The organism is Mesorhizobium sp. M1348, from assembly GCF_040317925.1.
Classification (GTDB): Bacteria; Pseudomonadota; Alphaproteobacteria; order Rhizobiales; family Rhizobiaceae; genus Mesorhizobium.
In genome coordinates this window covers 1-56,893 of record NZ_JAMYLH010000013.1, presented here as the reverse complement: position 1 = coordinate 56,893, position 56,893 = coordinate 1, and the positions used below count along the sequence as shown (strand labels likewise).

Genomic DNA, 56,893 nt, shown 5'->3' with positions numbered 1-56,893 from the left:
TGCTGGGCCTCGGCAATATCGGTCCGCTCGCCTCCAAGCCGGTGATGGAAGGCAAGGCGGTGCTGTTCAAGAAGTTCGCCGGCATCGATGTCTTCGACATCGAGATCGATGCACCCGGCATCGAGCGCATGGTCGAGACGATCTCGGCGCTGGAACCGACCTTCGGCGGCATCAACCTGGAAGACATCAAGGCGCCCGAATGCTTCGAAGTCGAGGAGCAGTTGAAAGCCCGCATGGGCATACCGGTCTTCCATGACGACCAGCACGGCACCGCCATCATCGTCGCCGCCGCTGTGCTCAATGGGCTGGAATTCGCCGGCAAGTCCATCTCCGACATCAAGATCGTCACGTCAGGCGCCGGCGCTGCGGCGCTTGCTTGCCTCAACCTTCTGGTCTCGCTCGGCGCGCGGGTCGAAAACATCTGGGTCACCGACCGGTTCGGGGTCGCCCATAAGGGCCGCGTCGAGGAGATGGACCGCTGGAAAGACCCCTATGTGAAGGACACCGAAGCGCGTACGCTGGCCGACGTTCTGCCCAGCGCCGACGTGTTTCTCGGCCTGTCTGCCGCCGGCGTACTGAAACCGGAACTGCTCCACCACATGGCGCCCAAGCCACTGATCCTGGCGCTGGCCAACCCCAATCCCGAGATCATGCCGGAAGCGGCACGGGCAGCACGGCCCGACGCGATGATCTGCACGGGCCGCTCCGATTTCCCCAATCAAGTCAATAACGTACTCTGTTTTCCTTACATCTTCCGTGGCGCGCTGGATTGCGGCGCAAGCGCCATCAACGAAGAGATGAAAATGGCCGCCGTGCGAGCGATTGCAGCGCTTGCCCGCGAAGAGCCATCCGACGTCGCCGCCCGTGCCTATTCCGGCGAGACGCCGATCTTCGGTCCGGAGTTCCTGATCCCCTCGCCTTTCGATCCGCGGCTGATCCTGCGCATTGCCCCTGCCGTCGCCAAGGCAGCCTGTGAGAGCGGCGTCGCGACCCGGCCGATCACCGATTTCGCCGCCTATATCGACAAGCTGAACCGCTTCGTCTTCCGCTCCGGCCTGGTCATGAAGCCGGTGTTTTCGATGGCCAAGACGTCGAGCGCCAAGCGCGTCATCTACGCCGACGGCGAGGACGAGCGCGTGCTTCGCGCCGCGCAAGTCGTGCTCGAGGAAGGCATTGCCGAACCGATCCTGATCGGCCGCCCGCATGTCATCGAGGTGCGGCTGAAGCGCTACGGGCTGCGCATCAAGCCGGGCGTCGATTTCGGCTTGATCAACCCGGAAGACGATCCGCGTTACCGCCACTATGTCGACCTTTTGATCGAGCTTGCCGGCCGGCGTGGGGTGACGACGGAAGCGGCGCGCACCATGGTGCGCACCGACAATACGGTGATCGCCGCCCTTGCCCTGAAGCGCGGCGACGCCGACGCCATGGTCTGCGGCCTCGAAGGCCGTTTCGAGCGCCATTTGCGCAACGTGACGCTGATCATCGGGCCGCGCGCCGGCATTAGGGATCGCGACCTGTCGACACTTTCCATGCTGATTTCGCAGCGCGGCATCATTTTCCTCACCGACACCCATGTCTCCGTCGATCCGACCGCCGAGGAGATTGCTGAGATGACCGTTTTGGCGGCCGAGGAAATTCAGCGTTTCGGCATCGAGCCCAAGGCAGCGCTGCTGTCGCATTCGGATTTCGGCTCCCGCGATTCGCCAAGCGCCATGAAGATGCGGCAGGCGGCGGCGATCTTGGCGCGGATCGCGCCCGACCTGCAATGCGACGGCGAGATGCATGCCGACTCGGCGCTATCGGAGCAGCTGCGCCAGCGCGTCTATCCGCATTCTCGGCTGAAGGGCGAAGCCAATCTGCTGGTGTTCCCCAATCTCGATTCGGCGAACATCACGCTGACCGCGCTGCGCACGATGATGGACGCGCTGCATGTCGGCCCGATCCTGCTCGGCACCGACAGCCCGGCGCACATATTGACGCCGTCGGTCACCTCGCGCGGCGTCGTCAATATGACGGCACTGGCCGTGGTCGAAGCCGCGCACAAGGCGCAAGCCATTGTCGATCTGGGGTAGCCGCTGGCTTTCTCAGATTGGCCTGAACCGGAAATGCCCTGTCTGCCTGAAGGCAAACAAAGTGTCCTCTTCCCTGGCGCCGCCGCCGATATTGTGAATGACCAGCCTTCTTGTCGGCACCAAACTGGAGCGATTGGACGACACGATGGCAATATGCGACAGATTGCCGGGCAGCATCTGGGCGACGAGATCCCCAGGCCGATAGTCGGCGGGGTCTTGGCTGACGGGCACGGCGGCACCTCGCCGCTCGAAATAGACCGCAAGATTGGGCACACGGCGGTGGTCAATGTTGCGGTCGGGCGCTTTAAGGCCCCAAGCCTTCGGATAGGCGGCAAAATTGGCCCGCATATCCTCATGCACCAATTCTTGGAGATCGAGATCGAAGGCGCGGCGATAGGCGCGGATCACGACATCCGTGCACACACCTCGCTCGGGCTCAACGTCCCCGCCCGGATAGGCCAGCCGTGTATAGGTCGGATCGTAGAGCGTGGTGACGCCGATCTGCTCACGGGCGGCTTCGACCAATTTGGTGCCCCAATCCGGCGTGATGGGCTTTTCCTGCGCCATGGCAACCGGCATCGCCAGGCACAAAAGACCAAATTGCAGTGCGGCTCGACGGGTAATCGCGGTCATGCCAAGCCTCCGGGCATTGCTGGATCCAGGCATTCTTCTGGGCGAATACGCCTTTTTCGTGCAACGCCAGGATGTCGGTCCTGACAATGTCCGAGTATGCCGTGCGGCGTGGTCGACATGACGCGCTGGTCGTGGTCGAAGCCGCGCACAAGGCGCAAGCCATCGCCGATTTGAGCTGAAGCCGGAATCAGCGATATGCTAAACAAACGCTTAACCGCAAGCGCGGTAGCTTTCAGAACGGCAGACAGGCGGAGTTCCGGAGGGATGAGGGGCGCACGTTGGAAGCTGACGCGTGCCGCCGCGCTGCTCGGTGCCCTGCTACTGTGCGACATTGCGGTCACTCAGGCGCAGGCCGCTTCCCGCCTCTGCCGCCAGCTTGAAGCCGATCTTGCCGCCGCTTCTCGCGGTGGCGGCGGCAAGCCAGCCTTGCTCAGGAAATATGACGACGCGATCGCCCGGCAGCGCCAGCAGATTTCAAAGGCCGTCAGCCAGTCCAGCAGCTCCGGCTGCGGCTTTTCGCTGTCTCGCCGCAACGCCAACGTATGCGCAGCACTCGACGCCACCATCGATCGCATGGCTGCCAATCTCGACGCCTTGCAGGCCAAGCGCGCTGAGCTTGACAGCGGTGGTTCGCGACGCGATCGCGCGCGCATATTGGCCTCGCTCGACGCCAATGGCTGCCGCGATGATACGGCGCCGCCGACGCTCGCACCGGTTCGCGAAGCCAGCGGTGAAAACGGCAACGGAAACCTGCTCGACCAGTTTTTGGGCAGTGAACCCGGTGCGCCCGGCCAGCCTGACGAGCCCGACCAGGCTGAAGAGCTAAGTCAGCCGCGCAACATCGGCAGCATGCTCAACAACGCCGACGAGTTGGGCCAGCCCCGAGGCGAATTCCGCACCATGTGCGTGCGGACCTGCGACGGCTATTTCTTCCCGATGTCGAATGCTGCCTCGCTGGGCGATTTCGAGCGCGACCAGAAGAATTGCGAATCGAGCTGCCCCGGCACCGAGATGCAGGTTTTCTACACGCGCGGCATGAACGGCGATTCGGCGTCGATGACGTCTTCGGTGACCGGCAGGCCTTATATCGAACTGCCGACGGCCTACCTCTACAAGCAGTCCGACATGCCGCGGCCGCCGGCCTGCGGCTGCAACGCCGCGCAGAATTTCGAAATCATCGCCGGCAACCCGCCCAGCCCGGAACGATCCGAAGCGAATGTGGAGACCACCCCGTTCATTCCGCTGCCGGTTGCCAGGCCTGATCCGGGCGCCGACCCGGAGACCCTGGCCAATGCGCAAGGCGGCCTCGACCGTGAGGCGATCAGACGCCTTGCCGTCAAACCCGTGCCCTCGCCGACGTCCCTGCCGCCGCCGGAACAGCGCAAGGTCAGGGTCGTCGGGCCAACGTTCCTTCCCGACCCAGCAGCGGCAACAGCTCTGCAAGCTCCGGACCCGAAGGCTGTCCCGTAAGCGCCAGCCTCAGCGGCATGAACAGTGCCTTGCCCTTACGGCCGCTCGCCGCTCGGATTTTGCCGGTCCAGTCTTTCCAGACGGTGCCGTTCCAAGGCTCCTCCGGCAGCAGTTCGAACGCTTGGCGAAGAAAGTCGCGGTCATCGTCGGAAAACTCCGCCGGCTCCTCTGGACCGTCGCGAAGTGTGCGCCACCAGATTGCTGCATCGGCCAGCCTGTCGAGATTGCCGCGCACCGCCAGCCAGAAAGGCTCGGCCTGTTCGCCAGAGATGCCGAGCACGATCAGCCGGTCGCGCGCCTCGGAAAAGGGCATGTGGTGCAGCAGCGTGCGGTTGAGCACGAAGAGCTCGTCCGGATCGAATTTGGCGGCGGATTTCGATGTTGCCGCCGGATCGAAGCGCTCGGCAAGTTCAGCCATCGTCGGCACCGCCACGACGTTTTCCGAGGTACCGACGAGCACCGCCAGCGAAGTGACCGCCATTGGCTCCATGCCGCTCTCACGCAGGCTCTGTATGGACAGCGCGCCGGTGCGCTTGGAAAGCCCCTCGCCTGATGCTGTTGTCAGAAGATTGTGATGGCCGAACACCGGCGGCTCGGCGCTGAGCGCCCGGAACAGGGCTATCTGGACGCCGGTATTGGTGACGTGGTCGTCGCCACGAATGACATGGCTGACGCCCATTTCGATGTCGTCGATCACCGAAGGCAGCGTGTAGAGATAGGTGCCGTCCTCGCGCCGCAGAACCGGATCTGAAAGCGAGGCGAGGTCGACGGTCTCCTCGCCGCGCACCAGGTCGTTCCAGTGGATTTCGGTGCGCTCCGGCTGCAGCGGATCGCTGCTGAAGTTGGGTAGCAGAAAGCGCCAGTGCGGCCGCCGGCCATCGGCCTCATATTCCGCGACCTGCTCAGGCGTCAGCGTCAGCGCCTCGCGGCCATAGACTGGCGGCAGGCCACGCGTGCGGCGCACCTTGCGCCTCAGGTCGAGCTCTTCAGGCGTCTCATAGCACGCATAGACGAGGCGGGCCTCCTTCAGCCTTTCCAGTGCGGCATCATAAATTTCGACCCGCCGCGACTGATACTCCGTGGCATCGGGGAAGATGCCCAGCCAATGCAGGTCGTAAAGGATGGCGTCGGAAAATTCCTGCGTCGAACGGGTAACGTCGGTGTCGTCGAAGCGCTGGATGAAGCGACCCTTGTTCTTGATGGCGAACAGCCAGTTGAACAAAGCGGTGCGCGCATTGCCGATGTGAATGCGGCCGGTCGGTGACGGGGCGAAACGGACGGTAACTGTCATGAGCGGGGCGTACCGGATGGTTTTGCTGTTGACAAGACGCGCCCCCGCGCTCTGCGGCAGACATAGAACATGACGAAGACGAAGAAAAGACGGCAGCGCCGCGCGTCTATTAAGGCGCGCGGCGCCGTAACCGTCAGATCACCAGGCCTTTGGTCAGCTCAAGCGCCTGGCGTTCGAACAGCCTACGGTAGATGCCGCCTTGCAGCCGGATCAGCTGGTCATGCGAGCCCTCTTCGACGATGCGGCCGCGATCGAACACCAAAAGCCTGTCCAGCGCCCGCACCGTTGACAGCCGGTGGGCAATGACCAGCGTCGTGCGGCCGACCATCAAGCGCTCCATCGCCTGCTGGATCAACACCTCCGATTCCGAATCGAGGCTCGACGTTGCCTCATCCAGGATGAGAATGCGCGCATCGGCGAGGAAGGCGCGTGCGATTGCAACGCGCTGACGCTCACCACCCGACAGCTTTACGCCACGCTCGCCGACCAGCGTGCCATAGCCTTTCGGCAAATTGGCGATGAAGTCGTGCGCGCTGGCCAACCGCGCCGCGTGCTCGATCTCGGCCTGCGTGGCGCTCGGCCGGGCATAGGCGATGTTTTCGGCCAGCGACCGGTGGAACAGGATCGGCTCCTGCTGGACGATCGCGATCTGTGCGCGCAGCGACGCCTGCGCCACATCGGCAATATCCTGGCCGTCGATCAGGATATTTCCCGCAGTCACGTCATAGAGGCGCTGGATCAGCTTGACGAACGTCGTCTTGCCGGAGCCCGAATGGCCAACCAGCCCGACCCGCGCGCCCGGCGCGATATCCACCGAAAAGTCGCGATAGAGCGGCAAACGGTGGCTACCGTAGTGGAACGTGACATTGTCGAAGGTGATACGGCCATCGGTGATCCGGATCGGTTTGGCGCCGAGCCGATCCTCGATGCCGAGTGGTTCGGACTGGAAGTCGACCAGTTCCTCCATGTCGTTGATCGAGCGCTGCAGATTGCGGATATGCGTGCCGATGTCGCGCAGATAGCCTTGCAGCACGAAGAATGAGGTCAGCACGAAGGCGACGTCGCCGGCACTTGCCTGCCCCCACGACCACAAAAGCAGGGAGAATCCGATGACCGCTGCCCGCAAAAGCAGCAGCATCGTGCCTTGCGTGGTGCCGTTGACGGTGCCGCGCACCCAGGTGCGCCGCGTGCGGCCGCGCCATTTGGCGACGACCTCGGCAAGCCGTGTCTCCTCGCGTTCCTCGGCGCCAAAACCCTTGACCACCGCGTTGCAGCTCACCGCATCGGCCAGCGAGCCGCCAAGCCGTGTATCCCACGCGTTGGCAAGCCTTGCCGCAGGCGCGACATAGCCAAGCGACAGCATCGTCGTCACCGCGATGAACAGAACCGAACCGGTGGCGACGATCGCGCCCATCAGCGGCCAGAACCAGCCAAGCAGCAGCGTCGAGCCGACGAGCATGACGACCGACGGCAGCAGCGCGATCAGGATCGTGTCGTTGAGCAGGTCGAGCGCCCACATGCCGCGCGTTATCTTGCGCACCGTCGATCCGGCGAAGCTGTTGGCGTGCCAATCGGTGGAGAAGCGCTGGACGCGGTGGAAGGCGTCGGCGGCGATATCCGCCATCATCTTCAACGTCAGCTCGACAATGGCCATGAAGGCGAGATTGCGCAGCACGACACCGGTGAGCGCCAGGGCAACCAGCATCGAAAAGGCAGCCATCGCCGCATTCCATGCGACATCGTCGGCCGCGGCACTGCTGGCAACGGCGTCGACCAGCCGGCCGGAATAGAGCGGCGTCAGCACGTCGGCCAAGGTCGACAGCAGGAACGTGCCCATAATGCCGGCAAGCCGCCACGGCTGACGCCGCCAATGGCTGAGCGTGAAGCCAAGAACGCTGCGAAAGGCGCCCGCGCGCAAATCTATTCGAAAACGAGCCATGATGTCATTCGGGCGCAAACGAGCCCGATCCCGGAAAAGGTCGAAAATTGAAAAAACCGCGTCGGGCGAATTAACACCCAAGGAATGCGGAGGTTCGGCACATTTGGCGGCTCGCCCGAATACGGGCGGCGACCGGCATCGACGAACGCCTGTTCTCAGCTCGGCTTTGGCGCAAAGGTAAGAACCTTCTGGCTTGCCGATTGAGACCTAGGCTTCGCGGCCTCGCATAACGATGTCAAATCCTGGCATTTCGGTCCTCCCCAAGGGGATCGCGGAAAGGCGTTTATAGAGACGCCTCAACGCCGCGCCAAGTCAGTAGATAGCCCAAAGCGCATCTGGTCCAAGCAGTGAGACGATTTTGCAACAATCGCGGGTTGTGCGCTGCCTCTGTTCAGGTTGCCGGGATACGGTCGAAGCGCATATAGCGGCCGTCGGTGGAAGACCTGAAGCCGAGCTTCTCGTAAACCGCGTGGGCGTCGTTGGTCGACAGGCTCCAATGCGTGACAGTCTTGCAATCCGGATGACCGATAAGCGCCTGGACAAGCCGGGTTCCGATGCCTTGCCCGCGATACCCAGGCCAGACAATGATGTCGGCGAGATAGGCAAATACCGTACGGTCGGTGATCGCCCGGCCGAAGCCGACCTGATTGCCGCCGACATAGGCGCCGACGCACAGTGAGTTGGCAAAGGCGCGGCGGTGCAGTTCATCGCTGCGGCCGCTGCCCCAATAGCTCTCCTTCAAAATGTCGGACGTCGCCCGGAAGTCGATCTGCGACAGGTCGAAGCTGATCTCAAAGTTGGCCATGGCTAAACCGTTATGCAGCCAATCGCCTACCCGCCATCCCTGAACCGGTTGGTAATGGGATAGCGGCGGTCTCGGCCAAAATTCTTCCTGGTGATCTTCACGCCGGGCGCCGCCTGCCGGCGCTTGTATTCGGCGACGTAAAGCAGGTGCTCGACGCGCGTCACCGTCGCCCGGTCATGGCCGCGCGCAAGGATCTCGTCGACGCCCATCTCGTTTTCGACCAGACACTCCAATATGTCGTCGAGCACTGGATAGGGCGGCAGCGAATCCTGGTCGGTCTGGTTCTCACGGAGCTCCGCCGAGGGCGCCTTGTCGATGATGTTGTTCGGGATCACCTCGCCGGACGGGCCGAGCGCGCCCGGCGGCACATGCGCGTTGCGCCAGCGCGACAACGCATAGACCTGCATCTTGTAGAGGTCCTTTATCGGGTTGAAGCCGCCATTCATGTCGCCATAGAGCGTGGCGTAGCCTACCGACATCTCGCTCTTGTTGCCGGTAGTGACCACCATCGAGCCGAACTTGTTGGAAATCGCCATCAGGATGGTGCCACGGGCCCGGCTCTGCAGGTTTTCCTCGGTGATGCCTTCCTTGGTGCCCTCGAAAAGCTGCGTCAGTGTGTGCAGGAAGCCCTCGACCGGCTCGAAGATCGGCACGATATCGTAGCGGCAGCCGAGCGCGCGGGCGCAGTCCTCGGCGTCCTTGAGCGAGTCCTTCGAAGTGTAGCGGTAAGGCATCATCACGGCGCGCAGCCGTTCCTCGCCGAGCGCATCGACGGCCAGTGCCGCGCAGATCGCCGAATCGATGCCGCCGGAAAGGCCGAGCACGACATTCTTGAAGCCGTTCTTGTTGACGTAGTCGCGCAGGCCCAACATGCAGGCGCGATAGTCGGCCTCCTCCTTCTCCGGGATTTTCGACATCGGTCCGTCAGTGCAGACCCAACCATCGGAATTATTTCCATTTTGCGCCCCTGCGGCGGCGCGGCTTCTCTTCCAGGTGGTGACGTTGACCGTCTCCTCGAACTGGCTCATCTGGAAGGCCAGCGTCTTGTCAGAACCTATGGCAAACGATGCGCCGTCGAAGACCAGCTCGTCCTGGCCGCCAAGCTGGTTGGCATAGATGATCGGCAGGCCGCATTCGATGACCTGGCGGATGACGATCTGGTGGCGGACATCGACCTTGCCGCGATAATAGGGCGAGCCGTTCGGCACCAGCAGGATTTCCGCGCCGCTTTCGGCCAGCGTCTCGCAGACGGCAACCTCGCCCCAGATGTCTTCGCAGATCGGCACTCCCACGCGCACGCCGCGGAAATTGATCGGCCCCTGGATCTCGGGGCCGGCCTGGAAGACACGCTTCTCGTCGAACTCACCGTAATTCGGCAGATCGAGCTTGTAGCGTTCGGCAAGGATCTTACCGCCATCGGCAAAGATGATCGAATTGTGCGTGCCGGTCTTGCGCTTCAGCGGCGTGCCGATGATGAAACCCGGGCCGCCGTCGGCCGTATCGCCGGCGAAATCCTCCGCCGCCCGTTCGCAGGCTTTCAGGAAGGCGGGCTTCAGCACCAGATCCTCGGGTGGATAGCCGGCAAGGAAAAGCTCGGTGAACAGCACGAGGTCGGCGCCCTGACGGGCGGCATCCGCCCTCGCCTCGCGTGCCTTGGCAAGATTGCCGGCGACGTCGCCGACTGTCGGGTTGAGCTGGGCAACGGCGATGCGCAATATGTCTGGAGCGGTCTTTTCTGTCATGCCCGTGGGTTTAGCGCGGCAAAATTCGTCGGGCAATGGCGTTCGTTTGGACCAACCGTTCGGTCCTATTCGCCCATATATTCGCGCAAGGCTTCCGGTGGATGGTTCTCGCCGATCGACATTGCCAGAATGCGCGAAATGTGTCGGCGCGGCAGCCCGGTTTCCGCCGCCCAGGCGTTGATCTGCACCTGGATCCTGCCCAGGTCCTTCTTCGATGTCGGGCTCTCCGCAATGTCGAGCCCAGCGTCGCGTAGCGCTGCCGCCATGTCGGCCGAGACGATGAAGGCGTCCCACTCCAGCCAGCGCAGAAAATACTGGCCGGTATTGCCGCCGAGCCGGCTGCCTTGCTTGCCGAGATAGGCCATCAACCCGACCTGGTCATCCGCCGGCCAATTGGCCAGGAACTTGCCGAAGCTGCCATGCTCCTTCGACACGCGCTCGACGAAGGCCGCGTTGTCGCGTACGGACTTGATCTTCTGCGGATTGCGGACGATGCGCTTGTCAGCGGTGAGATCGTGCCAGAAATCGTCGGGCTGGAACAGCAGCCGCTTCGGCTCGAAGCCAAGAAACGCTTCCTCGAAACCCGGCCATTTCTGCTCGATAACACGCCAGACGAAGCCGGCGGCAAAGACCCGCTCGGCCATGGTCGACAGGATCCGGTCGTCCGCAATCTTTGCCACCGCGGCATTGTCGGGCATAGGGCCCAGCAGCGACGTAAGCGCTGCCTCACCGCCTTTGCGTTTCGCTGCACGGGCGCGAATTTTCCGAAAATCCACCATTGTTTCCTGACCCATCGCGTCAATCTACCACTTCCCGTTTGAACCGGCAGCTTCTACCTCTATCGCTGACGACGGAGGCGACGATGAATAAAACGATCGAGGACATGGCAAACCGCTGGCTGAAGCGAAAGCCGGACGGCCTCAGCGCGCTCGAAAGCCGGGTGCTGCAATCAACGCTCGAGCGCACCACGATCTCCAAGGACACCAACAAGGCCGTCGCCTTTCACCAGACGTTTGGCGATCGCCTGGCCGATACCATCGCCCGGATCGGCGGCTCGTGGTCCTTCATCCTGACATTCATTGGCTTCCTGATCCTGTGGACGGCAGGCAATGTCTGGCTCTTGTCGCGCGCCGCCTTCGATCCCTATCCCTTCATCTTCCTCAATCTCGTGCTTTCCATGGTTGCTGCCCTGCAGGCGCCAGTGATCATGATGGCGCAGAACCGCCAGACCGAGCGCGATCGTATCGACGCCGCCCACGACTACGAGGTTAATCTCAAGGCCGAGATCGAGATCATGGCATTGCACGAAAAACTCGACGAACTGCGCCACAGCCAAATCATCGGCATGCGCGACGAGATCGCTCGGCTGGCCGAGCAGGTGAAGCGCATCGACGACATTCTGTCGAAGCAGCGGACGTCTTCATGACGGAAGCCATCCATCGCCTCATTGAGCAATATGGTTTGGTCGCGGTTTTTCTGGGCTGTGTCGCCGAGGGCGAAAGCGCCGCCATCCTTGGCGGTTTCTTTGCGCATCAGCATGTTTTCGTCCCGTGGCAGGCCTTCCTCGCGGCGGCGCTCGGCGCCTTCGGTGGCGACACGTTCTTTTTCATCCTGGGACGGAGCTTCGCCGACCATAAATTCGTAATCAGGCTCCGAGCCCGGCCGGGCTTCAGTCACGCCTACCGCCTTGTCACCTCTCATCCCAACATTTTCGTGCTGTCGAACCGCTACATCTATGGCCTGCGCCTGGTTGGCGGTATCGCGGCCGGGCTATCGGGCATCGCCGCGGCGCGCTTCGTCATCCTCAACGCCGTCTCGTCGGTAGTCTGGGCGGCACTGTTCTGCACTGTCGGTTATGTCTTCGGGCTGGGAGCGGAGCGCATCGTTGGCCAGGCGCTGGCCCGCCACGAGCGGTTGCTGATCGCTCTGGCAATCGGCCTCGTCGTGGCCATCCTCGGCTGGGCGTCGCACTTCCTCGCCAAGAGGGAGCTTCGCAAGGGAAGCTGATCGTCAATCAATGCCGAGCGCGCGGTCGCCCTTCTCGAGGATCAGCGGAATGATCAGGTCTTCCTCGTCGGCAAGATGCCGGGTCAACATGGCGATCAGCCGGCCGTTCTCGTCGGCATAGGCATCGGCGGCGAAGCGCTGTTTGTCCTCGCTCTCCTGAAGCGTGCCGATGAAGGCATTTGCCGCCTGGGCATTGCGCTCCAGTCCCTCATGGATTGTGCGGTGATCGGCATCCAGGATTTCGAAGCCGCGCTTCAGACGGGTCTCGGCCCTGGCGAAGACCGGGAAATAATGATGGTCCTCGACATTGTGATGGCCGTCGAGATTGCCGAGGAAATGGTTGAGGCGCGGCGCGAACCAGCGCGCGAATTCCGGCGCGCTCAGCCTACCTTCCCGATAATCGCCAATACCGCTGGTGAGCATGCCGCCAAGCTCGCGGAACATGTCGTGCCGCTGCAGCCACATATTGGCCATGCCGTGGATGTTGGCATGCGCCTGCCAATCCTCGCGCGGATATTTCTCGATCAGCCAGCGCAGATCGTCCGGCAGGCCCTCCCGTTCAAGCAGCAGAAATCCGGCGGTATCGGCCATGTCGGTTTCCTCAGACCATGATCCCGAAAAGTGGTACCGGTTTTCGGAAAAGATCATGGTCAAACGAGAAATGCAGTGACGGCATGTAGTGTATGAAACCTCAGATCGGTACCCCGAGTATCCGCTCGATGACGGCGACGCCCCAGACGCCGGCAGCGATCACCACCGAAATCAGCACCGCCAGCGAACCGCAATCCTTGGCTAGCTGGATATCGATGTTGAATTCGCGGCTGAACGCGTCGCACGCCGCCTCGATGCCGGTGTTCAACACCTCGATCATGATCATGAGCAGCACCGCGCCGATCAGCAGCGCATAGCCGCGCCACGATTCCGAAAGGAACCAGCCGAGCGGCAAGGCAAGCACGAGCAGAACCAGCTCCAACTGGAAGGCCTCCTCGCTGGCGGCCAGTTTGCGAAACGCCCGCACCGAATTGTAAAAAGCGTCGATCAGCCGCTGCATGCCAGAACCCTTCGGAATCACCGGCAGGGGATAGCGCAATGGCTGGATCAAGGGAATAAGGCGACCTCTGCAAAAATCAGCCGTCTGCCACCTTGATCGAAGGCGTCGACTTCTCGAACTGCGGCAGCGCGTCGTCGATGGCGTAATAGTCGCCCTTGTCGCCGACGAAGATATGGCATTCTCCTTGAAGCCCGGTTGGCGCGTCGAACAGGCCTGCCATGACCGAAACATAGCCATCGTCGCTCGGCTTCCAGAACAGCAGAGAGCCGCATGTCTTGCAGAAGCCGCGCCTGGCGAACGAAGAAGCCTCGTACCAGGTGATGCTCTCCGTGCCGGTGATTGTGATGTCTCGGTCGGCAACGTTGGTCGCCGCATAAAAATGCCCGCTCTGCTTCCGGCACTGCGAGCAATGACAGTAGATGACACCGCGTAGCGGTCCTCGTGTCTGGAACCGCACTGCCCCGCACAAGCATGATCCGGTGTGAGTGTCAGCCATGTCGGCTCTCCCGATGCAATTGCCATCGCTTGGCAGGATTCCAGTTTTGCGCGCATTAGGCACGAGCAAATGCGACACCGGCCGGACGCGTTTCGCTGACCAGCTCGATGATCGGATACGTTCTAATCAGCCGTTGACGGCCTGCTTGTGCTGGACCGGATGGCTCTTCTTGAGCAGATCGGACACCAGGAACGCCAACTCGATCGCCTGGTCGGCGTTGAGACGCGGATCGCAATGGGTGTGGTAGCGATCCTGCAGTTCTTCGGCGGTGATGGCGCGAGCGCCACCTGTGCATTCGGTGACGTTCTTGCCTGTCATCTCGATGTGGATGCCGCCGGGATGCGTGCCTTCGGCGCGATGCACCTCGAAGAAGGTCTGCACCTCCTTCAGGATGCGATCGAACGGCCGTGTCTTGTATCCAGCGGCTTCGATGGTGTTGCCATGCATAGGGTCCGACGACCACACAACGCTGCGGCCTTCCTTCTGCACCGCGCGCACCAGCTTCGGCAGGTGGTCAGCAACCTTGTCGGAGCCGAAACGCGCGATCAGCGTCAGCCGGCCGGGCTCGTTCTCCGGATTGAGCAGGTCGATGAGTTGCAACAGGCCGTCCGGCGTCAGCGACGGCCCGCATTTCAGACCGAGCGGGTTCTTGATGCCGCGGCAATATTCGACATGCGCATGGTCGGGTTGGCGCGTGCGATCACCGATCCAGATCATGTGGCCGGAGGTGGCGTACCAGTCGCCCGAAGTCGAATCGACGCGGGTCAGCGCCTCTTCATAACCGAGCAGCAGCGCCTCATGGCTGGTGTAGAAATCGGTCTCGCGCAGCGCGTAATTGGTCTCCGAGGTGATGCCGACGGCCTTCATGAAGTCCATCGTCTCGGTAATGCGGTTGGCGAGCGATTCGTATTTCTCCCCCTGCGGGCTGTCGGAGACGAAGCCGAGCATCCATTGATGCACGTTCTCCAGGCTGGCGTAGCCACCTTGGGCGAAGGCACGCAAAAGATTGAGCGTCGCCGCCGACTGGCGGTACGCCATCTCCTGCCTTGCAGGATCGGGAATGCGCGACTTGGCATCGAATTCGATGCCGTTGATGATGTCGCCGCGGTAGCTGGGCAGCGTCACTCCGCCCTTGGTCTCATTGTCGGACGAGCGCGGCTTGGCAAACTGGCCGGCGACACGGCCGACCTTCACCACCGGTTGCGCGCCGGCAAAGGTCAGTACCACCGACATCTGCAAGAAGACGCGGAAGAAGTCGCGGATATTGTCCGCGCCATGCTCGGCGAAGCTCTCGGCGCAATCGCCGCCCTGCAGAAGAAATGCGTCACCGGCAGCGACGGCTGCAAGCTGCTTCTTCAGCTTGCGTGCCTCACCTGCAAAAACCAACGGCGGAAAGGTAGCGAGCTGGGTTTCCGTGTTCCTCAGCGCGACAAGGTCCGGATAGGCAGGAACCTGCTGGATCGGCTTAGCTCTCCACGAATTCGGCGACCATTTCGTCATCGAAGCACCCAACGCTCTTTCAGGCGGACGCCATCGCCCGCCAATCCGCCCCATATGGGGTCGCGGCTCCATACACGAAGCCGATTTCCTATTCTAGACCGGAATCTCAGCGCTGGCGAATGACGGCCGGCGGCGAAAGTGCCGGCGCGGTTGTTGTTCAGAGCACCAGCGACACCCGGCTACGCCGCCGCCTTCTCCACCAGCCGCGCCAGCTGCGTCATGACAACCGCTGAGCCCGCCAGCCGCTTTTCGGGCGTCGCCCAGTCACGGCTGAAGACGACGCTCTGGTCGGGCCGGATCTTGGCCAGCGAGCCCTGTTCGCCGATGAGCTTGACCAGCCCGACCGGATTGGGGAATTCCCGCTTGCGGAAATGGATGACGACGCCTTTCGGCCCGGCGTCGAGCTTCTCGACGTTGGCCTTGCGGCAAAGCGCCTTGATGAAGACGATCTTCAACAGATGCTTTACCTCTTCCGGCAGCGGCCCGAACCGGTCGATCAGCTCGGCGCCGAAAGCATCGATCTCTTCCGTATTTTCGAGATCGCCAAGACGGCGATAGAGTGCCAGCCTGAGCTGCAGATCCGGGACATAGCTTTCCGGGATCATCACCGCCGTGCCGACGGCGATCTGCGGCGACCAGCCGCCGTCCTGCACCTCGCCGGAATCCTTCACTTCGGCCACGGCCTCCTCCAGCATCTGCTGGTAGAGCTCGAAGCCGACCTCCTTGATGTGGCCCGACTGCTCTTCGCCAAGCAGATTGCCGGCGCCGCGGATATCGAGGTCGTGGCTGGCCAGTTGGAAACCTGCACCGAGCGTATCGAGCGACTGCAGCACTTTCAGTCGACGCTCGGCTGTATCGGTGAGCTTGCGGTTGGCCGGCAGCGTGAACAGAGCATAGGCGCGCACCTTCGAACGGCCGACGCGGCCGCGCAGCTGATAGAGCTGCGACAGTCCGAACATATCGGCGCGGTGCACGATCAGCGTATTGGCGGTCGGTATATCGAGGCCGGATTCGACGATTGTGGTCGACAAAAGCACATCGTACTGGCCGTCATAGAAGGCGTTCATGATGTCGTCGAGTTCGCCGGGCGGCATCTGGCCGTGGGCCACGGCCACTTTCAGCTCAGGCACGGATTCGCGCAGGAAATCATGGATTTCCGCGAGATCGCTGATGCGCGGTACGACATAGAAGGAATGGCCGCCACGGTAGCGCTCGCGCAGCAGCGTCTCGCGGATGACCAGCGGATCGAAGGGGGAGATGAAGGTACGCACGGCCATGCGATCGACCGGCGGCGTGGCGATCAGCGACAGCTCACGCACACCGGTCAAGGCAAGCTGCAGCGTTCGCGGGATCGGCGTCGCCGACAGCGTCAGAACGTGGACGTCGGTCTTGAGATCCTTCAGCCGCTCCTTGTGCTTGACGCCGAAATGCTGCTCCTCGTCGATGATCAGCAGGCCGAGATTCTTGAACGAGATCGAGGAGCCGAGCAGTGCGTGCGTGCCGATGACGATGTCGACTTGGCCTTCGGCGACGCCCTTCTTGGTCTCGGCCAGTTCCTTGGCGCCGACCAGCCGCGAGGCCTGGGCGACGCGGATCGGCAGGCCGGAGAAGCGCAGCGAGAAGGTCTTGAAATGCTGGCGCGACAACAATGTCGTCGGCACCACCACCGCGACCTGAAAGCCTTCCATCGCCGCGACGAAGGCGGCACGAAGCGCGACTTCGGTCTTGCCGAAGCCGACATCGCCGCAGATCAGCCGGTCCATCGGCTTTCCAGCGCCCAGATCATCCATGACCGAATCGATCGCCGTTTGCTGGTCGTCGGTTTCCTCATAGGGGAAACGCGCTGCAAACTCGCCATAGACGCCTTCCGCCGGCATCAGCGCCGGTGCGGCCCGCATCTGCCGCTCGGCGGCGATGCGGATCAGCTGCCCGGCCATGTCGAGCAGGCGTTTCTTCAGCCGTGCCTTGCGCGATTGCCAGGCACCGCCGCCAAGCTTGTCGAGCGTCGCCTCGGCCGAATCCGAGCCGTAGCGCGACAGCAGCTCGATGTTTTCCACCGGCAAGAACAGCCGATCGTCGCCGGCATAGTGGATTTCGAGGCAATCGTGCGGCGCACCGACCGCCTCGATGGTGCGCAGCCCGATGAAGCGGCCAATGCCATGGTCGGCATGGACGATAATGTCGCCTGAGGACAATGCCGAAGCCTCGGCGATGAAGTCAGACGCGCGCTTCTTGCGCTTCGAGCGCCGGATCAGCCGGTCGCCGAGAATGTCCTGCTCGGCGACGACGACCAGTTTCTCCATCTCGAAGCCGGATTCGAGCGGCAGCACGGCCAGTCCCGCCTGCCCTGGCTCAAGCTTTTCGGCTTCGGCAAGCGTCGCCACCGGCTTCAGGTTGCCAAGGTGATGCTCGGCCAGGATCTGGCCGAGCCGGTCGAGCGAACCTTCAGTCCAGCCGGCGACGATGACACGGCGGCCTGCAGCGCGCTCGTCGGAAATGTGTTTTACGACGACGTCGAAGACGTTGGCGTTAGGGTCGGCGCGCTCCTCGACGAAGCTGCGACCATGGCGCGAGCCGGCATGGAACACCTTTTTCGCGCCGGCATCGGGCGCGTCGAAGGAGGTGAAGTCGATCGCTTCCCGCGGGCCAAGGGAGGCAATCAGGTTCTCGGGCGACAGATAAAGCAAATCCGGCGGCACCGGCTTGTAGGGCACGGCATCCTTCAAGGCGCCGTCGGCCTGCTTTTTGCGCGCCTCGTAATGATCGAGGATCAGCGCATGGCGCTCGGCCAGTGCCTCATGCGCCAGATGGTCGAAAACCACGGGCGCATCAGGCAGGTAATCGAACACGGTTTCCAGCCGCTCATAGAAGAACGGCAGCCAGTGCTCCATGCCGGCAAACCGCCTGCCCTCGCTGACCGCCGCATAGAGCCCATCGTCGCGCGAGGGCGCGCCAAAGGCGTCGATGTAGGCGCGACGGAAGCGGCTGATTGTCTCTGGCGTCAGCGCCACCTCGCTCATCGCCTGTAGCGCCATCGACCTGCGCTGGCCGGTGGTGCGCTGTGTTGCCGTATCGAAGACACGGATCGATTCCAGCGTATCGCCGAAGAAATCGAGGCGCAGCGCCTCCGCCCATCCCGGCGCGAAGAGATCGAGAATGCCGCCGCGCACCGCAAATTCGCCGATGCCGCGCACCGTCGGCACCCGCTCGAAGCCAGAAGTCTCCAGCCGCGACACCAGTATGTTCATGTCGATCTGGTTACCGGGCTTGGCGTGAAAGGTCTGCGCCTCGACGAGTTCCGCCGGCGGAATGCGCTGAAGCAAGGCATTCGCGGTGGTGAGAATGACGGCGCGGTGCGGCTTCTTCGCCAGCGCGATCATCGCTGCCAGCGCATCGAGCCGCCTTGCGGCGGCGTCAGCGCCGGGCGAGACGCGGTCGTAAGGCAGGCAATCCCAGGCCGGCAGTTCCAGCACCGGCAGGCCCGGCGCGGCAAAGGCAAGCGCCTCGACGATCGCCGGCAGACGCTGGCCGTCGCGTGCCACGAACAGCACCGACTTGTCCGGTGCGATTTCGTGGGCAGCCTGCACCAGCGCAAAGGCTTCGTAGCCGTCGGCGACGCCATCGACGATGAACTGGCCGGCGCGGCCTTTCGGCAGACCGATCGTAGGAATAAGGCTCATGGCTACACGTTGTTCAGAAGGTCATCGCCCGGCGCGAAGCCAGGATTTTTTGCAGGACGGCACAGGCGATATCCGCCGGAACCGGGCACTCGCCGGTGACGATGGGCAGGAATTCAGTGTCGGGAATGTCGAGAAGCCTCTCATATTGGTCGATTTCGTCGCCGGTCAAGGCGCCGATCTCGGCATCGGCGAAGCTGCCGAGGATAAGGTCCATCTCGCGCATGCCGCGGTGCCACGAACGAAACAGAAGCTTGCGGCGGCGGGCATCGAGGCCCTCGCTTGATCGTTTCGTTCCCGTCATCTTGCAACATCCTTGCCCAGGCGGCGCATATAGCGTGGATAGAAGGCGGTGTCAGCCTTGCGCTACAGTCGCCGCAACATAAGCTGACATCATGCGTCCCTCCCTCCTCGATCCGCTGTTTGTCCCGATCACCTCGCTTGCCGGGGTCGGGCCAAAAGTTGGCGCCCTGATCGAAAAAGTCGTGGCGGCGGATCTCGGCGACCGGGCAGCGCGCGCCGGGGACCTCTTGTTCGTGCTGCCGCATACTGTCATCGATCGCCGCAACCGGCCTGGCATCGCCGGCTCGGCGGAAGGCGCCATCGTTACGCTCGACGTCCGCATCGACCGCCACCAGCCGCCGCCACGCGGCAACAGGTCGGTCCCGTACCGGGTCTACGCCCATGACGACACCGGCGAGATCGCGCTGACCTTCTTCCATGCCCATGCCGCCTATCTCGAAAAAGGAATGCCCGTAGGCGAGCATGTCGTCGTCTCAGGCCGCATGGAATGGTTCAACGGCCGCCCGACCATGGTTCACCCCGACCATATCGCACTTGCCGGCGACGCGGAAAACCTGCCGCTGGTCGAGCCGGTCTATCCGCTGACCGCCGGGCTCTCGGGCAAGGTGCTGCGCCGGGCCATCGGCCAGGCGCTGGCCCGCCTGCCGGTGCTGCCCGAATGGCAGGACGGTGAGTTCCGGCGCCGCCATGCCTTTCCTGCTTTCAGCGATGCGCTCAACCGCATCCACAATCCTGCCGACCCGATCGACGTCTCTGTCGACGGCGCAGCGTGGCGGCGCCTTGCCTATGACGAGTTCTTGGCCGGCCAGGTATCGCTGGCGCTGGTGCGGGCCAAGGTCCGCCGATTATCGGGCCGGCCACTCGTCGGCGACGGCCGCATAGTCGAACAACTGCGCGCGGTACTCCCCTATTCGCTGACCATGTCGCAGGAAATGGCGCTTGCCGAAATCAACGCCGATCTCAGCGACCCCGAACGCATGCTGCGCCTTTTGCAGGGCGATGTCGGCTCCGGCAAGACGGTAGTCGCGCTGCTTGCCATGGCGCGTGCCGTCGAGGCCCGCGGCCAGGCGGCATTGATGGCGCCGACCGAAATCCTGGCGCGCCAGCATCTCGCAACGATTGCGCCGTTGGCGGAACGGTCCGGCTTGCGCGTCGCCATCCTCACCGGCCGCGAAAAGGGCCGCGAGCGCGCCGACACGCTGACCGGGCTGGCCAATGGCGACATCGACATCGTCGTCGGCACCCATGCGCTGTTCCAGGAAACGGTGACGTTCCATGACCTCGTGCTCGCCGTCGTCGACGAGCAACACCGATTCGGCGTCCACCAGCGCCTTGCGATCACCGCCAAGGGCGATGCGCCCGACATGCTGGTGATGACGGCAACGCCGATACCCCGGACGCTAGTGCTGACTGCATTTGGCGACATGGACGTGTCGAAGCTGACGGAAAAGCCGGCGGGCCGCCAGCCGATCCGCACCGTCACCTTGCCGCTTGAACGGCTCGACGAACTGATCGGACGCATGCTCGACGCCGTCGCCGATGGCCAGAAAATCTACTGGATCTGTCCGCTGGTCGAAGAATCCGAGGAGATCAAGCTGATGTCGGCCGAGGACCGTTTTGCCTCGCTGAAGCCGCTGTTCGGTGATCGGATCGGCCTGGTGCATGGCCGCATGAAGGGCATCGATAAGGACGAGGCGATGCGCGCCTTCAAGCAGGGTGAGACGCGCATCCTGATCGCCACCACAGTGATCGAGGTCGGCGTCGATGTGCCGGACGCGACAATCATGGTCATCGAGCATGCCGAGCGTTTTGGCCTTGCCCAGTTGCACCAATTGCGCGGCCGGGTCGGGCGCGGCGACAAGCCATCGTCCTGCGTGCTGCTCTACAAGGACCCGCTTGGCGAGACGGCAAAACGCCGTTTGTCGGTGATGCGCGAGACCGAGGACGGCTTTCGCATCGCCGAAGAGGATCTGAAGCTGCGCGGCGAAGGCGAGTTGCTCGGCACCCGCCAGTCCGGCACGCCGGGCTTCCAGGTGGCGCGCATCGAGGCGCATGCCGACCTGCTCGAGGCCGCTCGCGACGATGCGCGGCTGATCCTGTCGCGCGATCCCGAACTGCAGTCCGAACGCGGCGCGGCGCTGCGCCTGCTGCTCTATCTGTTCGGCCGCGATGAGGCCGTGCGGCTCCTGCGTGCCGGCTGAGGCATCGCGTCGAGCGGAGGATTGGCAAGCGCGCCGTGGATCTGCTCGCCGTTCACGGTCACCATTTTGACCGCCGGCGCCACCAGGCCGGCCGACACGATCAGCTTGGCTCCGTCCTCGATTGTCATGTCGAGCAGCACAATGTCGGATTTCGGCACATACATCAGAAAGCCCGTCGTCGGGTTGGGCGTACATGGCATGAATACGGCAATCAGCGGATCGCCTTCCCGGTCGAGCTTCTGGTTGATCTCGGTTTCCTTCTCGCTGGCGACGAAAACCAGCGACCAGACCCCCTTGCGCGGATATTCGACCAACCCGACCTGGCGGAACATGTCGCCCTTGTTCGACAGCACGGTCTCGAAAATCTGCTTCAGCGAACGGTAGATGCCGCGCACCAGCGGCATGCGGCCAAGCAGGCGCTCGCCGAAATTGACGATGGCGCGGCCAACGATATTGGCGGTCATAAACCCGATGAAGGTGATGAGGATCAGGGCAACGATCAGCCCAAAACCCGGCACTGGAAACGGCAGGTAAGTGTCCGGATTGTAGCGTACCGGAATGTAGGGTTTCACCCAGGAATCGACCCAGCCGATCAGCGACCAGGCAATGTAGGCGGTAATCGCGAGCGGCGCGCAAACGACGAAGCCGGTCAGGAAATAGTTTCTCAGCCGGGTCATGCCTGAGGTCTTGAGAGCATCCGACATGGTTCACCGCAGCGTGTGTTTGCAGCGCGACACTACTGAACCCGAAGGCGCTTTGGAATGGCGAAGTTTTTAAACGAGACCTATTCCACCGTTACCGATTTCGCCAGGTTGCGAGGCTGGTCGACGTCCGTGCCCATGAACACGGCGGTGAAGTAGGCGAGCATCTGGATCGGCAGCGCGTAGATGATCGGCGAGATGATTTCCGGCACGTCCGGCAAAACGATCGTCTCCATCGTCTTCACCGTAGCGTGTGCCGCGCCCTTGCCGTCGGTGATCAGGATGATCTTGCCGCCGCGCGCCGCCACCTCCTGCATGTTCGACACCGTTTTTTCGAAGATGCGGTCATGAGGGGCGATGACGATTACGGGCATGTTCTCGTCGATCAGAGCGATCGGCCCGTGCTTCAGCTCGCCGGCGGCATAGCCCTCGGCATGGATATAGGAAATCTCCTTGAGCTTCAGCGCGCCTTCCATGGCCAGCGGAAAATTGGTGTCACGACCGAGATAGAGCACGTTTTTGTAGTGCGAGAGGTCGCGCGCGATCTTTTCGATCTGTCCGTCGAGCTTCAGCACCTGGTTGGCATAACGCGGCGCTTCCGACAGCTCGCGTATCAACGTTTTCTCCTGCTCATGCGAAATCGTTCCGCGCGCCACGCCCGCCCGCACCGCCAGCGAGGCCAGCACGGAAAGCTGGCAGGTGAACGCCTTGGTCGAAGCGACACCGATCTCCGGGCCGGCCAACGTCGGCAGGATGACGTCGGATTCGCGCGCCATGGTCGATTCGCGCACATTGACGACCGCCCCGATCTTCATGCCGGCCTTGCGGCAGTAGCGTAGCGACGCCAGCGTGTCGGCGGTCTCGCCCGATTGTGAGATGAAGAAAGCGGCATCAGTCTTCGACAGCGGCATCTCGCGGTAACGGAACTCCGAGGCGACATCGATGTCGACCGGCAGCCGCGCATAGCGCTCGAACCAGTATTTGCTGATCAGCCCGGCGAGATAGGCGGTGCCGCAGGCCGAGATCGCCAGCCGGTCGATCTTGGCGAAATCGAACGGCAGGTCGAGCGGCTTCGAGACGCCGCCCACGAAATCAACATAATGCGCCAGCGTGTGCGAGATCACTTCCGGCTGTTCATGGATCTCCTTTTCCATGAAATGGCGGCGGTTGCCTTTGTCGACCATGAAGCTCGTGCTGAGCGACTGTTGGCGTTTGCGGTCGACCTTGTTGCCGCCCATATCGAAGATATCGACCTCGTTGCGGCGCACCACCGCCCAGTCGCCGTCTTCCAGATAGGTGATCGAATTGGTGAAAGGGGCAAGCGCAATGGCGTCGGAGCCAAGGAACATCTGGCCGTCGCCATGACCGACGGCGAGCGGCGGGCCGTTGCGGGCTCCGACGATCAGATCCTCGTCGCCCTTGAACATGATGGCGAGCGCAAAGGCGCCTTCCAGCCGCTTCAGCGCCTGGTGCGCCGCCTCAACCGGCTTCAGCCCCTTGGCCAGTTCGCGCGCCACCAGATGCGCGACGACTTCGGTATCGGTCTGCGAGGCGAAGCTGTAGCCGTCGCGCATCAGCTCGTCGCGCAATTCGGCGAAATTCTCGATGATGCCGTTATGGACGATGGCGACGCCGTCGGAAAAATGCGGATGCGCATTGCTCTCGTTCGGAACGCCATGCGTGGCCCAGCGCGTGTGGCCGATGCCGATCATGCCGTCGAGCGGTTCGTCCTTCAGCCGGCGCTCGAGATTGACCAGCTTGCCCTCGGCGCGGCGGCGGTCAAGCCTGCCGTGCTCGATCGTGGCGACGCCGGCCGAGTCATAGCCGCGATATTCGAGCCTTTTCAACGCATCGACGATAAGCGGCGCGACCGGCGAGTTACCGACAATTCCAACGATACCGCACATGGCGCTTGCCCCCGATTCCGACCTCAAACCCGGCGCTATTTAGAGACTGCCGGGCTGCCGCGAAAAATCACATTCCATTTCGTCCGGTATCAGCCGGACTATCCTGCACAGATGCACCATGACAGGGCCCACTTGCAATCAGGTTACTGCAATTGCTCAGTTTCTCCGCTTATGTATCCTATCTCGGCTCAACGGCTCCTGAAATCAGTCAAAGACACGATGCGGCTATGAACGAACGAATTGAGACGGTGACGCTTTGGCGTCCGGTTGGGCCACGCGAACTGGAGTTGATCCAGAAGTCAGGGATGCGCGCCTTTCCGCCTCGACTCGCCGATCAGCCGATCTTCTATCCGGTTACAAGCGAGGCCTATGCCACCCAGATCGCCCGGGACTGGAACGTGCCCGCGAGCGGATCAGGTTTCGTGACGCGTTTCGAGGTGCGTCGCAGCTTTCTGAACCGCTACAGCGTCCAGCATGCCGGCAGCCGGGCGCATCTGGAATACTGGATCCCGGCCGAAGACCTGTCCGCCTTCAACGATGCAATCGTCGGCCAAATTGAGCTTGTCGCCGAGTTCCGTTAGGCTAGCCTTTTTTGCGGGCCGCCGCGGCCGAAGCAAAACGCTCGCGCAACTCCTTGCCCTTGCCGGGCAGCGTCCGCTGGCGGGAGCGGCCGAAAGCCAGCGCATCGTCGGGCACGCTTTCGGTGATGACGCTGCCCGAAGCGATGTAGCCGCCCTTGCCGATCGACACCGGCGCCACCAGCGAGGAGTTCGAGCCGATGAAGGCGCCCTCGCCGATATCGGTGAAGAATTTCGAATAGCCGTCATAATTGCACGTGATGGTGCCGGCGCCGATATTGGCGCCCGCGCCGATGCGGGCATCGCCGATATAGGTCAGGTGATTGACCTTGGCGCCCTCCTCGACGATCGCCTGCTTTACCTCGCAGAAATTGCCGACCTTGGCTTTGTTTCTCAGATCGGCCCCGGGCCGCAGCCGCGCGAACGGCCCGACATCGCAATTCGACGCGATGGTGGCGCCTTCGATATGGCTGAAGGCATGGATCTTGGCGCCCGTGGCGATTTTCACGCCCGGCCCGAACCAGACATTGGATTCGACGATCGTATCGGCACCGATCTCGGTATCGTGCGAGAAGAACACGGTTTCAGGCGCAATCAGCGTCACCCCGGAAAGCATCGCTTCATGGCGTCGACGCGTCTGCCAGATACCTTCCGCCTGAGCAAGCTCGGCACGGTTGTTGATGCCGAGCGCGTTCTCGAAACTGGCTTCGGTGGCGACCACATCAAGTCCCTGCGCAGCCGCGATCTCGACGATATCGGTGAGATAATACTCGCCCTTGGCGTTCTTGCTGCCGACTTGATCGAGCAGCATCAGCGCATGCCTGCCAGCGACCGCCATCAGCCCGCCATTGCAAAAGGTGACTTTCTTCTCCTCGTCCGAGCAGTCCTTCTCCTCGCGTATGGCGACGAGCTTGCCGGCCTTTTCGATAAGCCGGCCGTAGCCCGAAGGATTTTCCGTACGGAAGCCGACCACGACGACGGCCGCACCTTCCGCCAGCTTCAGCCGCGCCGCCGCGAGCGCTTCCGGATCGATCAACGGCGTGTCGCCAAACATCACTAAGATGTCGTCATAACCCTTTGATATTGCTGCGCGTGCGGCAAGCACGGCGTGCGCGGTGCCGAGACGTTTTTCCTGAACGAAAGCCTCGGCCTTCGGCGCAAACTTGAGTGCGGCCTTGCGCATCTCATCGGCGCCATGGCCGATCACCAGCGCCAGATCGCCGCTGCCGGCGGCTTCGGCCGCCTTGACGACATGGGCAACCATCGGCAGGCCGGCGATTGTGTGCAGCACTTTCGGCACTACACTCTTCATGCGCGTGCCTTCGCCAGCGGCGAGGATGATGGACAGGCAGGATCTCTGGCTCATGGGGACAGCAACCGTTGAAAGGGGTCTGGAATCGAAGCGTTAGTAGCACCGGCGCCATGCTGCACCAATGCGGTTAAATTCCGGTGAGGCGTGGAACCTCCTACCCGCGACACGCCCAAGCCCGATCGGCTCAAGCGGCTTCCGGCTCGTTACGCGATGCGAAGACGGGAGTTCGGCCACGGCTATATTGCCGCGGCGAACAGTTCATGACCCGCTTGAAGGCTGTGCTGAACGCGCTTTCGGATTCGTAGCCGAGCGACAGCGCGATGACGGCGACGGGATCGCTGGAATTCGTCAGCCGGTCGCCGGCCAGCAGCATTCGCCAGCGCGTCAAATAGTCCATCGGCGACGCGCCGACCGTCTCCTTGAATCTGAGCGCAAAGGTCGATCGCGACATGCCGGCCCGTTCCGCCAGCTCCTGTAACGTCCAGCCATGTGCCGGATCGTCATGCATGGCGCTGATCGCCGCGCCGATCTGTTTGTCCGCCAGGGCAAAGAGCCAGCCGATGCCACCTTTCAATCCTTCTGAAAGATGCAGCCGCAACGCCTGAACCAGCATCATGTGGGCGAGGTGCTGGATCACCAGAAAGCCGCCCGGCTGCGGCTCGCGCAGCTCTTGCATCATCCGCTCCACCGACCAGCGCAGCGCCGACTGGTCCGACTCTTTGCGGATATGCACAATGGCTGGCAGCATCCGCAACAGGATGCCGGCATGATTGCCGCCAAGCGCGAAGCGGCTGCTGACCAGAAAGAAATCACCACCGCCATTGTGGGTCACGACACCGCCGGCTCGCGCAGGCGGAAAAATCTTGACGGCTTCAACAGGCGTCAAGCTCATGTCGCTTGCAAGGCGGAAAGGCCATCCACTCGGCAGCAGGAAGCAGTCTCCCGTCTCAAGGCGCACTGCGTCAGCAACGCCCTCCACAGATAGCCAGCAACGGCCGGAGACCACCGCTCCGGTCTTGATGCTTTGCTGCTGGTCGGGGAACTGGATCGACCATTCACCACCAGCATCGAAACCGGCCGACATATAGTTTCGCGGCTTCAGCAGCGAGAGCACATCTGAAAGGGGATCCACAGGTCATTCCGGACGATTGCGAAGACAATACGGACTTTACCGCATAGATCGTATTTTCTCAAGCGCCTATCACGACACAACTGGGCCGCGAGCATGGTCGTGGTCAGAAATGAACAAGGAGAAGTCGTGATGCGTGTTTTCGTTACCGGAGCGACCGGATTCGTCGGTTCTGCCGTCGTTCAAGAACTCATCGGCGCCGGCCATCAGGTGCTCGGCCTCGCCCGCTCGGAGGCGTCGGCCAAGTCGCTTGCCGCCGCCGGAGCCGAGGTGCATCGAGGTGACCTCGAAGACCTCGAAAGCCTCAGCAGCGGCGCAGCAGCAGCCGACGGCGTGATCCATACCGGCTTCAACCACGACTTCTCGAAATTCGCGCAAAACTGCGAGATGGACCGGCGCGCCATCGAGGCCTTGGGCGGTGCACTCGAAGGCTCCGAGCGGCCCCTGCTCGTCACCTCCGGAACCGCGCTCCAGGCGCGCGGCCGTACAGCGACCGAGGAAGATGCGCCTGTTCCCGCTTCCGCCTCATATCCCCGCGCCTCCGAAGCGACAGCCGCCGCGCTGCCGGCACGCGGGGTGCGCGCGTCGGTTGTCCGCCTTCCGCCGTCGGTCCATGGCCAGGGCGACCACGCCTTTGTTCCTATTCTCATCGACCTTGCTCGCAGGAAGGGCGTGTCGGCTTATGCCGGCGAAGGGCTCAATCGCTGGCCCGCCGTGCATCGGTTCGATGCCGCTCGCGTTTACCGGCTTGCGCTCGAGCATGGAGCCGGTGGCGGGCGATATCACGCGATCGCCGAACAAGGCGTGCCGTTCAAGGACATCGCCGGCGTGATCGGCAGGCGCCTGAACGTGCCGGTCGTCGCCAAGTCCGGGGAAGAAGCCGCCGATCATTTTGGCTGGTTCGCGATGTTCGCGGCGATGGATGTCCCGACCTCGAGCGAACGGACTCGCGCGCTGCTGGGGTGGGCGCCGAGCGGACCCGGGCTCATCGCCGATATCGACCAGCCGGGCTATTTCGAAGGTTGAACGGACCACGTAGCTGCGGTGCCTTGCGCCGCAGCTACGGCCTCGCGCTTGGGCCGGGCGGCGAACCTAGCCCAATTGCCCCAGCACCGGAAAATTCTCGAGCAGCCAGTATGACACCGTCTGCACGCCGCCGGTCAGGAAAAACACGCCGGCGACCACCAACAGCGCGCCGATGGCTTTTTCGACGCGGCCGAGATGGACGCGGAATTTTCCGAGAAAGCGCATGAAGGCGCCGGAAAACAGCGCAGCGATCAGGAACGGTATGCCGAGGCCGAGCGAATAGGCGGCAAGCAGCAGCGCGCCCTCGCCCACCGTCTCGCGGCCGCCGGCAAGCGTCAGGATTGGCCCCAGCACCGGGCCGATACAGGGCGTCCAGCCAAAGGCGAAGGCCAAGCCCATGACGTAAGCGGCGATCAGGCTGGCCGGCTTGCCTTGTGACTGGAAGCGCGCCTCGCGTGAAAGCAAAGGGATGCGCAGCACGCCGAGGAAATTCAGCCCCATCAGGATGATCAGCACGCCGGCCGCCATTGCCAGCGGCTCCTGCCAGACCCGCAGCAGATGGCCGATGGTCGAGGCGCCGGCGCCGAGCGCGACGAAGACGGTCGAGAAGCCGAGCACGAAGGCGATGGAGGAATTAACCAGCGCGCCTCGCGCACCGGCCTTTGCCGCAATGCCGGCCTCGCCGCGGAAATCGTCGACCGACACGCCGGCCATATAGCACAGGTAAGGCGGCACCAGCGGCAGCACGCAGGGTGACAGGAACGAAATTGCTCCCGCCCCGATCGCACTGACATAGCCGACGTCCAATGCCATTTCCGTCTCCAGATGACTGCGCAGCCATATAGCCGCGACAACGGCCGTCCGCCAATCACCATCGCGTGGCCCATCACGTGGTCCCCGTTACTATCGCGTGGCAAGTCGTCGCCCTCGCCTGATCGACGGGAAAGCAGCCCGGGAAGAAAGGGCCGCCAGGCAGCGTTGATCACAACGAAGCCGCGGTTCCGCGCGCTTTTCGAACGATCCAGGGAGAAGTCCATGAAAACGATCGCAATTGGCATGGCCGCGCTTTTGCTCGGCACTGCCGCATCCTTCGCCGCCGAGGCGTGGAAGGAAGCGGAGGTCGGCGGCACCAAGATCTACACCGATGCCAGCGGCATGACGCTCTACACCTACGACAAGGACGAGGCCGGCAAGTCGAACTGCTACGACAAATGCGCCGCCAATTGGCCGCCGCTGAAGGCTGACGCCAACGCCAAGGCCGAGGGCGAATGGACGATCGTCGACCGCACCGACGGCACCAGGATGTGGGCCTACGAAGGCAAGCCGCTCTACACGTTCAGCAAGGACAAGAAGGCCGGCGCCGGAGCCGGCGAGGGTGTCGGCGGCGTCTGGCATATCGCCAAGGCCGACTAAGCCTTGAGCTTCTGATCCGCTGTAACAGGCGGTAACACGGCTGGTCGCCGGGAACTTGACCCAACCGCCCCGGCGGCCAGCTTTTCAGCACGCCAGTTCCTTGCGACTGTCCGAGCAAAATGCCGGGCTACCGATTGCGCGCTTCACAGCATCTGTTCAAGCAGGGCTGGCGCGTGCTCGATGTTTCTCTTATATCCGCGGGAGAGTTTGTCCCGTTCTCCAGGATCAATTGCCGGGTTTGTTCAGCGATAGGCTGGCCATTTCCCTTGTCCAGGATTGCGGAAAATCGCATGGCGCGCCGTTGGGTTGCGCATTCGGTACAGGGCCGCATTTTGACTGCTTGGCCTTGACCGGATGCAAAAGCGCGGCCATGTGAGCGACACATTGAACGAGATTTCGTCGCGCGCAGCGGAATTCTTCTGCCGCATCACAACTGATATGAGACCGTATGGACGTCGTCGTCGTCGAATCGCCGGCCAAGGCGAAGACAATCAACAAGTACCTCGGCAAGAACTACAAGGTTCTGGCCTCGTTTGGCCATGTCCGCGATCTGCCGGCCAAGGATGGCTCGGTGCGTCCGGACGAGGACTTTGCCATGTCCTGGGCCGTCGACACCGCGTCTGGAAAGCGTCTCGCCGATATCGCCAAGGCGGTCAAGGACGCCGACGGGCTGATCCTCGCCACCGATCCGGACCGCGAGGGCGAAGCGATCTCCTGGCATGTCCTGGAAGTGCTGAAGCAAAAGCGCGCGCTGAAGGACAAGCCGGTCAGCCGCGTCGTCTTCAACGCCATCACCAAGGCGTCGGTGCTGGAGGCGATGGCCAATCCGCGCCAGATCGATGCGCCGCTGGTCGATGCCTATCTCGCCCGCCGCGCGCTCGACTATCTGGTCGGCTTCACGCTGTCGCCCGTGCTGTGGCGCAAGCTGCCCGGCGCCCGCTCCGCCGGCCGCGTCCAGTCGGTGGCGCTACGTCTGGTCTGCGACCGCGAATCCGAGATCGAGCGCTTCATCCGCGAGGAATACTGGCAGGTCGCCGCCATTCTCGGTACGCCGCGCAAGGAAAATTTCGAGGCGCGGCTGACCGCCTTCGAGCGCAAGAAGCTGCAAAAGCTCGACATTTCCAACAAGGCGCAGGCCGACGACATCAAGGCGATGCTCGAAGGCGCCAGCTTCAAGGCAGTGTCGGTCGAAGCCAAGCCGACCAGGCGCAATCCCGGCCCGCCCTTCACCACCTCGACGCTGCAGCAGGCAGCCTCATCGGGTCTCGGCTTTTCGGCCAACCGCACCATGCAGGTGGCGCAGCGGCTCTATGAGGGCATGGAGATCGGCGGCGAGACCACCGGCCTGATCACCTATATGCGAACCGATGGCGTGCAGATGGCACCGGAGGCGATCTCTGCCGCACGCGATGCGATTGCCAAGGAATTCGGTGCCAAATACCTGCCTGAAAAGCCGCGCGTCTATTCCGCCAAGGCCAAGAATGCCCAGGAAGCGCACGAAGCGATCCGTCCGACTGATTTCATGCGCACGCCGGCTTCCGTCAGGCAGTATCTCGACGCCGACCAGGCGCGGCTTTACGAGATGATCTGGAAACGCGCCATCGCCAGCCAAATGCAGCCGGCCGAGATCGAGCGCACCACGGTTGAGATCGAGGCCATCAACGGTTCGCGTACCGCCGAGCTTCGTGCTGTCGGCTCGGTTGTTCGTTTCGATGGCTTCCTTGCCGCTTACATCGAGCAGAAGGAAGAAGATTCGGAAGACGAGGAAAGCCGCCGCCTGCCCGAGATCCGTGCCGGCGAGCAGCTCACCCGCGAGGCGATCAACGCCACCCAGCACACCACCGAACCGCCGCCGCGTTATTCGGAAGCTTCGCTGATCAAGAAGCTGGAAGAGTTGGGCATCGGCCGGCCGTCGACCTATACGGCGATCCTGAAGACCCTCGAGGATCGTGACTATGTCACCATCGACAAGCGCAAGCTGGTGCCGCAGGCCAAGGGCCGGCTATTGTCGGCCTTCCTCGAAAGCTTCTTCGAGCGTTATGTCGAGTACGACTTCACCGCTTCGCTGGAGGAAAAGCTCGACGAGATTTCCGACGGCAAGCTCGCCTGGAAGGACGTGCTGCGCGATTTCTGGAAGGATTTTTCCGGCGCCGTCGCCGACATCAAGGAGTTGCGCGTCACTGACGTTCTCGATGCGTTGAACGAGGAACTGGCGCCGCTGGTGTTTCCCGCGCGGGAAGACGGTTCGAACCCGCGCATCTGTCCGAAATGCGGCACCGGCAACCTGTCGCTGAAGCTCGGCAAGTTCGGCGCCTTCGTCGGCTGTTCGAACTATCCCGAATGCTCCTTCACCCGCCAGCTCGGCGACGCCGCCAATCCCAATGGCGAGAACGGCAATGGCGAAGACGGCACCAAAGTGCTCGGCAAGGACCCCTATACCGCCGAGGAGATCACGCTGCGCAATGGCCGGTTCGGCCCCTATATCCAACGCGGCGACGGCAAGGATGCCAAGCGCTCCAGCCTGCCCAAGGGCTGGACTGTCGATTCGATCGATCACGAAAAGGCGCTCGCCCTGTTGTCGCTGCCGCGCGACGTCGGCAAGCATCCGGAATCGGGCAAGATGATTTCGGCCGGGCTGGGGCGCTACGGGCCGTTCGTGCTGCATGACGGCACCTACGCCAATCTCGACAGCATCGAGGACGTGTTCTCGATCGGCCTCAATCGCGCCGTCTCGGTGATCGCCGAAAAGCAATTGAAGGGCAAAGGCGGCCGCAATGGCGGCACAGCCGCTGCGCTCAAGGAACTTGGCGAACATCCTGCAGGCGGCGGCAAGATCGTCGTGCGCGACGGCAAATACGGGCCTTATGTGAATTTCGGCAAGGTTAATGCGACGCTGCCGAAGGGCAAGGATCCGCAATCGGTGACGATCGAGGATGCGGTGGCGCTCATTGCGGAAAAGGAAGCCAAGGGCGGCAATGGCGCCAGGAAGCCCTTCCGCAAAGCGGCCGCGCCTGCGAAGAAACCGGCTGCGGCCAAAAAACCGGCGGCCAGGAAAAAGGGATAGGACGGGTTGGCGCGCAAAGTCTCCGGAAGAAGCCACGGCGATCTGCGCACCGCCGATACCCGTGCCAAGGTCAGGGACAATTACCGGCCTTCACGCGACGAGATACTGCGTTACATCGCCGAAAATCCGGACCGCGCCGGAAAACGCGACATCGCCAAGGCGTTTGCGCTGCGCGGCGAAGACCGTATCTGGCTGAAGGACGTCTTGCGCGACCTGCAGGATGAAGGCCTGCTGACCAAGGAGCGCAAGCGGCTTGCCCGCGTCGGCACCCTGCCCCACGTCGCGGTGCTCGACATCTTCGGCCGTGACGCCGATGGTGTGCTGCTGGCGCACCCGACCGAAGCCGTGGGCAATGGCGAACCTCCGGTCATAGCGATCCGCGTGTCGCGCGGCGGCAATGGCCCGACGCCGGGCATCGGCGACAGCGTGCTGGCCAAGACCTTTCCGACCGACGATCCGGCAGGCCCGGCCTATACCGGCCGGGTAATGAAGATATTCGAGAAGCGCACCGATGCGGTTCTCGGCGTTTTCCGTGTGCTGAAGGACGGCACGCTCCGCATCGAGCCGGTGGAAAGGCGCCAGCCGGAGCTGGTCGTCGACAAGGAATTCCAGAACGGCGCCAAGAATGGCGACCTGGTCGAGGTCGAGCCGGCGCGGGCCTCCCGCTACGGGCTGCCGAGAGCCAAGGTTCTGGCGGTGTTGGGGTCGCTGACCAGCGAAAAGGCGGTCTCGATGATCGCCATCCACGCACATGACATTCCCCATATTTTTCCCGCGGACGTCATCGCCGAGGCGGAGGCGGTCAAGCCGGCGACGCTTGCCGGCCGCGAGGATTGGCGCGAGCTGCCGCTGCTCACCATCGATCCGGCCGATGCCAAGGATCATGACGACGCGGTGTTCGCTATGCCCGACACCGACGAGAAGAACGCCGGCGGCGTGGTTGTCACCGTCGCCATTGCCGATGTCGCTGCATACGTGCGCTATGGCACGGCGCTTGATCGCGAAGCGCTGAAGCGCGGCAATTCGGTCTATTTCCCCGACCGAGTCGTACCAATGCTGCCGGAACGCATCTCGAACGACCTCTGTTCGCTGCGCGAGGGCCAGGATCGTCCGGCAATTGCGGTGCGTATGACTTTCTCGGCCGATGGTCACAAACTCAGACACTCATTCCATCGCATCATGATGAAGTCGGCGGCGAAACTCGCCTATCAGCAGGCGCAAGCGGCGATCGACGGCGCACCGGACGACACGACTGGCCCGATCCTCGATGCGGTGCTGAAGCCGCTATGGGACGCCTACGCGATCCTGAAGCGCGGCCGCGACACGCGCCAGCCGCTCGAACTCGATCTGCCCGAGCGCAAGATCCTTCTCAAGCAGGACGGCACCGTCGACAAGGTCGTCGTGCCGGAGCGGCTCGACGCGCACAAACTGATCGAAGAGTTCATGATCCAGGCCAATGTCGCCGCCGCCGAGACGCTGGAGGCGAAGCGGCAGGCGCTGGTTTACCGCATCCACGATGCGCCTTCGCTCGCCAAGCAGGAATCGCTGCGTGAATTCCTGCAGACGCTCGGCCTGTCGCTGGCGCGCGGTGCACAGATGCGGCCGAACCAGTTCAACGGCATCCTCGCTCGCGTGCGCGGCGCCGACAATGAGGGGCTGGTCAACGAAGTGGTGCTGCGCTCGCAGAGCCAGGCCGAATATTCGCCCGCCAATATCGGCCATTTCGGCCTCAATCTTAAGCGCTACGCGCATTTCACCTCGCCGATCCGCCGCTATGCCGACCTGATCGTGCATCGTGGGCTGATTGCCGCACTCGGCCTTGGTCCGGGCGGCCTGACGAAGGACGAGGCGGAACGGCTGGAAGAGGTCTCGGCGCTGATTTCGGCGACCGAGCGGCGCGCGATGGCCGCCGAGCGCGACACGGTCGACCGGCTGATCGCCGCCTATCTCGCCGAGCGGATCGACGACCGTTTCGACGCCCGCATCTCGGGCGTCACCAAATCGGGCCTGTTTGTCCAATTGCCACAGTATGGCGCGGATGGATTCATTCCGGTTTCAACCCTGGGCGGCGACTACTATATATACGACGAAACTGCTCGATCGCTTTTCGGAGAACGCACCGGCAAGGGCTATCAGCTTGCTGATCGCGTCGAGGTTCGCCTGATCGAGGTGGCGCCGATGGCCGGCGCGATGCGTTTCGAGATGCTGACCGAGCCAAAGCCGCTGCCCGGCTCCAAACGGTCGTTCCACAAGGCCAAAGGCCGCGCCCGAGCGTCGCAATCGCGTCCAGGCTCGCGCGGCAGGAGACGGTAATGCCAACAGAACTGCAGGTGGAAGAACGGGGTTTCGGCGGCGAACATCACTCGGGCCGGACCGCCCGGCCGCTATGGACGGCAATGAAGCGCGGCATGCTCGGCCGCTGCCCGCATTGCGGCGAGGGCAAGCTGTTTCGCGCCTTCGTCAAAACCGTCGACAAATGCGATCATTGCGGCGAGGAGCTCCACCACCATCGCGCCGACGACCTGCCGGCCTATCTTGTGGTGGTCATTGTCGGCCACATCGTGCTCGGCGCCTTCATGGGTGTCGAGGCGACCTCGACGCTGTCGACCTGGCAGCACATCGCCATCTGGGTGCCATTGACCATCATTCTCGCCGTCGTCCTGCTGCAGCCGGTCAAGGGCGCTGTCATCGGCCTGCAATGGGCGTTTTATATGCACGGCTTTGGCGGTGAAGAAGATCTGATCGAGTCGCATCCCGAGGCTTGAAACCGAGGCTGGCGCAAATCGGCATGGCTGAACGCCACTTTCGCATCGGAGAAGATTCCGCTAGGTCGAGCGCATGGACGTTGTGACCAAGGCGGAAGTCGACAAGGTTGAGCGGGTCGCGCTCGAGGCCAAGCCTATACGCCCGCGCGACGCCGCGACGCTGATCCTGCTCGACCGCAAGGGCGATGAGTTCCTGGTGCTGATGGGCCGGCGCCACGCCCGTCATGCCTTCATGCCGGGAAAGTTCGTGTTTCCGGGCGGCCGCACCGATCCGGCCGACAGCCGCATCCCCGTAGCCAGCGCACTTCATCCCGAGGACGAAGCGAGGTTGACCGCCGGCAGCGGCCGCACCAGCCCTGTCCGCGCCCGCGCCATTGCTCTGTCGGCAATCCGCGAAACCTATGAGGAGGCCGGCCTGCTGATCGGCCAAAAAGGCGCCTTCGCGAGCGCCAAGCGCGACTGGCAGGGCTTTGTCGAGTACGGCGTCATGCCGTCGCTGCAAGCGCTGCGCTTCATCGCCCGCGCCATCACACCGCCCAATCGGGTGCGCCGCTTCGATACGCGCTTTCTCGCCGCATGGCGCGACGACGTCGCCGTGGAGCTGCCGGATGGCGGTCCGACCGACGAGTTGGAGGACGTCGTTTGGCTGCCGCTGGCCAAGGCCAGGCAAGCCGATATTCCAGACATCACGCGCACGGTCCTGGAGGAGCTGGAAACGCGGCTCGCTCGGGATCCGCTGCTGAGCCCCGGCGGTCCCGTGCCGTTCTACCGGCTTGTCCGCAATCGCTTCGTCCGCGAAATTCTCTAGAGCAGCCAGGCATTTCATGACAGTGGATACCCAGCGAGAGGTCGAGGAACGCGTACACTGGCTGCCGATGGTTGCGGCGATCTCGTCGATCAGCGTCGTCGGCATTGCCATCGGCCTCGGCATGCCACTGCTCAGCGTGATCCTGGAAACGCGTGGCCACTCCGCGTCGATGATCGGTCTCAACACCGCGGTCGCCGGCCTCGCGTCGATCGCCGGCGCGCCGCTCGCCACCCCACTCGCCATGCGGTTCGGGGTCGCCTGGACGATGCTTGCCATGATTGCGGCCGGGGCGCTGGCCTTTGTCGGTTTCCATTTCGCACCAGCCTTCTGGATGTGGTTTCCGTTGCGCGTGCTCCTGCATATCGCGCTGACGGTGCTGTTCATCCTGTCGGAATTCTGGATCAGCACCTCGGCGCCGCCGCACCGACGCGGCCTCGTCCTCGGCATCTATGCCACAGTGCTGTCACTCGGCTTTGCCGCCGGGCCATGGCTGTTCGCTCATCTCGGCAGCAGCGGTTTCCTGCCCTTCGGCGTCACCATCGCGCTGGTAACGCTGGCTGCCATACCGGTTCTGGCGGCGCGCAACGAAAGCCCGACGATCGTCTCCGACGGCGAAACCAGCAATTTCCTGCGTTACATCTGGCTGGTGCCGACGGCGACCGCCGCCGTGCTGGTGTTCGGCGCGGTCGAGACCGGCGGCTTTGCCCTGTTCCCGGTCTACGGCAACCGCATCGGCTACTCCGAAGCGGACGCAGCCCTGTTGCTCACCATGATCGGCCTCGGCAACGTGCTGTTGCAAATCCCCATCGGCATGATCAGCGACCGCGTCAGCGACCGCCGCTATCTGCTGATGGCCTGTGCCACTGTCGGGCTTGCAGGCACGGTCTTCATGCCGTTCTTCGCGCAGAACTGGCATTTGATGGCAGCGCTTCTGTTCGTCTGGGGCGGTGTGGTCGCTGCCATGTACACAATCGGTCTGGCGCATCTCGGCTCGCAGCTTTCCGGCCACGAATTGGCCTCCGCCAATGCCGCCTTCGTGCTTTGCTACGGTGTCGGAATGGTGCTTGGCCCGCAGGCAATCGGCATCGGCATGGACGCTTTCGGGCCGTCGGGCTTCGGTTGGGCGCTCGGCCTGTTCTTCGCCTGCTATATCGTGCTGGTCGGCACCAGGCTGCTCCGCAAAATCCTCTGAGCAGGCCCCGCTGCCGACATCACTCCCACTGCTGACCAACTACTGACACAACCATGTCAGGAGGGCTCGAGTATATGCTCCCTCAAAGTGCATAAGCAGGGAGACCTCGGATGATCGACAGTGGCTTTGAAACGAAATCGCTGCGGATGGAATTGCTGCTGCTGGTGACCTTTCAGGCACCGGCAGCCGATGTCGACCGCATTATGGAGGCGGTCGTCGCGATCGCACCGCTCAGAATGGGCAAATATGACAGCAATGCCTTTCAGTCGGCGGACGGCATCGAACGCTACCGGCCACTTGAAGGTGCCGCCGCCGGCGCCGAAACGGAATTACGCATGCGGCCGGGCACTGTCGAGGTGTCGTTCGAACTGCCTGACGACCAGAAGCTCGCCGCTCGCGTCGTCGAAGCGATTTACCAGGTTCACAGCTATCAGGAACCGGTGATCCGCATTCAGCCACTGCTTGCCAGCCGCTCCAAGGGTCTCGACGATCGCACCAACCCGAACCGCTGGTGGAACACGACGGGAGATTGGAAGAAGGCGATGCGGCCGGAAACCGTCGCGGCGGAGTGACCGGAATCTGGTCGTATCTCGGTTTGAATTTGGCTGTCAGGAAGCCTGCCAATGAATGATGAAGCAAACCGCAAACCGGCAAGCGATCCCCAGGACCTGGCGCGGCTATTGGTTTCTCGCGAGCAAGCGGGAGACGCGGAAGGAATGGCTGCTCTTTACGAACCCGGTGCCGTCCTCGATACCGGCAACGGACAGTTGGCCTGCGGCAGAGACGCCATCAGCCGATTTTACGCCAAGTTGGTGGCAGCGGGACGAAAGTTTGATCTCGGAGATCAGCGTCCGACTATCATCAACGGGGATTTGGCGCTTACGTCCACGCGCCTTGCCGATGGCACCGTGACTGCGGAAATCGCTCGCCGGCAAAGTGACGGGAACTGGCTTTGGGTGATCGATCAGCCGTCCATCGCTCGATACTCATAGCCAGCATTCAAACTGAGACGCCACCCGGAGCCTGCTTAGGACGGCCGAAGGCACACAGGAGCCTCCCGCGGCCGTCGGCAGCCAATCAAGTTGTCGGGTTTTGGTAGCACATCAATTGTCCGCTTCATCCCCAGCCTCCATCGGCTGGCAATAAACCCGGACAACTCATGTGCTACCTAATCCGGACAACTCATCTGCTTACGACACAGAACCTGGACAAGGGTTGACTTTCCGGGCGCGTTCTTTATGTGTCGCGGCAAGTTTCCCGCGTCCGGGTGTTTCCCCGTGCTCCAGCGGCCAAAACTCCACGAACATTAACGGACGAACATCATGGCCAAAGCCGCAAACATCAAGATCAAGCTTCTGTCGACCGCCGACACCGGTTTCTTCTACGTGACCAGCAAGAACAGCCGCACCAAGACGGACAAGCTGTCGTTCCGCAAATACGATCCGGTCGCCAAGAAGCACGTCGAATTCAAGGAAACCAAGATCAAGTAATCGGGTTTTCTCTCGCAGTACCGAATCGCCGCCCTCCGGGCGGCGTTTTTCGTTTCGGGAATACAGGACTAGCCGATGCGACCGCCGCTAGCCGGATCGAACAGATGCAGCGATGCCGGATCAGCCGACAGGCGCACGGCCTCACCCGGCTTCACGCTGGCCCGGCCCATGGCAAACACGCAGACCTGCTGGCCGGCAAGCCTGGCATAGAACTGGGTCGACAGGCCGAGCGGCTCCACGACACCCACCTCGCCTTTCAGCGGGCCATTATTGGCGAGCCGGATATGCTCGGGCCGCAAGCCGACGGTGATCGCATCGCCATCCCTGAGCGGCAGGCCGTCCGGCAGCCTCAGCTTCTGGCCGTCGGCCAGGATGGCATCCGGCTTGGCGCCCTTTTCAACCACGGCAGGCAGAAAATTCATGCCGGGCGAGCCGATGAACCCGGCGACGAACATGTTGACCGGCCGGTCGTACAGATCGAGCGGCGCACCGACCTGCTGGACGAGGCCGTCATGCATGACGACGATGCGGTCGGCCATTGTCATTGCTTCGGTCTGGTCGTGGGTGACATAGACCGAAGTGGTCTTCAGTTGCTGGTGCAGCGCCTTGATCTCGGCGCGCATGTGGACGCGCAGCTTGGCGTCGAGGTTCGAAAGCGGCTCGTCGAAGAGAAAGACCTTCGGGTCGCGCACGATGGCCCGTCCCATGGCGACGCGCTGACGCTGGCCGCCGGACAATTGCCGCGGCAGGCGCTGCAGAAGCGCATCGAGCCCGAGCCGCTTGGCAGCACTGTCCACCCTTGCATCGATCGCCGGCTTGCCGGCCTTCCTCAGCATCAGGCTGAAACCCATGTTTTTCGACACGTCCATGTGCGGATAGAGCGCGTAGGACTGGAATACCATGGCAATGTCGCGGTCCTTTGGCGCGATGTCGTTGACTAGGCGCTCGCCAATATGGATCTCCCCGTCGGAGACTTCCTCCAGCCCGGCGATCATGCGTAGCAGGGTCGATTTCCCACAGCCGGACGGGCCGACCAGAACGACGAACTCACCGTCGGCGATTTCGAGATCGACCGCGTGCAGGACGCGCACGGCTCCATAGTCTTTGCGGACTTTGTCGAGTGTGACGGAGGCCATCGATCTATCCCTTGACGGCACCGGCGGTAAGGCCGGTGACGAGGTAGCGTTGCAGGAAGGCAAAGAAGACGCAGACCGGGATCAGCGCCAGGATGGAAGCCGCCATCATCTGTCCCCAGTCGACCGCGAATTTGCCGATATAGGTGAGCAAGCCGACCGCGAAAGTCTTCTGGTCGTCGCTGGAAATCAACATCAGCGCAAACAGCAACTCGCTCCAGGCGGCGGTAAAGACGAAGCCGAGCGTCGCGCCCATACCGGGCAGCGTCAGCGGCACGATCACCTTGCGCATTGCCTGCAGGCGCGTGCAGCCGTCGATCATGGCTGCCTCTTCCAGGTCTCGCGGGATGCCGTCGAAGAAGGATTGCATCAGGAAGGTCGCAAAGGCCGTATTGAACGCGGTGTAGATGACGACGAGGCCGGTCAGGCTGTTGATGAGGCCGATCTGTCCCATGATGCGGTAGATCGGCGGAATGACCATCACCAGCGGAAAAGTCTGGGTGAGCAAAAGCAGGATGGCCAGGGTCGCCTTGCCGCGGAAGGAAAATCGCGACATGGCGTAGCCGGCAAGCGTGGCAATGACCGTTACGAAGGCTGCCGTCGACACCGAAACGATAACGCTGTTCAGGAAGTAACGCGGGAAATCGGTGGCTTCGAGCACAGTGATGAAGTTCTGCAGCGTCGTTTGCGAGGGCCAGAAAGTGATGCCTTCGGAATAGAGCAGCCGCTCGGGCGTGACCGAGATCTTCAATGTCCAGAAGATCGGGAACAGCGCGAAGGCCATGTAGGCACCGATGGCGCCGTAAAGGCCGATGCCGCCGACAACGCGCGAGGAAGCGGAACGTCCGGCAATCATCAGACGTGCCTTACCAGCGAACGGCGGATGCCGATCAGCGCAACCGCATAGACGATGAGCAGCACGAGCAGCAGCACCGCCACAGCCGAGGCATAGCCCTTGTCCAGCGACTTGAACGCGCTGACATAGATATAGACCGGCACCGTGGCCGTCGAACCGGCAGGCCCGCCTTCGGTCATGACGAAGATCAGGTCGGCGAAGGTGGCGATCCATATCGTGCGCAGCATGACGGTAATGACGATGGTCGGCGCCAGGAACGGCAGCGTCACCTTGGTGAAGCGCTGCCACGGCGAGGCGCCGTCGATCGCCGCCGCCTCATGCAATTCCGACGGGATCGACTTCAGCGCCGCCAAAAGCGTGATGGCAAAAAAGGGAATGCCGAACCAGACATTGGCGACGATCGGCCCCCACATGGCGGTCGACGGATCGGAGAGCACGTTGGTAGGCTCGGCTTTCAGCCCCAATGCGTAGAGCCAATGCGGCAGCGGCCCGATGATCGGATTGAACAGCCAGGCCCAGGTCAGGCCGGAGAGGAAGGACGGCACCGCCCAGGGCAGGAAGACCACGGCCTGTACGATCTTTCTGCCCCGGAACGGTGTGTCGAGCAGCAGCGCCAGGCCAAGTCCCAGGAAGAATTGGAAGAACAGGCTGGCTGCCGTCCACCACAGCGTGTTGACGAGCGCCTGCCCGAGCACGGGATCCGACAGCATCGCCTGATACTGCCCAAGCCCGACATATTCGGATTTGAAAGCGGAGAATTTGCGGAACGAGTAACCGATACCGATAACCAGTGGCACCAAGAGCACGACGACCAGCAGCACGATCGCCGGGCTGAGATAGAGCCAGGGCTCGATCGCAGCATGGGATAGCCGCTTCTTTCGCGGCCTGCCGGCGGATCGTATTTCGGACACGGCGTAGGTCATTGGTGCTGGATCGTCTCCTGGAACAAGCATGGGCTGGCGACAGCGCCTTCCCCGTTTACGGGGAGAAGATGCCGGCAGGCAGATGAGAGGCAGCGCGAGCCAAGTCGGGTTGGCGCCGCCCCTCATCCGTCACTTCGTGACACCTTTTCCGCGTGAACGGGGAGAAGGGAGGAAAGCTATTTCTTGTTCTTGGCCATCCAATCCTGCTGTTCCTTGGTCAGGAACTTGGCCCATTCGTCGGCCACGTCCTTGGCCGCCTTCTGACCAAGCAGCACTTCCTGAAAATTCTTGATCGCCACCTGGTCGACGAAATTGCCGAGATTTTCCAGATGCGTCGGAGGCGTCACCATCTCGTATTTGTCGCCGTTGTTCAGTTCCTCGAACCAGCCTTTGAATTGCTCCGTCCTGAAGTGAGCGTCCTGGTCGGCGCCGTTGTGGATCGGAATGACGCCGACTTCCTTTGCCCATTCCAGATTGTCCTTGGGCGACAACAGCGTCGCCATCAGCTTCCACGCATCGTCCTTGTGCTGGGAATTGGCGAACATCGCCCAGCCGGCATAACCGAGCGTCGGATAGGATTTGCCGCTCGGCCCGACCGGCATCGGCGCCACGGCGAAGTCGTCGGCGCTCATCTTGTCGGCGATGCCGAGCAGCGCGTCGGGATCCTGGTTCAGCATGGCGCAGGTGCCGCTGTAGAAGCCGGTGACGGTCTCGTTAAAACCCCAGCTCACCGCATCTTTCGGCGCCAGGCCGTTCTTGTACATGTCGGCGAGCATCTGCAGGCCCTTGACCGAGCCTTCCTCGTTGATGGTCGAGGTGCCGTCCTCGTTGAAATAGCCGCCCTTGCCGGCGGCGATGTTCATGAACATATGCATGCCGTTGAAGGCGCCCGGGCCGCCGCGCAGGCAGTAGCCATATTTGCCCGGTATCGCCGAGATCTTCTTGGAGTCTTCGACGAATTCATCGAGCGTCGCCGGCGGACCGTCCAGGCCGCCCTCTTTGAACAGCTTCTTGTTCCAGAACAGCGCGTTCAGGTAATAGCCGTAAGGGATCATGTACTGCTTGTTGTCGACCGTCGAGCCGAACTGCTTGGCACGTTCGCCCAGCGTTTTGGCATCGTCCCATTTGGACATGTATGGCCCGAGATCCTCGAGCTGGCCGTTGGTCGCATAGAGACCCATCCAGCGTTCCGGCATCTCGACGATGTCGGGCGTGTCGCCGGCCTGCACCATGGTGAGGAATTTCTCGAATGCCTGGCCCCAGGGCAGCGATACCAGCTCGATCTTGACGCCCGGATTGGCCGTCTCGAACTCGGCGATCTGCTTCTTGAGGAATTCGGTACGCGGCGGACTGGTGATGACCTCGACCATCTTGACCGTGGAATCGGCCAGCACGCTGCCGGCGGAAATCGCAAGACCCGCGACGGCACCAAGAAGGATGCTCAGTTTTTTCATGTTCAGCACTCCCATTTTGAACGGCTCCTTTTATCTTTTTGCTCTGTCGAAGGCCTGGGCAACATCCGCCCACAGGTCTTCGACACTCTCCAATCCGACACTGAAGCGGATGGTTCGGGGGCTGACGCCGAAGCGCGCCATCGAATTCAGGCCCGGCGTCTGCTCGAGCGAGGCCTTTGCCGGAACGACCAGGCTCTCATGGCCGCCCCAGCTGACGCCGATGCGAAAGAGTTTCAGCGCATCGACGAAAGCCGGGATGTCAACGTCTTCCGTCACCTCGAATGAGAACAGCCCGGCATAGCCGGCAAGCGTCGCCTTGCCTGGATGGTTGGAATAGGCCGGGTGGTTGACCCGCTCGACATTGCCATGCGCCTTCAGCCGTTCGGCGATGGTCAGCCCGCTCTTCATGTGATGCGGCAACCGCAGCGGCAATGTGCGCAGGCCACGCAGCAACAGCCAGGCCTCGAAAGGCGAAAGTTTGCCGCCGAGGTAGGAATAGGTCTGCTCGTTGATGTGTCGAATATGGGCCGCCGAACCGGCCACCACACCGGCGACGGTATCGCTGTGGCCGCCGAGATATTTCGAAGCCGAATGCAGCACCAGGTCGACACCGTGCGAAATCGGCTTCTGGAACACCGGGGTCGCCCAGGAATTGTCGATCGTGGTGACGATGCCCTGCTCTTTGGCCAGCCGTGCCAGATGGGTTATGTCCTGAAGCTCGAACATCATCGACGTCGGGCTTTCCAGGTAAAGCAGCTTGGCGCCGGGAAGTGCTGCCGCGACCGCGTCCGGATCGGAACCGTCGACATAGTCCACCTTGATGTTGAGCCGCGGCAACAGCCGTTCGAACAGCCTATAGGCGTCGCCGTAGCAATTGCGCACGACGACCATGCGCTCGCCGGCACCGACGAAAGCAAGCACCGTGGCGCTGATCGCTGCCATGCCACTGGAAAAGCCGCGCGCGGCCTCCGCCCCTTCGAGAGCGGCGACACGCGCCTCGAACTCCATGACCGTCGGGTTGTCGCCGCGCGAATAGATCGGCTGGCGTCGCCTGCCGGCGAATGTGTCGGCCATCTCGGCATAATTGGCGAAGGTGAAGAGCGAAGTCTGGTAGATCGGCGGTACCACCGCACCGCCGGGGAAAGGCTCGTCATGGGCGAGAAGCGTCGCCGCCTCGGCGAGATAGTCGTTTTCGAAATCGGCGGAATGGTCGCTCATTTCTCGCCTGAAAGTTTGAGTTTGGCCGCACCGCGCTTCAGATCGTCCTCGACGGTGGCGATCAGCTTGAGCGCCTCGGCCCGGGCTCCCTCCGGATCGTGCGCGGCGATGCGTTCGTAGATCGTACGGTGGTAAGGAAAGCTGGCGTGGCCGAAATCACGAACGCCAAGCGGATGCTCCCAGAAACGATGGAACAGTTCGTGCATGGCGGCGATGATCTGCTCGAACAGCGGATTGCCGGACGTGCGATAGATCGACTGGTGGAATTCCCAGTCCTCCTCCGCCGACATGCCGGCGCGCGCGTGGAAGGCCTGCTCCATAATGTCGAGCTTGCGCGCGATCTCGGCGATCTCGGCCTGGCCCGCGCGAACGGCGCACAGGGCGGCGGCTTCCGCTTCCAGTGCCCGGCGGATTTCCAGCGTCTGCATCAGGCTGGTGAAATCATTGCCGCCGGCCAGCGTCAGCGGCATGTGCAGCATGTCCAGCGAGACCACTCCCTTGAGATAGGTGCCGCTGCCTTGCCGGCGTTCGACCAGGCCGAGCCCTTCCCAGCGCGTCAGCGCCTCGCGCACGGTGTTGCGGCTCACCTTGAGGCGCTCGGCAAGGATGCGTTCGGTCGGCAGTCTCTGGCCGGGCCCGAGGGCTTCGCGCATCACAAAGCCGGCCAGCGCCTTGAGCACCGCGTCGTCGCGAGCAGTTGCCTGTATGGGGGAAAGGCCGAATTCGGTCATGCCAACGGGTCACAAATGGCTCAATGGTCCAACCAATTTCGGCATAGAAGACAGGCCCTGTCAATCGGCTGCAGGCACATTCGCACCCGCCCCCAGCGTGCGGATCAAGGGGCGGTCTATCTGCCACGACAAAAAAGCCAATATTTTCCGGATATTGGCGCAGAATCCTGATGTGTTTTGAAAATTGGGGGCCGGCCGGCGTTTGGCAGCGGTACGAGGAGGCCACTATGTGCCAGCGCCGGCCGGCCGACCCCACGGACCCAGGAGATGCGGCGGACCTGAGCATCATGGGGTATTCTTCGGGTCGAACCGGCGATCTAGCCTCGTGCCGGTTACGTCTAAGGGCTGCACATTTGCGCAACAACTTATGGAAATCAACCGTTTCTTAACCAAGCCTCGCAAATCGCTTGGATTAAGGTAAATTCGTAACCTTGTCGCGTTGACTGGCCAATTGGTGTTCGGTGCTAAGCCGCCTTGGCGACGACGCGATTGCGGCCGCCGCTCTTGGCTTCGTAGAGCGCGAGGTCGGCGCGTTTCATCAGCGCGGAGACCGTGTCTAGCCCCTTTAGCACCGACGACACGCCGACGCTGACGGTGACTTCGACGGCCTTGCCTTCGGTGCCGACGGCAAACGGCAGTTGGGCGATTTCGGCGCGAATGCGCTCGGCGACCTTTTCGGCTACCGCGCCGTCGGTGTCCGGCATGACCACGACGAACTCCTCGCCGCCGAAGCGGCAGGCTAGATCGATGCCGCGCACATTCTTGCGCAGCCGCCGCGCGAATTCGCGCAGCACGTCGTCGCCACCGTCATGGCCATGCGCGTCGTTGATGCTCTTGAAGCGGTCCAGATCCGTGATCATCACCGATAGCGGCCGGCGCCGTGCCACGGCGCGGTCGAACAGCGTCTGCAAATGGCTGTCGAGATAGCGGCGGTTGTGCAGGCCGGTCAGGGCATCGGTCACCGCCATCTCGATGGTCTGGGTGACGCTGGCGCGAAGCTGGTCGTTGTAGCGCTTGCGGCGCACCTGCGTACGCAGCCGCGCCGTCAGCTCCTGCTGGTCGATCGGCCGCATCAGATAGTCGTTGATGCCGAGTTCGAGGCCGCGGATGATACGCCCCTCCTCGCCCTCGTCCGCCAGAAGGATGATCGGCAGGAAACGGGTGCGATCGAGCGAGCGCAATTGCGAGCAGAGCCTCAGCGGGTCGAAATCGGCGAAGGCCGTCGAGATCATCACGCATTCATACGGCTGCTCGGCGGCCTGGAAGAAGCCGGCATGCGGATCGTTGGCGACGTCGAGATCGGCACTGCCGCGCAGCATCTTCTGGATGCGCTCGAACGAGGATTTGCGTTCGTCGACCAGCAGGACCTTCGGCACCGCGTCGTCGGTAGCGAAGTTGCGGCTCAAAAGCTCCTCGATGCCGATATTGCGTGTCGTCGAGGCGCGCAGCCGCAGCTCGTCGGTGAGCGACTTCAGCCTGACCAGGCTCTTGACGCGCGTCATCAACTGCAGATCGTTGACCGGCTTGGTCAAAAAATCGTCGGCGCCGGCCTCGAGGCCGCGCACCCGGTCCGAAACCTGGTCGAGGGCGGTGATCATCACGACCGGGATGTGCGATGTCGCCGGGTCGCCCTTCAGCCGCCGGCAGACCTCGAACCCGTCCATGTCGGGCATCATCACGTCGAGCAGCACGACGTCGACCTTGCCGTTCTCGCAGATCTCGATCGCATCCGGCCCGTTGGTGGCGGTCAGAACCTCGAAATATTCGGCGAGCAGCCGAACCTCCAGCAGCCTGACATTTGCTGGGATGTCGTCGACGACGAGGATCCGCGCGGTCATTTCACAAAGCTCCGGCTCGGCTGGAAAGGCGCATCAGGCATCGCCCAGGTAGGATTTGATGGTCTCGATGAAACGCGGCACCGAGATCGGCTTGGAGATATAGGCCTCACAGCCGCCCTGGCGGATGCGCTCCTCGTCGCCCTTCATCGCGAAGGCGGTGACGGCGATGACCGGGATGACGTGGAGATCGTCGTCCTCCTTCAGCCATTTGGTGACCTCAAGGCCCGACACTTCAGGCAGCTGAATGTCCATCAGGATGAGGTCCGGCCTGTGCTGCCGCGCCAGATCCAGCGCTTCCAGGCCGTTGCGTGTACGCACCGTCTCGTAGCCGCTCGCTTCGATCAGGTCGCGAAAGAGCTTCATGTTGAGCTCGTTGTCCTCGACGATCATAACCTTCTTTGGCATCGATTTCCCGTCCCGGCTGGCCTTCCACTCGAAGGGTGCCGTCATGCGCTCCTTGTCGGCACGCACCAAACCTGTTCCCACTATACGGCAATATGATTGACGAAACGGAAACCGGCCGCCCGAAAAGCGTTCGGATTCCAGGTCGGCGAGCTTGCTGCCGGCAACACTTGCCACTACTGCGAAAACAGAACGATTCCGCCCACGAAGGAAGGTAGCGATGGCAAACCCAGCGTCAATGCGCGAGGAAGCGGAAACGATTGCCGTAAAGGCGTTGGGCTTCGTCGCCGCCGATCCGGAACTTCTGCCCCGTTTCCTGGCGATCACCGGCATCGAAGCCCATTCCATCCGCCGGGCCGCCGGCGAGCCGGGATTCCTGGCCGGCGTGCTGCAGTTCATCCTCGCCCACGAGCCGACGCTGATGCGTTTTTCCGAGGAGACCGGAACGCCACCCGCCGCAGTCGGCAAGGCATTGCGGGCGCTCCCGCTCGGCGACGACAATCATGAGCATTCGATATAAGCGGCGATCCCGAGACAGCGGATAGATCGAAGAACTTGCCGCCGACGACGGGCCAGTGCTGATACTTTATGGCGTTGCCTCTTCCCCACTGTCGTCCGTCCCAATGGGGTCGGCCGGCTTCAGCATGGCGCCGTTGACCATCACTGAACCGTCGGCCTTGGTGTTGATCACCCATTCAAGCCGGCCGTCCGGCAGCGTCTTGCCAAACCCTTTGATCGCCAGCGCGCCGGTGAAATACTGCGCGGCCTGCGGGTCCGTCTTCGCCGCCGTCTGCAAGGTCTCCACGATCTTATCGTAGCCGGTGATGTCGATTGTCACATCCGCACGCGGCTTCTTGCCGGGGAAGGTCATCTCGCCTTCCATCGCAATCTCGATGTTGCCGTTCTTGATCGTGCTGTGTCCGAGAATGGCCTTTGGCGTCTTGGCCAGGAAATCGGCGGAGATCTGGTTGCCGAAATCTGCCGGCAGCGGTGGATCCTTGCTGAAATCAAGGGTTTGGATGGTTTTCTTCGCCATGCTGTCCAGATCGATGTTGGCGCCGCCGAAGTTGATGTCGATATCCGTCGGCAGCAATGCAACGCTCCAGCTGGGCAGCACCTGCTGCGGTATTGTAAGGCCGGAAACCTTGAACGCGTAGTTGATCTTGCCGTTCTTGGCGATGCCGTCCATGCCGACGGCGGTATTCATTTGCGTCGCACCGAACTTGCCAACCGGACTCTCCACCACAAAGTCCTTGAAGCCGTAGGTGCCGTCGATCCGCTCCCACAATGGCAGTGCTGCCGTCAGAAGCGATTTGAACTCCGCCTCATCCGCCTTGAATTTGGCTGCATCGTCAGTCGCCACGATGAAAGCAAGCAGGTCGAGCAGCGGCTTTGTCCGCAAACCCTTGCCGGCCGCATCCACGGAAAGTTCAGGCGCTTTTACAGCAGCCGGAAAACTCAACCCACTTTTGGGATCGTTGACTTTGATCGTTTCGGCGAAGTTTGTTATTTTTTCCGTCACGGTGAAATCGATGCCGCCATTTGCGGATTTGGTCGAAACTATTACGGCAGTGCCAGGACCGACCGTGACATCCGCCTGCTGCTTGGGCTCTCGGGTGGTCATCGTCATGCCAGCCATCGAACCGGTCGCGCTCGCGAAAGCGGCCAGGTCGGGGTCATAAACTCCGGCGAACTTGTTGTCCGACACGGAGAAGTCGATGTGCTGCGCCCCCTCAGGGCCAACGAAATCGATAGACCCCTTCGGGGACACGTCCGCCGAAACGTCCCAGTGTCCATCTTTGCGTGGCTTGACCAAGATGAAGTAAGGCGTGACGTCGAACTTGAAGGCTTGCTGCTTTGCCATCAAATCCGTGACTGGTTTGAAGTCGAAAGCGAGCTTGTAGGCATCGCCGTCGACTGAAATTTTCACGAACCCGATATCGAACAGCTTCTTGCCGATGTAGTGCGCCAGATCGTCGGAAAGCTGCTTCGCGCCTTGCCTGTCGACCGCTTGGCCGAAGGCCGGTGCGCTGCAGGCAAGAAGTAAAACAAGTGGCAAAACGCGCTTCATGTCGATCCTCACTTAATCGCGGCCCTCAAGCCGTTCTATCACTGGTAGGCAAATACCATCACAGCCGCAAGAGAAGGCCTATGTGCTGCGGCGGCTGTTACAGCACCAGTCGCACCAGCGGCCGGCCCGGCTTGCGTTCGACCAGCCGCTGGAACCCGGCCTTTTCGAAGACCCGCGATGAGCCGACGAAGAGGCCGATCGAGCGCGAATCCTTCGACAGATCCATCGGGCAGGCTTCGATCAGCCGCGCGCCGTTCTGGCGGGCGAACTCGATGCCGCCCGCGACCAGACGGTGCGACACGCCCCTACCCCGCGCCTTGGTCCGGATGAAGAAACAGGAGATCGCCCAGACACCCGGATCGGTCGCATCGGCTGGGTCGACGGGAGCCGACCCCCTGCCCTTATTGTTCCACTCGGGCACGTCGGCGCGCGGGCCGATCTGCATCCAGCCGACCGCCTGACCACCCTCGAAGGCCAGCAGACCGGGTGGTGGCCCGGCCTCGATCCGGGCCTTGATATGATCCTTGTTCCGCTCCCGGTTGCTCGCGCGGCGCGCTGCCGGCGACAGCCGGAAATGTGTGCACCAGCAGCCGTAGCAGGCGCCTTGCTTACCGAAAAGATCTTCGAAATCCGCCCAAAGCTCGGGCACTAGCGGCGCTATGGTCGTATTCATGAGCTCTCTCCCGGCCCACCGCCTTGTCGTGGCGTCCGTCCTGACGTACCATTGCATTTGTTCTCTTTATGTTCGCAGCGATGGCGGCCCCTGTCAACAATCCCGAACACGGTTTTTGCCGCGACTGCCTGAGTTTTCAGCGCAGCGAGGCACGCCGTTGCGAGCGCTGCGGCAGTCCACGGCTCGCCCGCCATCCGGAGCTCTACCGGCTGCGCCTTGCCCATATCGATTGCGACGCATTCTACGCGGCGGTCGAAAAGCGCGACAACCCGGCGTTGAAGGACCGGCCATTGATCATCGGCGGCGGCAAGCGTGGCGTCGTATCCACCGCCTGCTACATCGCCCGCATCCATGGCGTGCGCTCGGCAATGCCGATGTTCAAGGCGCTCGAAGCCTGCCCGGAAGCGGTGGTCCTCCCGCCGGACATGGAAAAATACGTCCGCGTCGGCCGCGAGGTGCGCGCCATGATGCAGGCGCTGACGCCGCTGGTCGAGCCGCTCTCGATCGACGAGGCCTTTGTCGACCTCGCCGGCACCGAGCGCCTGCATGGCCTGCCGCCTGCGGTGGTGCTGGCGCGCTTCGCACTCAGCGTGGAAAAGGAGATCGGCATCACCGTTTCGGCGGGCCTTTCCTACTGCAAGTTCCTGGCCAAGGTGGCGTCGGACTTCCGCAAGCCGCGCGGCTTTTCGGTGATCGGCGAGGCCGAGGCTATCGGCTTCCTGGCTGAGCAGCCGGTGACGCTGATCTGGGGGGTCGGCAAGGCCTTTGCCGCCACGCTCGAGCGCGACGGCATCCGCACCATCGGCCAGCTGCAGCGCATGGAACGCGGCGACCTGATGCGCCGCTACGGCGTGATGGGCGACCGGCTCTACCGGCTTTCGCGCGGCGAGGACGACCGTCGCGTCGTTCCCGACCAGGACGCGAAAAGCGTCTCGGCGGAAACCACTTTCGACACCGACATCGCCTCCGTCGACGAATTGGTTTCGGTGCTGAGGGCGCTGTCGGAAAACGTCTCGGCCCGGCTGAAGAAATCCGGCATTGCCGGACGCACCGTCGTCCTCAAGCTGAAGACCCAGGATTTCAAAATCCGCACGCGCAATCGCCAGCTCGGCGATCCGACCCGGCTGGCCGACCGCATCTTTCAGACCGCGCTCGAGCTGCTGCGCAAGGAAGCGGATGGCACGAAATACCGGCTGCTCGGCATTGGCGTCAGCGATCTCTCCGACGATGACCGGGCGGACCCGCCCGATCTGGTCGACGTCCAGTCACGCAAGCGCGCCATGGCCGAAGGCGCCATCGACACGCTGCGCGGCAAGTTCGGCCGCAGGGCGGTGGAGACCGGCTATACCTTCGGCAAGGGCCGCGACGCCCATCCGCCCGAACCGGTCGAGGAGTGATAGTCAGGTGCGCCGCAGATCGATCCGGGTGGTCACCACACTCTTGCCGGTTTTCGGATCGGTATCGACGACGGTCAGGCGCATGCCGTCCTCGCCGTTCTTCTCGACCTTCATTTGCGCCGTGCGATCGCCATTGACCTCCTTGGCCCAACGGATGCCGAGATTGATAGCGTTGCCGGAACGGCTGCCGCTCAGTTGCGCCGGCCCGGTGCGCGATCCGACATAGGTGCCGGTATACTTCGTCCCGCTGGACTTTAGATCCGCGCTGATGGCGCGCGTCACCACGATCAGACCACGGCAGCTGCCGTCGAGCGACAATGAGCTCGACGTCGCGTCGGAATTGAAATGACAGGAGACATTCACCGTCGGGGCATCGGTGGTGACCTTGACGATGCCCTTGCCGGCGAAATTCCCCTGGAATGAGCGAAGAAAATCCGGATCGTCGGCATGCGCTGCGCCAGCCCCGGCGGTCAGGCAGCCGGCAAGTACAAATCGTGCAAGTGATTTCATCGGACCGCTCCTGGTTGGTATCCAAAACACAGCACGCAAACACTGACCGACCAACGCTTCCCTCAGCCGAGGGTTCCGGCTTCAACATCACTGTTTGCAACGCTTCACGGCTGGCCCAGCCGAATGCGTCGGCTAGCGGTTGCGATGAGCGCTCCGGCTTGCGACATAGCCGCATGGTACCCGCACCCTCGATCCCCAAGGCCGCGTTCTGGATGGCGCTGTCGATCGCCTCGTTCCTGGCGATGTCGGTGGCCGGCCGCGCCACGACGGCCGAACTCAACGTCTTCCAGGTCCTCGAGCTGCGCTCGGTGATCGGCTTTTTCATCCTGTTGCCGCTGGTCATGATGTCAGGCGGTTTTGCGGCGATGCGCACCGGGCGTCCGCTGGCCCATATCGCCCGCAACGTCGTCCACTATACCGGCCAGGCTGCCTGGCTCTACGCTCTGACGCTGATCCCGCTTGCGGTACTGATCTCGATCGAATTCACGACGCCGATCTGGACCGCGCTGCTGGCGGTCGCTTTCCTCGGCGAAAGGCTCTCCCGGCCACGGCTCGCGGCGATCGTGCTGGGGCTGATCGGCGTTGTGATCATCGTGCGTCCGGGCGTCGGCGCGGTCAATCCGGGACATGTCATCGTGCTGGGAGCCGCGGTCTGCTTCGGCGTCTCGGTGGTCCTCGTCAAGTCGCTGACGCGGACGGACAGCGTCGTGCGCATCATCTTCTGGATGCTGATCATCCAGTCGCTGCTTGGCCTGGTCCCGGCGCTTTACGAATGGCGCAACCCGCCGCTCGAGCTCTGGCCGTGGATCCTGCTCATCGCCTTCACCGGCATGTCGTCGCATTTCTGCATGGCCCGCGCACTTGTCTATGCCGATGCGACGGTCATCTCGCCAATGGACTTTTTGCGCGTGCCGTTGTCGGCGGTGATCGGATGGCTGCTCTATCACGAGCAGATCGACGCCTTCACCGCCGGTGGCGCCCTGCTGATCCTCATGGGTAATCTGCTCAACCTGCAGCGGAGAGCTCCGCAACCGGCGGAGATCGCCGCTTCATAAGCGTGCGCTAACTCTTAGACCAGCTCCACTTCAACCACGCCCGGCACCGCGCGCATGGCCGACGCGATCTGCGGCGAGATACGATAGCGACTGGGCAATTCGATCTCGACCTCACCCTGGCCGTCATCCTTGATCAGCACGAAGCTTACCTGTCCTTCGCCCTTCACGGCAAGCTGGCCGGCAAGCGTGCCGATCGGTGCTGCGTCGCGCACGAAGATGCGCAACGCTTTCTGGACGCGACTTGCCTCGTCCTCCAGCGACTGCACGGTCTGGATGCGCAGATTGACGCCTTCCGGCCTGTCCTCGGCCGAAACGGTGATGACCACAGAGCGGCCGGGTTCGAGCAGGTCGCGGTATTGCGCCAGTCCCTCGGAAAACAGCACCGCTTCATATTGGCCTGACGTGTCGGAAAACTGCACGACGCCCATCTTGTTGCCGGTGCGCGTCTTGCGTTCCTGCTTGGTGGTGACCGTGCCGGCGAGCCGGCCGGCGGCGGCACCGCGTTTGACGGCGGCCGAAAACTCGCCCCATGTCTGCACCCGCATTTTCTGCAGCGCCACCTTGTATTCGTCGAGCGGATGCGCCGAGAGATAGAACCCGACCACCTGGAATTCACGGTGCAGGCGGTCGGCGGCGAGCCAGGGCTCGGTCGCCGGCAGGTTGAGCGCCTGCGACTGTGCGCCGAGCGAGGCGCCAAAGATGTCGTGCTGGCCGGTGACGGCATTCTGCTGCGCCAGCGACGCCAGTCCCATCATCCGCTCGACGCCGGCCATCATCGCCGCGCGGTCATGACAGAAGCAGTCGAGCGCGCCGGCCATGATCAGGCTTTCGAAGACACGTTTGCCGACGATCTTCGGATCGACCCTTTCACAGAAATCGGCGAGGCTCTTGAACGGTTTTTCGCCGCGCGTGGCGACGATGTGCTCGACCGCCGCATCGCCAACGCCCTTGAGCGCGGCCAGCGAATAGAAAATGCGGTTCTCGCCGACCTCGAAATCCCGGAACGACGTCATCACCGACGGCGCCACCACCTCGATGCCGAGGCGCAGCGCATCCTGGCGGAAATCGGCGAGCTTGTCCGTATTGCCCATGTCGAGCGTCATCGATGCGGCCAGGAATTCGACCGGGTAATGCGCCTTCAGATAGGCGGTCTGGTAGGAGACGACGGCATATGCGGCGGCATGCGATTTGTTGAAACCGTAGTCGGCAAACTTTGCCAGCAGGTCGAAGATGAAGTCGGCTTGCGGCTTGCCGACGCCGCGCTCGACGGCACCCGAAACAAAGCGCTCGCGCTGCTTGTCCATCTCGGCGCGGATCTTCTTGCCCATGGCGCGACGCAGCAGATCGGCTTCGCCCAGCGAATAGCCGGAGAGCTCCTGCGCGATCTGCATCACCTGTTCCTGGTAGACGATGACGCCTTGCGTCTCCTTGACGAGATGGTCGATCTTCGGGTGGATCGACGCCATCTCCTCCTCGCCGTGCTTTCTGGCGTTGTAGGTCGGGATGTTCTCCATCGGCCCCGGCCGGTAGAGCGCAACCAGCGCGATAATGTCCTCGATACAGTCGGGCCGCATGCCGATCAGCGCCTTGCGCATGCCGGCGCTTTCCACCTGGAACACGCCGACCACTTCGCCGCGCGACAGCATGGCGTAGGTTTCCGGGTCGTCGAGCGGAATGTGGGCGAGATCGATCTCGATGCCGCGGCGGCGGATCAGCTTGACCGCTCTGTCCAGCACGGTCAGCGTCTTCAGGCCAAGGAAGTCGAATTTCACCAGCCCGGCCTGCTCGACATACTTCATGTTGAACTGCGTGACCGGCATGTCCGAGCGCGGGTCGCGGTACATCGGGACCAGCTCCGACAGCGGCCGGTCGCCGATGACGATGCCGGCGGCGTGCGTCGAGGCGTGCCGATAAAGACCTTCCAGCTTCTGCGCCGTATCGAGCAGCGTCTGCACGATCGGCTCGCGCTCCGCCTCTTCGGCAAAGCGCGGCTCGTTGGCGATGGCGTCGGCGAGCTTGACCGGATTGGCCGGGTTCGACGGCACCATCTTGCTCAGCTTGTCGACCTGGCCATATGGCATCTGCAGCACGCGGCCGACGTCGCGCAGCACCGCGCGCGCCTGCAGCGTCCCGAAGGTGATGATCTGGCCGACCTGGTCGCGGCCGTATTTCTGCTGGACGTAGCGGATGACCTCCTCGCGCCGGTCCTGGCAGAAGTCGATGTCGAAGTCGGGCATCGACACGCGGTCGGGATTGAGGAAGCGCTCGAACAGCAGCGAAAAGCGCAGCGGATCGATGTCGGTGATGGTGGTGGCATAGGCGACCAGCGAGCCGGCGCCCGATCCGCGGCCCGGCCCGACCGGAATGTCTTGCGCCTTGGCCCATTTGATGAAGTCGGCGACGATCAGGAAATAGCCGGGATATTTCATCTTCTCGATGACGCCGAGCTCGAAATCCAGCCTCTCGCGATATTGCTCGACTGTATAGCCGGGCGTCGGCCCATGCGCCGCCAGCCGCGCCTCCAGCCCTTCATGCGCCTGCCTGGCAAGCTCCTGCGCCTCCGCCTTGACCGCAGCATCGGCGTCGGCGACATCGCGGCCGGCAAAGCGCGGCAGGATCGGATTGCGCGTCTTCGGGTAATACGAGCAGCGCAGCGCGATCTCGACGGTGTTGTCGATTGCTTCCGGCAGGTCGGCGAACAGCCTCGCCATATCGGCCTGGCTTCTCAGGAAGTGGTCGGGCGAAAGGCGGCGGCGATTGTCTGCTGCAACCACGGAGCCTTCGGCGATGGCGATCAGGGCGTCATGCGCCTCATAGTCTTCACGAGAAAAGAAAAACGCCTCGTTGGTGGCAACCAGCGGCAGATCGTGGCGGTAGGCGAGGTCGACCGACGACTGCTCAATCGCGCGGTCATAGCCGGAGACCCGCTCAAGCTCGACATAGAGCCGGTCGCCGAACAGGCCCTTGAGCGCCAGGAGCCGGGTCTCGGCGAGTTCGCGGCGGTCCTCCTTCAAGGCATTGCCGATCGGACCGCGCGGCCCGCCGGTAAGGCAGATCAGACCGTCGGAATGGCCCTGCAGCATCTCGCTCGTCAGATGCACCGCTTCACCGGGCGGTGTCTCGAGGTAGACGCGGCTTACCAGCCTGACCAGATTGCCGTAGCCGGCCTCGGTTGCGGCGATCAGCACCACCGGCCGCATCTCCGGCCCTTGCCGCCTGCGGTCGCGCTGGCTGTCGCTCGCCTCGCCGGAAAAGGCGAGGTCGATCTGGCAGCCTATGATCGGCTGGATGCCGTCCTTTACCGCCTTCTGGGCGAATTCCAGTGCGCCGAACAGATTGTTGGTGTCGGTGACGGCGATTGCCGGGCATTCGTCCTGCACCGCATGGCCGACGATCTTGCCGAGCTGCAAGGCACCTTCGAGCAGCGAATAGGCCGAATGCACGCGCAGATGAATGAACCGACGCGCCGCCTGCTCCGCCCGCGACGCCTTTGCATAGGCCTCGCGCAGCAAGGGATCGCGTGGAAGTCTCTCATCCGCCATGGTTTTTTCGCGCCGCCTCACAAGGACTCAGTCGATGAAGATGTATTGTCCGGCACCGGACGATGCGAGTCCAGCGGAAGCGATCAGAACCTAGCGAGCTTGGAGCAATCGCTTTCGTCGGCCGAAAAGTGCTGCCGCCGAGCTGCCAATCTCCCCACTAGAGGGGGAGATGTCCGGCAGGACAGAGGGGGGCGCTGTCCCGCCAACCTCGGGCCCAGAAACACAAAACCCGCCTCAAAGGCGGGTCGTTGGAGCTAATTAGCACCATATCCAAATTGATAGCATAGCTGCCGGCACAAAGCAAGAACAAAATACGTTGCGGTGACAAAAAATAGGAATTGCCAGCTTCCCGAGCTCGTGCCCAACCAATTGCAAGGTCGCGTTCCTTCGCGCCCCCTCTGTCCTGCCGGACATCTCCCCCCTCTAGTGGGGAGATTGGCTGTCATCTCGGCTTCGCCAATCTCGTAGGGTGCAGAAGGGGCACTGTCCCCGAAGCTGCCGATCTCCCCCCTGGA

General features: G+C 62.7%; 48 protein-coding genes (1 of these 48 cut by a window edge). 19 read left to right on the top strand and 29 right to left on the bottom strand.

Translation table 11 applies throughout. The annotated features are described in order from the left end of the window. A protein-coding gene (locus NKH13_RS21115) for an NADP-dependent malic enzyme (RefSeq protein ID WP_352720978.1) crosses the window boundary here: on the top strand, positions 1-2,075 show its 3' portion. Its footprint begins 250 nt before the window's first position; only the last 2,075 of its 2,325 coding nucleotides appear in the window; its start codon lies off the left edge, out of view; the stop codon is at positions 2,073-2,075. A 12-nt stretch (positions 2,076-2,087) separates the two neighbouring features. Here NKH13_RS21115 and NKH13_RS21110 read toward each other — a convergent pair whose 3' ends face one another. Beyond that, positions 2,088-2,708, bottom strand: coding sequence for a DUF1287 domain-containing protein (locus NKH13_RS21110; RefSeq protein ID WP_352720976.1), 621 nt, complete (start codon positions 2,706-2,708; stop codon positions 2,088-2,090). Between the two features lie 264 nt (positions 2,709-2,972). On the opposite strand from NKH13_RS21110, the gene NKH13_RS21105 reads away from it, so the two are divergent. Then, complete coding sequence (locus NKH13_RS21105; RefSeq protein WP_352720974.1) at positions 2,973-4,178, top strand: DUF2865 domain-containing protein; 1,206 nt, start codon at positions 2,973-2,975, stop codon at positions 4,176-4,178. Here NKH13_RS21105 and gltX read toward each other — a convergent pair. From gltX to NKH13_RS21080, 5 genes are all read right to left on the bottom strand, one after another. Next, positions 4,096-5,469, bottom strand: coding sequence for a glutamate--tRNA ligase (gltX, locus tag NKH13_RS21100; protein WP_352720972.1), 1,374 nt, complete (start codon positions 5,467-5,469; stop codon positions 4,096-4,098). The two genes, NKH13_RS21105 and gltX, sit on opposite strands and share 83 nt — an antisense overlap. A gap of 133 nt (positions 5,470-5,602) precedes the next feature. Beyond that, positions 5,603-7,408 (bottom strand): ABC transporter ATP-binding protein, encoded by a 1,806-nt coding sequence (locus NKH13_RS21095; protein ID WP_352720970.1) that lies wholly within the window; start codon positions 7,406-7,408, stop codon positions 5,603-5,605. A gap of 391 nt (positions 7,409-7,799) precedes the next feature. Next, complete coding sequence (locus NKH13_RS21090) at positions 7,800-8,213, bottom strand: GNAT family N-acetyltransferase (RefSeq protein WP_352720967.1); 414 nt, start codon at positions 8,211-8,213, stop codon at positions 7,800-7,802. 26 nt (positions 8,214-8,239) lie between these two features. Beyond that, positions 8,240-9,955 (bottom strand): NAD+ synthase, encoded by a 1,716-nt coding sequence (locus tag NKH13_RS21085; RefSeq protein ID WP_352720965.1) that lies wholly within the window; start codon positions 9,953-9,955, stop codon positions 8,240-8,242. A 65-nt stretch (positions 9,956-10,020) separates the two neighbouring features. Beyond that, entirely contained in the window at positions 10,021-10,734 is a 714-nt protein-coding gene (locus tag NKH13_RS21080) for a DNA-3-methyladenine glycosylase I (RefSeq protein ID WP_352720963.1), read from the bottom strand. Positions 10,735-10,817: 83 nt separating this feature from the next. Here NKH13_RS21080 and NKH13_RS21075 point away from each other — a divergent pair, with 83 nt between their 5' ends. Together NKH13_RS21075 and NKH13_RS21070 are read left to right on the top strand one after the other, a co-directional pair. Further along, positions 10,818-11,381, top strand: coding sequence for a DUF1003 domain-containing protein (locus NKH13_RS21075; RefSeq protein ID WP_352466385.1), 564 nt, complete (start codon positions 10,818-10,820; stop codon positions 11,379-11,381). Then, positions 11,378-11,962: a DedA family protein gene (locus NKH13_RS21070; RefSeq protein WP_352720962.1), complete on the top strand. Its 585-nt coding sequence runs from the start codon at positions 11,378-11,380 to the stop codon at positions 11,960-11,962. The genes NKH13_RS21075 and NKH13_RS21070 overlap by 4 nt, the downstream gene beginning before the upstream one ends. 3 nt (positions 11,963-11,965) lie before the next feature. Here the strand turns inward: NKH13_RS21070 and NKH13_RS21065 are convergent, their stop codons facing one another. The 6 genes from NKH13_RS21065 to NKH13_RS21040 all read right to left on the bottom strand — a co-directional run bounded on the left by NKH13_RS21065 (position 11,966) and on the right by NKH13_RS21040 (position 18,990). Further along, a complete protein-coding gene (locus NKH13_RS21065) occupies positions 11,966-12,553 on the bottom strand; it encodes a hemerythrin domain-containing protein (RefSeq protein ID WP_352720960.1) in 588 nt (195 codons plus the stop codon). A gap of 100 nt (positions 12,554-12,653) precedes the next feature. Continuing rightward, positions 12,654-13,013, bottom strand: a complete 360-nt coding sequence (locus tag NKH13_RS21060) for a diacylglycerol kinase (RefSeq protein ID WP_352720999.1) — start codon at positions 13,011-13,013, stop codon at positions 12,654-12,656. A 76-nt stretch (positions 13,014-13,089) separates the two neighbouring features. Beyond that, the gene (locus NKH13_RS21055) at positions 13,090-13,509 is read right to left on the bottom strand and encodes a GFA family protein (RefSeq protein ID WP_352720958.1); all 420 of its coding nucleotides are present in this window, start codon (positions 13,507-13,509) and stop codon (positions 13,090-13,092) included. 126 nt (positions 13,510-13,635) lie between these two features. Continuing rightward, the gene (locus NKH13_RS21050; RefSeq protein WP_352720957.1) at positions 13,636-15,009 is read right to left on the bottom strand and encodes a class II 3-deoxy-7-phosphoheptulonate synthase; all 1,374 of its coding nucleotides are present in this window, start codon (positions 15,007-15,009) and stop codon (positions 13,636-13,638) included. 179 nt (positions 15,010-15,188) lie between these two features. Beyond that, positions 15,189-18,689, bottom strand: coding sequence for a transcription-repair coupling factor (gene mfd / locus NKH13_RS21045; protein WP_352720955.1), 3,501 nt, complete (start codon positions 18,687-18,689; stop codon positions 15,189-15,191). Positions 18,690-18,702: 13 nt separating this feature from the next. Continuing rightward, positions 18,703-18,990 carry an FAD assembly factor SdhE gene (locus NKH13_RS21040; protein WP_352720953.1) on the bottom strand — a complete coding sequence of 96 codons (288 nt, stop codon included), beginning with the start codon at positions 18,988-18,990 and terminating at the stop codon, positions 18,703-18,705. 91 nt (positions 18,991-19,081) lie between these two features. Here NKH13_RS21040 and recG point away from each other — a divergent pair, with 91 nt between their 5' ends. After that, a complete protein-coding gene (recG, locus tag NKH13_RS21035) occupies positions 19,082-21,190 on the top strand; it encodes an ATP-dependent DNA helicase RecG (protein WP_352720951.1) in 2,109 nt (702 codons plus the stop codon). On the opposite strand, the gene NKH13_RS21030 is transcribed toward recG, so the two are convergent. Together NKH13_RS21030 and glmS are read right to left on the bottom strand one after the other, a co-directional pair. Then, positions 21,142-21,894 (bottom strand): DUF502 domain-containing protein, encoded by a 753-nt coding sequence (locus NKH13_RS21030; RefSeq protein ID WP_352720949.1) that lies wholly within the window; start codon positions 21,892-21,894, stop codon positions 21,142-21,144. The two genes, recG and NKH13_RS21030, sit on opposite strands and share 49 nt — an antisense overlap. Before the next feature lie 80 nt (positions 21,895-21,974). Next, the gene (gene glmS, locus NKH13_RS21025) at positions 21,975-23,798 is read right to left on the bottom strand and encodes a glutamine--fructose-6-phosphate transaminase (isomerizing) (RefSeq protein WP_352720947.1); all 1,824 of its coding nucleotides are present in this window, start codon (positions 23,796-23,798) and stop codon (positions 21,975-21,977) included. 227 nt (positions 23,799-24,025) lie between these two features. On the opposite strand from glmS, the gene NKH13_RS21020 reads away from it, so the two are divergent. Further along, positions 24,026-24,379 (top strand): ADP-ribosylation/crystallin J1, encoded by a 354-nt coding sequence (locus tag NKH13_RS21020; RefSeq protein ID WP_352720998.1) that lies wholly within the window; start codon positions 24,026-24,028, stop codon positions 24,377-24,379. Between the two features lies 1 nt (position 24,380). On the opposite strand, the gene glmU is transcribed toward NKH13_RS21020, so the two are convergent. Together glmU and NKH13_RS21010 are read right to left on the bottom strand one after the other, a co-directional pair. Then, positions 24,381-25,742, bottom strand: a complete 1,362-nt coding sequence (glmU, locus tag NKH13_RS21015; RefSeq protein WP_352720944.1) for a bifunctional UDP-N-acetylglucosamine diphosphorylase/glucosamine-1-phosphate N-acetyltransferase GlmU — start codon at positions 25,740-25,742, stop codon at positions 24,381-24,383. A gap of 130 nt (positions 25,743-25,872) precedes the next feature. Further along, complete coding sequence (locus NKH13_RS21010; protein ID WP_352914186.1) at positions 25,873-26,820, bottom strand: AraC family transcriptional regulator; 948 nt, start codon at positions 26,818-26,820, stop codon at positions 25,873-25,875. 129 nt (positions 26,821-26,949) lie between these two features. Between NKH13_RS21010 and NKH13_RS21005 the strand changes: the two genes are divergently transcribed. After that, positions 26,950-27,843, top strand: coding sequence for an SDR family oxidoreductase (locus NKH13_RS21005; RefSeq protein ID WP_352720941.1), 894 nt, complete (start codon positions 26,950-26,952; stop codon positions 27,841-27,843). Between the two features lie 66 nt (positions 27,844-27,909). On the opposite strand, the gene NKH13_RS21000 is transcribed toward NKH13_RS21005, so the two are convergent. Then, complete coding sequence (locus NKH13_RS21000; protein ID WP_352720938.1) at positions 27,910-28,656, bottom strand: cytochrome c biogenesis CcdA family protein; 747 nt, start codon at positions 28,654-28,656, stop codon at positions 27,910-27,912. Positions 28,657-28,878: 222 nt separating this feature from the next. Between NKH13_RS21000 and NKH13_RS20995 the strand changes: the two genes are divergently transcribed. From NKH13_RS20995 to rpmG, 9 genes are all read left to right on the top strand, one after another. Continuing rightward, complete coding sequence (locus tag NKH13_RS20995) at positions 28,879-29,256, top strand: COG4315 family predicted lipoprotein (protein ID WP_352914183.1); 378 nt, start codon at positions 28,879-28,881, stop codon at positions 29,254-29,256. A 448-nt stretch (positions 29,257-29,704) separates the two neighbouring features. Continuing rightward, a complete protein-coding gene (gene topA, locus NKH13_RS20990; RefSeq protein ID WP_352914181.1) occupies positions 29,705-32,320 on the top strand; it encodes a type I DNA topoisomerase in 2,616 nt (871 codons plus the stop codon). Positions 32,321-32,326: 6 nt separating this feature from the next. Further along, a complete protein-coding gene (rnr, locus tag NKH13_RS20985; protein WP_502908355.1) occupies positions 32,327-34,633 on the top strand; it encodes a ribonuclease R in 2,307 nt (768 codons plus the stop codon). Further along, entirely contained in the window at positions 34,633-35,085 is a 453-nt protein-coding gene (locus tag NKH13_RS20980) for a DUF983 domain-containing protein (protein WP_352720935.1), read from the top strand. Before rnr ends, NKH13_RS20980 begins: the two co-directional genes overlap by 1 nt. Positions 35,086-35,158: 73 nt before the next feature. Continuing rightward, a complete protein-coding gene (locus NKH13_RS20975) occupies positions 35,159-35,893 on the top strand; it encodes an NUDIX hydrolase (RefSeq protein WP_352720934.1) in 735 nt (244 codons plus the stop codon). 16 nt (positions 35,894-35,909) lie between these two features. Next, complete coding sequence (locus NKH13_RS20970; protein ID WP_352667885.1) at positions 35,910-37,085, top strand: MFS transporter; 1,176 nt, start codon at positions 35,910-35,912, stop codon at positions 37,083-37,085. A gap of 110 nt (positions 37,086-37,195) precedes the next feature. Next, positions 37,196-37,657, top strand: a complete 462-nt coding sequence (locus NKH13_RS20965) for a YqfO family protein (RefSeq protein ID WP_352720932.1) — start codon at positions 37,196-37,198, stop codon at positions 37,655-37,657. Between the two features lie 51 nt (positions 37,658-37,708). Then, a complete protein-coding gene (locus NKH13_RS20960) occupies positions 37,709-38,077 on the top strand; it encodes a YybH family protein (RefSeq protein WP_352720930.1) in 369 nt (122 codons plus the stop codon). Positions 38,078-38,407: 330 nt separating this feature from the next. Continuing rightward, complete coding sequence (gene rpmG, locus NKH13_RS20955) at positions 38,408-38,575, top strand: 50S ribosomal protein L33 (protein ID WP_006201775.1); 168 nt, start codon at positions 38,408-38,410, stop codon at positions 38,573-38,575. Positions 38,576-38,643: 68 nt separating this feature from the next. Here rpmG and NKH13_RS20950 read toward each other — a convergent pair whose 3' ends face one another. From NKH13_RS20950 to NKH13_RS20915, 8 genes are all read right to left on the bottom strand, one after another. Further along, positions 38,644-39,711, bottom strand: a complete 1,068-nt coding sequence (locus NKH13_RS20950; RefSeq protein WP_352914176.1) for an ABC transporter ATP-binding protein — start codon at positions 39,709-39,711, stop codon at positions 38,644-38,646. Between the two features lie 4 nt (positions 39,712-39,715). Next, the gene (locus NKH13_RS20945; protein ID WP_352720926.1) at positions 39,716-40,564 is read right to left on the bottom strand and encodes a carbohydrate ABC transporter permease; all 849 of its coding nucleotides are present in this window, start codon (positions 40,562-40,564) and stop codon (positions 39,716-39,718) included. Continuing rightward, positions 40,564-41,487 carry a carbohydrate ABC transporter permease gene (locus NKH13_RS20940; RefSeq protein WP_352720925.1) on the bottom strand — a complete coding sequence of 308 codons (924 nt, stop codon included), beginning with the start codon at positions 41,485-41,487 and terminating at the stop codon, positions 40,564-40,566. The genes NKH13_RS20945 and NKH13_RS20940 overlap by 1 nt, the downstream gene beginning before the upstream one ends. A 176-nt stretch (positions 41,488-41,663) precedes the next feature. Continuing rightward, the gene (locus tag NKH13_RS20935) at positions 41,664-42,941 is read right to left on the bottom strand and encodes an ABC transporter substrate-binding protein (RefSeq protein ID WP_352720923.1); all 1,278 of its coding nucleotides are present in this window, start codon (positions 42,939-42,941) and stop codon (positions 41,664-41,666) included. A gap of 30 nt (positions 42,942-42,971) precedes the next feature. Further along, positions 42,972-44,159, bottom strand: coding sequence for a PLP-dependent transferase (locus tag NKH13_RS20930; protein ID WP_352466360.1), 1,188 nt, complete (start codon positions 44,157-44,159; stop codon positions 42,972-42,974). Next, the gene (locus NKH13_RS20925; protein ID WP_352466359.1) at positions 44,156-44,890 is read right to left on the bottom strand and encodes a FadR/GntR family transcriptional regulator; all 735 of its coding nucleotides are present in this window, start codon (positions 44,888-44,890) and stop codon (positions 44,156-44,158) included. Before NKH13_RS20925 ends, NKH13_RS20930 begins: the two co-directional genes overlap by 4 nt. 464 nt (positions 44,891-45,354) lie before the next feature. Further along, the gene (locus NKH13_RS20920) at positions 45,355-46,728 is read right to left on the bottom strand and encodes a PleD family two-component system response regulator (RefSeq protein ID WP_352720919.1); all 1,374 of its coding nucleotides are present in this window, start codon (positions 46,726-46,728) and stop codon (positions 45,355-45,357) included. A 33-nt stretch (positions 46,729-46,761) separates the two neighbouring features. After that, on the bottom strand, positions 46,762-47,178 hold the full coding sequence (locus NKH13_RS20915; protein WP_348625950.1) for a response regulator: 417 nt from the start codon (positions 47,176-47,178) through the stop codon (positions 46,762-46,764). Positions 47,179-47,350: 172 nt separating this feature from the next. Here NKH13_RS20915 and NKH13_RS20910 point away from each other — a divergent pair, with 172 nt between their 5' ends. Next, complete coding sequence (locus NKH13_RS20910) at positions 47,351-47,650, top strand: DUF3572 domain-containing protein (RefSeq protein ID WP_352914172.1); 300 nt, start codon at positions 47,351-47,353, stop codon at positions 47,648-47,650. A 66-nt stretch (positions 47,651-47,716) separates the two neighbouring features. On the opposite strand, the gene NKH13_RS20905 is transcribed toward NKH13_RS20910, so the two are convergent. Then, positions 47,717-49,201, bottom strand: a complete 1,485-nt coding sequence (locus NKH13_RS20905) for a hypothetical protein (RefSeq protein WP_352720915.1) — start codon at positions 49,199-49,201, stop codon at positions 47,717-47,719. A gap of 97 nt (positions 49,202-49,298) precedes the next feature. Further along, entirely contained in the window at positions 49,299-49,874 is a 576-nt protein-coding gene (locus NKH13_RS20900) for a GNAT family N-acetyltransferase (RefSeq protein WP_352720913.1), read from the bottom strand. Between the two features lie 68 nt (positions 49,875-49,942). Between NKH13_RS20900 and NKH13_RS20895 the strand changes: the two genes are divergently transcribed. Further along, positions 49,943-51,271 carry a DNA polymerase IV gene (locus NKH13_RS20895; protein ID WP_352720911.1) on the top strand — a complete coding sequence of 443 codons (1,329 nt, stop codon included), beginning with the start codon at positions 49,943-49,945 and terminating at the stop codon, positions 51,269-51,271. A 3-nt stretch (positions 51,272-51,274) separates the two neighbouring features. Here the strand turns inward: NKH13_RS20895 and NKH13_RS20890 are convergent, their stop codons facing one another. Beyond that, positions 51,275-51,781: a hypothetical protein gene (locus NKH13_RS20890; RefSeq protein WP_352720910.1), complete on the bottom strand. Its 507-nt coding sequence runs from the start codon at positions 51,779-51,781 to the stop codon at positions 51,275-51,277. Positions 51,782-51,954: 173 nt separating this feature from the next. On the opposite strand from NKH13_RS20890, the gene NKH13_RS20885 reads away from it, so the two are divergent. Beyond that, a complete protein-coding gene (locus NKH13_RS20885; RefSeq protein ID WP_352720908.1) occupies positions 51,955-52,836 on the top strand; it encodes a DMT family transporter in 882 nt (293 codons plus the stop codon). A gap of 14 nt (positions 52,837-52,850) precedes the next feature. Here NKH13_RS20885 and dnaE read toward each other — a convergent pair whose 3' ends face one another. Then, positions 52,851-56,378: a DNA polymerase III subunit alpha gene (gene dnaE / locus NKH13_RS20880; protein ID WP_352914167.1), complete on the bottom strand. Its 3,528-nt coding sequence runs from the start codon at positions 56,376-56,378 to the stop codon at positions 52,851-52,853. Positions 56,379-56,893: the final 515 nt, after the last annotated feature.

What these genes read in the sequence shown, in the direction of transcription:
- NKH13_RS21110 (WP_352720976.1), bottom strand. Translation starts at nt 2,708, where the DNA reads ATGACCGCGATTACCCGTCGAGCCGCACTGCAATTTGGTCTTTTGTGC.
- NKH13_RS21105 (WP_352720974.1), top strand. Translation starts at nt 2,973, where the DNA reads ATGAGGGGCGCACGTTGGAAGCTGACGCGTGCCGCCGCGCTGCTCGGT.
- gltX (WP_352720972.1), bottom strand. Translation starts at nt 5,469, where the DNA reads ATGACAGTTACCGTCCGTTTCGCCCCGTCACCGACCGGCCGCATTCAC.
- NKH13_RS21095 (WP_352720970.1), bottom strand. Translation starts at nt 7,408, where the DNA reads ATGGCTCGTTTTCGAATAGATTTGCGCGCGGGCGCCTTTCGCAGCGTT.
- NKH13_RS21090 (WP_352720967.1), bottom strand. Translation starts at nt 8,213, where the DNA reads ATGGCCAACTTTGAGATCAGCTTCGACCTGTCGCAGATCGACTTCCGG.
- NKH13_RS21085 (WP_352720965.1), bottom strand. Translation starts at nt 9,955, where the DNA reads ATGACAGAAAAGACCGCTCCAGACATATTGCGCATCGCCGTTGCCCAG.
- NKH13_RS21080 (WP_352720963.1), bottom strand. Translation starts at nt 10,734, where the DNA reads ATGGTGGATTTTCGGAAAATTCGCGCCCGTGCAGCGAAACGCAAAGGC.
- NKH13_RS21075 (WP_352466385.1), top strand. Translation starts at nt 10,818, where the DNA reads ATGAATAAAACGATCGAGGACATGGCAAACCGCTGGCTGAAGCGAAAG.
- NKH13_RS21070 (WP_352720962.1), top strand. Translation starts at nt 11,378, where the DNA reads ATGACGGAAGCCATCCATCGCCTCATTGAGCAATATGGTTTGGTCGCG.
- NKH13_RS21065 (WP_352720960.1), bottom strand. Translation starts at nt 12,553, where the DNA reads ATGGCCGATACCGCCGGATTTCTGCTGCTTGAACGGGAGGGCCTGCCG.
- NKH13_RS21060 (WP_352720999.1), bottom strand. Translation starts at nt 13,013, where the DNA reads ATGCAGCGGCTGATCGACGCTTTTTACAATTCGGTGCGGGCGTTTCGC.
- NKH13_RS21055 (WP_352720958.1), bottom strand. Translation starts at nt 13,509, where the DNA reads ATGGCTGACACTCACACCGGATCATGCTTGTGCGGGGCAGTGCGGTTC.
- NKH13_RS21050 (WP_352720957.1), bottom strand. Translation starts at nt 15,009, where the DNA reads ATGACGAAATGGTCGCCGAATTCGTGGAGAGCTAAGCCGATCCAGCAG.
- mfd (WP_352720955.1), bottom strand. Translation starts at nt 18,689, where the DNA reads ATGAGCCTTATTCCTACGATCGGTCTGCCGAAAGGCCGCGCCGGCCAG.
- NKH13_RS21040 (WP_352720953.1), bottom strand. Translation starts at nt 18,990, where the DNA reads ATGACGGGAACGAAACGATCAAGCGAGGGCCTCGATGCCCGCCGCCGC.
- recG (WP_352720951.1), top strand. Translation starts at nt 19,082, where the DNA reads ATGCGTCCCTCCCTCCTCGATCCGCTGTTTGTCCCGATCACCTCGCTT.
- NKH13_RS21030 (WP_352720949.1), bottom strand. Translation starts at nt 21,894, where the DNA reads ATGTCGGATGCTCTCAAGACCTCAGGCATGACCCGGCTGAGAAACTAT.
- glmS (WP_352720947.1), bottom strand. Translation starts at nt 23,798, where the DNA reads ATGTGCGGTATCGTTGGAATTGTCGGTAACTCGCCGGTCGCGCCGCTT.
- NKH13_RS21020 (WP_352720998.1), top strand. Translation starts at nt 24,026, where the DNA reads ATGAACGAACGAATTGAGACGGTGACGCTTTGGCGTCCGGTTGGGCCA.
- glmU (WP_352720944.1), bottom strand. Translation starts at nt 25,742, where the DNA reads ATGAGCCAGAGATCCTGCCTGTCCATCATCCTCGCCGCTGGCGAAGGC.
- NKH13_RS21005 (WP_352720941.1), top strand. Translation starts at nt 26,950, where the DNA reads ATGCGTGTTTTCGTTACCGGAGCGACCGGATTCGTCGGTTCTGCCGTC.
- NKH13_RS21000 (WP_352720938.1), bottom strand. Translation starts at nt 28,656, where the DNA reads ATGGCATTGGACGTCGGCTATGTCAGTGCGATCGGGGCGGGAGCAATT.
- NKH13_RS20995 (WP_352914183.1), top strand. Translation starts at nt 28,879, where the DNA reads ATGAAAACGATCGCAATTGGCATGGCCGCGCTTTTGCTCGGCACTGCC.
- topA (WP_352914181.1), top strand. Translation starts at nt 29,705, where the DNA reads ATGGACGTCGTCGTCGTCGAATCGCCGGCCAAGGCGAAGACAATCAAC.
- NKH13_RS20980 (WP_352720935.1), top strand. Translation starts at nt 34,633, where the DNA reads ATGCCAACAGAACTGCAGGTGGAAGAACGGGGTTTCGGCGGCGAACAT.
- NKH13_RS20975 (WP_352720934.1), top strand. Translation starts at nt 35,159, where the DNA reads ATGGACGTTGTGACCAAGGCGGAAGTCGACAAGGTTGAGCGGGTCGCG.
- NKH13_RS20970 (WP_352667885.1), top strand. Translation starts at nt 35,910, where the DNA reads ATGACAGTGGATACCCAGCGAGAGGTCGAGGAACGCGTACACTGGCTG.
- NKH13_RS20965 (WP_352720932.1), top strand. Translation starts at nt 37,196, where the DNA reads ATGATCGACAGTGGCTTTGAAACGAAATCGCTGCGGATGGAATTGCTG.
- NKH13_RS20960 (WP_352720930.1), top strand. Translation starts at nt 37,709, where the DNA reads ATGAATGATGAAGCAAACCGCAAACCGGCAAGCGATCCCCAGGACCTG.
- rpmG (WP_006201775.1), top strand. Translation starts at nt 38,408, where the DNA reads ATGGCCAAAGCCGCAAACATCAAGATCAAGCTTCTGTCGACCGCCGAC.
- NKH13_RS20950 (WP_352914176.1), bottom strand. Translation starts at nt 39,711, where the DNA reads ATGGCCTCCGTCACACTCGACAAAGTCCGCAAAGACTATGGAGCCGTG.
- NKH13_RS20945 (WP_352720926.1), bottom strand. Translation starts at nt 40,564, where the DNA reads ATGATTGCCGGACGTTCCGCTTCCTCGCGCGTTGTCGGCGGCATCGGC.
- NKH13_RS20940 (WP_352720925.1), bottom strand. Translation starts at nt 41,487, where the DNA reads ATGACCTACGCCGTGTCCGAAATACGATCCGCCGGCAGGCCGCGAAAG.
- NKH13_RS20935 (WP_352720923.1), bottom strand. Translation starts at nt 42,941, where the DNA reads ATGAAAAAACTGAGCATCCTTCTTGGTGCCGTCGCGGGTCTTGCGATT.
- NKH13_RS20930 (WP_352466360.1), bottom strand. Translation starts at nt 44,159, where the DNA reads ATGAGCGACCATTCCGCCGATTTCGAAAACGACTATCTCGCCGAGGCG.
- NKH13_RS20925 (WP_352466359.1), bottom strand. Translation starts at nt 44,890, where the DNA reads ATGACCGAATTCGGCCTTTCCCCCATACAGGCAACTGCTCGCGACGAC.
- NKH13_RS20920 (WP_352720919.1), bottom strand. Translation starts at nt 46,728, where the DNA reads ATGACCGCGCGGATCCTCGTCGTCGACGACATCCCAGCAAATGTCAGG.
- NKH13_RS20915 (WP_348625950.1), bottom strand. Translation starts at nt 47,178, where the DNA reads ATGACGGCACCCTTCGAGTGGAAGGCCAGCCGGGACGGGAAATCGATG.
- NKH13_RS20910 (WP_352914172.1), top strand. Translation starts at nt 47,351, where the DNA reads ATGGCAAACCCAGCGTCAATGCGCGAGGAAGCGGAAACGATTGCCGTA.
- NKH13_RS20905 (WP_352720915.1), bottom strand. Translation starts at nt 49,201, where the DNA reads ATGAAGCGCGTTTTGCCACTTGTTTTACTTCTTGCCTGCAGCGCACCG.
- NKH13_RS20900 (WP_352720913.1), bottom strand. Translation starts at nt 49,874, where the DNA reads ATGAATACGACCATAGCGCCGCTAGTGCCCGAGCTTTGGGCGGATTTC.
- NKH13_RS20895 (WP_352720911.1), top strand. Translation starts at nt 49,943, where the DNA reads ATGTTCGCAGCGATGGCGGCCCCTGTCAACAATCCCGAACACGGTTTT.
- NKH13_RS20890 (WP_352720910.1), bottom strand. Translation starts at nt 51,781, where the DNA reads ATGAAATCACTTGCACGATTTGTACTTGCCGGCTGCCTGACCGCCGGG.
- NKH13_RS20885 (WP_352720908.1), top strand. Translation starts at nt 51,955, where the DNA reads ATGGTACCCGCACCCTCGATCCCCAAGGCCGCGTTCTGGATGGCGCTG.
- dnaE (WP_352914167.1), bottom strand. Translation starts at nt 56,378, where the DNA reads ATGGCGGATGAGAGACTTCCACGCGATCCCTTGCTGCGCGAGGCCTAT.